Here is a 56,388-nt window from a genome sequence, read left to right on the forward strand (position 1 = left end):
CAGTTCTCCACCGGCCTAGCCCTTGCCCGGAAAACAGGGATTTTACTTGATGTCCTTCCAATAGGCCGCATTCAGGCGCCAGGCCAGCACGAAGAACACGCCGATGAACAACAATACCCAGACGCCGAGACGCTTGCGCAGGTTGCCAGCGGGCTCAGCCATCCAGTCCAGATAACTGACCAGATCAGCCACCGCCTGGTCATATTCGACCTTGTTCATCTTGCCCGGGACCGTCACTTCAAAGCCGACGAATTTCTTCTCAGCTTCGCCGTGCTCGGACTTCACTTCGGCGTACTTCGGCACCTGCTGGCCTTGCAGCTCCCACAGCACATGCGGCATACCCACCTTGTCGAAGACCAAGTTGTTCCAGCCGGTCGGACGGGTGTCGTCACGGTAGAACGTGCGCAGGTAGGTGTAGAGCCAGTCGCTGCCGCGCGCCCGGGCAATCACCGAAAGGTCCGGCGGTACGGCACCAAACCACTTTTTGGCGTCTTCACGGTCCATGGCGATGTGCATCGTGTCGCCGACCTTGTCTGACGAGAAGAGCAGGTTTTGCTTGATCTGCTCCTCACTCAAACCGATGTCGCGCAGGCGGTTGTAGCGCATCGCGCTGGCGCCGTGGCAGTTCAGGCAGTAGTTGACGAACAGCTTGGCGCCGCGCTGCAGCGCAGACGTGTCGCTGGACTGGTTGGGCGCCGGATCGAGCGGCACACCGCCCTCATTGGCCATCACGGGCGCGGCAAACACGAGACCGGCCAAGGCGAAAATCGCAAGCAGCTTTTTCATTCTTGTGTCCTTCATGGGTCCTTGTGCGCGGGCTCTATCAGTGCGGCGTGAACGTGACGCGCTCAGGCACTGGCTTGAACGTCCCGATCTGGCTCCAGATCGGCATCGCGAGGAAGAACGCGAAGTACAGAATGGTGCCGATCTGCGAGATGATCGAACCGACCGGGCTCGGCGGCTGAATACCCAGGTAGCCCAGGACCGCAAAGGCGATCACGAAGAGGATCAGCAGCGTCTTGTGGAAGCCCGGACGATAGCGGATCGACTTGACCGGCGACTGGTCCAGCCACGGCAGGAAGAAGAAGATCACCACCGAGCCGCCCATCACGACGACGCCCCAGAACTTCGCGTCGATAAACGCGAAGCCCAGCGCCAGAATCACGGCCACCGCCACCGCCACGCCCTTGACCTTCATGCTCTTGGAGCGCACGAACAGCAGCCCCAGCATGATGGCGATGAAGCCCCACAGCCACGGCAGGAAGTCCGACGTGGTCGCGCGCAGCATCGAGTAGAACGGCGTGAAGTACCAGACCGGCGCAATGTGCGGCGGCGTCTTCAGCGAGTCTGCCGGGATGAAGTTGTTGGCTTCCAGGAAGTAGCCGCCCATTTCAGGCGCAAAGAACACGATCGCGCTGAAGATAAACAGGAACACCGCCACACCGACGATGTCGTGCACCGAGTAATACGGGTGGAACGGAATGCCGTCGAGCGGAATGCCGCGCTCGTCCTTCTTGGCCTTAATCTCGACGCCGTCCGGGTTGTTCGAGCCCACTTCGTGCAGCGCGATGATGTGCGCCACCACTAGGCCCAGCAGCACCAGCGGCACCGCGATGACGTGGAACGAGAAGAAGCGGTTCAGCGTCGCGTCAGACACCACGTAGTCGCCGCGGATCCACAGCGACAGGTCCGGGCCGATCAGCGGGATGGCGGAGAACAGGTTCACGATCACCTGCGCGCCCCAGTACGACATCTGGCCCCACGGCAGCAGATAGCCCATGAAGGCTTCGGCCATCAGGCACAGGAAGATCAGGCAGCCGAAGATCCAGACCAGTTCGCGCGGCTTACGGTACGAGCCGTACAGCATGCCGCGGAACATGTGCATATACACGACGATGAAGAACGCCGAAGCGCCGGTCGAGTGCATGTAGCGCACCAGCCAGCCCCACGGCACCTCGCGCATGATGAACTCCACGCTCGCATAGGCGACGGGGATGCCGGCGGCGTTGAGCGTGCCGTCCGGCTTGTAGTTCATCACCAGGAAGATGCCCGTGACGATCTGGATCACCAGCACCAGCAGCGCCAGCGACCCAAAGAAATACCAGAAGTTGAAATTCTTCGGCGCGTAGTACTCCGACAGATGCGCCTTCCACAGCTCCGATGCCGGGAAGCGTGCATCGATCCAGCCCAGCAGCCCGGTTGTCTCCACCTTCTTCTCGGCCATGATCAAGCCTCTCCTTTCTCGTCTTTACCGATCACCAGCTTCGTGTCGGACAGGAACATGTACGGCGGAACGTCGAGGTTCTGCGGCGCGGGCTTGTTCTTGAACACGCGGCCAGCCAGATCGAACGTGGAGCCGTGACACGGGCAGACGAAGCCGGGGTCTCCGGCAAGCTGCACATTGGCGCCCGCGGGAAACGGACCAGACGGGGAGCAGCCAAGATGGGAGCAGATGCCGACCACGACCAGCAGGTCTTTATGCTCGGCACGGGAGCGGGTTTCGTTCTTGCAATAGTCCGGCGTCTTCATGGTGAAGGGCACGTCGGACTTGGGGTCAGCGACTTCGTTATCGGTCTTCTTGAGCGATTCCAGCATGTCGGGCGTGCGCTTGAGCAGCCAGACCGGCTTGCCGCGCCATTCCACCACCTTCATCTGGCCGGGGGCCAGGTCACTCACGTCGGCCTCTATGGGCGCGCCCGCTGCACGGGCTTTTTCAGATGGTGCGAATGTGCAAACGAAAGGGGCCGCAACTGCAACCCCTCCCACACCACCAGCCACGGATGTCGCAATCAATAGATTACGGCGACCCTTGTCCACGTTTTGCTGGTCACTCATTCAAGACCCCAGGATGAGAAATCAAGATAGATTCGCGTCAACCAAAAATTATACCCGACCGTACCTAGCCAACGGTAGCGGTCGCGGGGGACGACCGTTGCAGATATAGTGGACGCACCGATTGCCCGCCAGCCCAGTACAGGCAAGGCTTCGGCATGCCTCTTGCAACCTCGCTTTCAACAATTCAGGTCAACCGTTCGCTAGCTTGACCGTTTGTCTCGAATCAAACAATCCGGAGAAAACCGATGGCACTGATGCAAGACTTCAAGAAATTCGCGATGCGTGGCAACGTGATCGACCTGGCAGTGGGCGTGATCATCGGTGCGGCGTTCGGCAAAATCGTCGATTCGCTTGTCAATGATCTGATCATGCCGCTGATCAGCCGCATCGTGGGCAAGCTGGATTTCTCGAACCTGTTCATCCAACTCGCAGAGGCACCTGCGGGTGTGCCGCACACCCTTGCCGATCTGAAGAAGGCCGGCGTGCCAGTCTTCGCCTACGGCAACTTCATCACCGTGGCGGTCAATTTTTTGATTCTCGCGTTTATCGTGTTTCTGATGGTGCGCGCCATCACGCGCGTGATCGACGCCAACCCGCCGGCAGCGCCGGCCGAAACACCAGAGAACATCCTGCTGCTTCGCGAGATTCGCGACAGCCTGAAGAACAAGCCGTAATCAGACGCGAATCACACCGGATTCGGGATATCGATAAAGGTGTGACGCACGCCGAAGCGCTCGGCCAGGTGATTGCCGAGCGCCCGAACGCCGCCGCGCTCAGTGGCGTGGTGGCCCGCACCAATGTAGGCGACCCCCGATTCGCGCGCCAGATGCGTTGTCTGCTCAGACGCTTCACCGCTCAGATACACGTCCACACCGGCGGCCACGGCGGCATCAAACCAGCCTTGGGCACCGCCCGTGCACCAACCGACTGTGCACACCGAACGATCCTCCTCGCCAATCACGAGGGGCACCCGATTCAGCTTGGCCGATACCGTCTGCGCGAAAGCGCCCAGCGTGGTCCCTTCGGCAAGCGTACCAATCCAGCCGAGTTCATCGTCGCCGAACCGGCGCTGGGCCGAGATGCCCAGCAACGCACCCAGCTGTGCGTTGTTGCCCAGCTCGGGGTGCGCATCAAGGGGGAGGTGATACGCGAACAGATTGAGATCGTGCGCAAGAAGTTGCTTCAAGCGCGCATGCTTCTGGCCCACGACACGGCCGTCCTCCCCCTTCCAGAAGTAACCGTGATGCACAAGGATGGCGTCGGCACGCGCTTCGATGGCGGCTTCGATCAACGCTAGGCTGGCCGTCACGCCCGTCACGATATGCGTAATGGTGTCGCGCCCTTGTACCTGTAGACCATTGGGGCAATAGTCCCGAAAACGGGCCGCCTGCAACAGGTCGTTCAAGTACAATTCAAGTTCTTTTCGATCCATTTGGACTCAATTTCGCTCTATGTTGCGCCGCTTTTGGCTGTTTTTTGCGCAAGCCGTCACGGTCGTCCTGGCCGTCTGGTTTGTGATCGCCACGCTCAAGCCTGATTGGCTGCAGCGCGGCAAGGTCGCAGTGCAATCCGGCTCGCCCATCGTCGCGCTGAAGGAAGTCGCGCCGCTCGGCCACGGCGGCACCTCCAGCAACTCCTACGCGGAAGCCGCCAAGGTTGCGATGCCGGCAGTGGTCAACATCTTCAGCAGCAAGAACGCGCCGAAGCGCGGCAGTAACCCACAAGCCAGCGCAGACCCGTGGTTCCGCTTCTTCTTCGGCGACCGCGCCCCTGAGCAGCGCCAGGAACCCACGGCCAGTCTGGGCTCGGGCGTGATCGTCAGCTCGGAAGGCTACATTCTAACGAACCACCACGTGGTGGACGGCGCCGACGAGATCGAAGTCGCCCTGACCGACGGCCGTAAGGCCAACGCCAAAGTGGTCGGCTCCGATCCGGAAACCGACCTGGCTGTCCTCAAGATCAACCTGCCGAATCTGCCTGCCATCACGCTGGGCCGACTGGAGAATGTGCGCGTGGGTGACGTGGTGCTGGCGATTGGCAACCCGTTTGGCGTGGGCCAGACGGTGACAATGGGCATTGTCTCTGCCTTGGGCCGTAGCCACCTGGGCATCAACACGTTCGAAAACTTCATCCAGACCGACGCCGCGATCAACCCAGGCAACTCGGGCGGCGCGCTGGTCGACGCCGACGGCAACCTCCTAGGGATCAACACGGCGATTTACTCGCGCTCGGGTGGCTCGCTGGGCATCGGCTTCGCGATTCCGGTCTCGCTAGCCAAGCAGGTGATGGAATCCATCATTTCGACCGGTAGCGTGGTCCGCGGCTGGATCGGTGTTGAGCCGCAGGATGTGACGCCGGAAATTGCCGAGTCGTTTGGCTTGTCCCGCAAGGATGGCGCGCTGATCGCCGCCGTGGTTCAAGGTGGCCCCGCAGACAAGGCGGGCCTGCGCCCGGGAGACATTCTCACCAGCGTCAATGGTGAGCCGATCCTGGATACGACAGCGCTACTCAACAGCATCGCGCAGCTGAAACCCGGTGCGGAAGCCAAGGTGACGGTTTCGCGCAAAGGCAAGGCAGTGGAACTGACCATCGTTGTCGGCAAGCGTCCGCCGCCGACGCGTCGCAACGTACCGATGCCCTCGCAGGACGACGAAGAACAACAATAAGCGGCAGGTTTCGGAACATCCAAACGGCGGCCAGATGTGCCGCCGTTTTTTTATGCGCGCACCCTTGAGCATCAAGCCAGCACGCTGAGGGGGCGAGCCACCTTGACGCGGGCGCGCTCGCTCAACAAGCGATCAGACCAACAGCTGCGCGACATGGCTACGAATTGCGCTCGCCACGCTCTGCTAGAGCGACGTGGGCGCACCCGGGCGTTTGCCGCCGTAAGACAGCAAGCGAGACACCCCCTCCTCGCCTCGCCTGCACTCGCAATCAACCGAGGCTTGCGCGCCAGCAAGCCACCCTCGGCAGCGTTTCAGGCATGGAGGCGTGCTACGGATCGTTCGCACAAAGAAAAACGCCGATTCCTTTCGGAATCGGCGTTTAACCGTTTAATTCGATGCGCCCTTACGAGCGCGTCAAATTAGAACTTGTGACGCAGGCCGACGGTAGCGCCGAACTGGTTGTTGCTGTTGTTCGGACCCGAGAACACTTGGTTGCCGCCCGTCAGGGTCGTGCCAGCGTAGCCGGTGTCGTTCAGGCCCATCACGCCCAGACCCGAGCCGCCGCTGTTCTTAGCATAGGCCACGTTGAAGTAGGCGTCGGTGCGCTTCGACAGAGCGTAGTCGGTGCCGACCACGAACAGCCACGGGTTGCCCGTACCGCTGTTCTTGAACTGTTGGTAGTAAGCCGTACCCGTCAGCGACAGAGCCGGAGTAGCTTGGTAACCCAGGCCAGCCCAGTACAGGTTCGAACGCAGGTTGCCGTTGCCAGCAACAGTTGCGTAGTTAGCCTTGTACCAACGGTAGCCAGCGTACAGCTTGGCCGGGCCGAAGGCGTACGTGCCAGCGATCGTGGCGCGTTGTTCGCGGTTGTCGCTACCAACGGTCGTCGAGTTGGTCTGGTCGTACACTGCGCCGATACCCAGCGGGCCACCAGCGTAGTTAGCACCCAGGCTCCACTCGCGGCCGGTCTTGTTGCTGCCAGCCACTTCGTTGCCGTTGTAGTTGAACGAGTACAGACCGGAGACGCTCAGGCCACCGAACGTGCCGACGTACTTGACGGCGTTGTCAGCACGGCCAGCGAAGAAGGCGTCTTGCGAGGCCAGCGAGTAACGCGTGGCGATTGCCATCGGGTCATACATCAGCGAGAAGTCGTACAGCAGGTTTTGCTGACGACCCAGGGTCAGTTGACCCCACTGGCCTTGCAGACCGACGTAAGCGTTACGACCGAACAGACGGCCACCTTGAGCCGACGTGCCGGTGTCCAGGTTGAAGCCGCTTTCCAGGTTGAAGATACCCTTCAGGCCACCGCCCAGGTCTTCAACGCCACGCAGGCCCCAACGCGAGCCCGACAGGCCGCCCGAATCCAGGCCAAAACGCGAGCCACTGGAACCAGCGGTTGCGCCCGGCACCTTGTTTGCGTAGGTCAGACCAGCGTCGACCACGCCGTACAGGGTCACGGAGGATTGTGCATAGGCGCCACCGGCGGCCAGAGCTGCAACAGCAGCTGCAAACAGTTTCATCTTCATATCGACACTTTCCTTGTCAACTGATTGGGAAATCTTGACTGTCCTTATGGACGACGCAGATACCTCACGTCTGACCGCATTATGTGCCAGCGTTGACTGATTCCGGAAACCCTTTCTGGCTCTGGGCCGCGATTTGCGGCCAAGTTGTTGCTCATGGGCAACACGCGCCAAGCCCCGTTTAGAGGGGGGCGCGACCCGCTTTTTGCGCGGTAGCACAGGGGTTGGCGGGCGATTGTCACCCCCTTCCTGTGCAACAAATTTGGCAGTTGGTGACAGTTCTGAATTGTCGCCTTCGCACCACGTTACGGCAATAAGTGCTTCTTTATTCTCTTTTTATCGGCCGAGTGCGGCGTGCCATCGCTTCAGGAAATCGGCTCGGCGGAGCTGATCTTGATGGGCGAGTAAACCCGGGCCGACGGGAATGGGCCGATGCGTGTTCCCAAGTTCGGCGAGCAGCCGCTTGGCAGTGAGCCCGGTTTCAACATCCTGGCGCAGCGAAAACAAGAACGCGCGGTCCGCCATCACGCTCTGGCCATCACGCGAGAGCATGAAGTCGAGCCAGAGGCGCGCAGCGTTCGGGCGGGCAGCGCGCCGCGCGATGAAGGCGACGCGCGTGGCGACCAGCGTGTAGTCAGTCGGCATCTTGATGGCGAGCGCCGGATTGCGATCGGCGTAGCGCGCGGCGTATGAGCCGATCACGTTGTAGGCGAGCAGGCTTTCGCCGGAGGCGACGCGCTCCAGCATCGCGGCCGTGGTGATGTACAGGTTGACGTTGACGCCACCCAATGCCTTGGCAACATCCCAGAACACCGGTGTAGTTCGCGCATCTTCCGCGGCGAAGAGGAAGGCGGAGCCGGAGTGCTCAATGTCGTACGAGGCGACGCGGCCACGCAGCAAGTCACGATGGCCATTGAGAATGCGGGCGAAATCGGCGTGGGTGGACGGAATCAAGTCCGCCGGCAGCTGGCGCGTGTTGTAGACGAAGACGACCGGCTCGTAGCTCGTGCCGTACGCCTCGTTCTTCCAGATGGCCCACGACGGCAGGTACGGTCGTTCGGGCGATGCATATGAGAGTGCGTGGCCGTCGTTCACCAGCTTGAACTGCTCGGGCATGGCCGAACTCCAGACCACATCGGCGCCCGGCGACTTGGCGGCGAATTCAGCGAGGAAGCGGCGGTAAATGTCGTCGCTGTTCTGCTCGCGATAGTCGACGGTGATGCCGGGGTAGCGCGTTTCGAAGGCGCGGATAAGCGGGTACGCGGCCGAGAAATCCGTCGTGGAATACACCGTGACACGGCCTTCGCGGCGCGCGGCGTCGATCATCGCGCCGTAATCGCGCGGGTAGTACGACGGCAGCTCCGGCGCCGGACGGGCCAGCCACTGCGCCTGCGCCCCGCGCGCGACGATGCCACTTGCAGCCAGCAATGCTGCGGTCTGACAAAGCCTGCGGCGACGGGAATTGAGGATGGACGACATGCCTGTTGAAGCGCAACTGTGCTGCGCATCAGGTGGACGGTGTGATCGGCGATGTGGCCGAGATCAGGGCGCCACGCATTATCATGAAAAAGTAGCCAGAACGATATTGAGAGACACCCGATGCGGATTTTGCTGGTGGAGGATGAGGAAGAATTGGCCGCATGGCTGGCGCGCGCGCTGGCGCAAAGCGGTTTCGTGATCGAGCGCGCGGCCGATGGCGTCATCGCGGAAGCCTTCCTCGGCTCCGGAGAATTTGACGCAGTGGTGCTGGACCTGCGCTTGCCGCGCAAGGATGGTTTTGCCGTGCTGGCCGACATGCGCGCGCGCGATGACCGCACGCCCGTGCTGATCCTCACCGCGCAGGGTGCGCTGGACGAACGCGTGCGCGGGCTTAACGCCGGCGCGGATGATTTCCTCACCAAGCCGTTCGCGTTGTCCGAGCTGGAAGCGCGGTTGATGGCGCTCATCCGCCGCAGCCGCGGCCGGGCGTTCCCGCGTCTGCGTTGCGGGCCGCTGGAGTTCGACACCGGACGCAAGGCATTCCTGCTGTCCGGTGAGCCGCTGTCGCTCACGCCGCGTGAGCACGCCGCACTATCGGCGCTGTTGCACAAGACGGGTCAGCCGATCAGCAAAGTGCATCTGTTCGACAAGGTCTTCAACCTGGACAGCGATTCCAGCCCCGACGCCGTAGAGGTGGTCGTGCACCGCCTGCGCAAGAAGCTGGCGGGCACGGGCGTGCAGATCGTCACCGTACGGGGGTTGGGCTACCTGCTCGAAGCCGGCGATGGTGAAGCGCCCACCGCCGTCGATAGCAGCGCATGATGCAGCGGCTCGCCTGGCTTCGGCTGCCGCGCAGCCTGAAACTCACCCTGCTCTGGTTGTTGCTGCCGGGGCTGGTGGGTGTGCTGGCCATCGACATCGTCTCGGCGTACCAGGCGCTGCGTAGCGCGACCGATCGCGCGTACGACCGCGCCCTGCTCGGCTCGGTGCGCGCCATCGAGAACGGCGTGACGATCGAACGCGGGCAGGTCCAGGTCAACGTGCCGTATGTGGCGCTGTCCATGTTCGAATCGACCGCGCAGAGCAATGTCTATTACCGCGTCGCTTTCGAGCCCTTGCCTGGCAAGGCGCCTGAAGCCGCACTGACCGGCTACGACGATCTGCCGCTGCCCGTCACACGGCTGGAAAACGACACCCCGCTCTTCTACGACGCGACGTACCACGACGAGCCCGTGCGCGTGGCCGCCGTGGCCAAGCCGCTCTACCAGCCCGGGCTGCCGGCGCGCATCGTCATTCAGGTGGCAGAAACCATCGAGACGCGACGCGCGCTGCAGCAGGCGGTGTGGCGCGGCACGCTGCTGCGCGATGCGGCTTTGGTGGCGGTCAGCGCCGCGCTGTTGTGGCTCGGCGTGACCGTCGCCCTGCGCCCACTCAATCGCCTGGCACGCAGCATCGGCGTGCGGGCGTCGGATGACCTGCGTCCGCTCGACGCCACCGACGTGCCCGCCGAAGTGCGTCCGCTGGTCGACGCGATCAACCACCACATTCATCGCTACGCCGAACTTGCGGAGGCGCAAAGTCAGTTCCTCGCCGATGCGTCCCACCAGCTGCGCACGCCGCTGGCCGTGCTGCTCACGCAAGCCGAATACGCGCTGCGCGAAACCGACCCGGCGCGCGTGCGCGAAAGCCTGTCCGCCATCATCGCGCGCCTGCAGTCGACGAACCGGCTGACCACGCAATTGCTCGCTCTTGCCCGTGCACGACATGCGGGGCAGGACGCGCCGGCCGAAATCTTCGACTTTGGTGAATTGGCGCGCGACGTGGTGGTGGATGCACTGCCGCTGGCGCGCGAAAAGCAGCAAGACCTCGGGTGGGATGACGGCGGCCTCGCCATGGCGCTGCCTGTCGTCGGCTATCCGGCCTTCCTGCGCGAGGCGCTCTCCAACCTCGTGCACAACGCCATCCGCTACACGCCGGCCGGCGGACGCATCACCGTACGCGCCACGGCGGAAGGCGATGCCGCACTGGTCTGCGTGGACGACACCGGGCCCGGCATGAACGCTGACGAGCGCGCACACGCGTTCCAGCGCTTCCGCCGCGCACACGAGGGCGGAGGCCGCTCGGGTAAACCCAAGGTCGCGCCCAAAGACGCCCGCTATGCCGCAGAAGGTTCCGGCCTCGGCCTGGCCATTGCACGTGCCTATGCAGCGCGTAGCGGCGGGCAGATCGAGCTGGCCGATGGCGAGCCGAACGAGCATGGCGGTATGGGTTTATCGGCACGGATCCGCGTGCCGCTGGCGGCTGCGGCCTCCCCCTTTGAACATGCTGCGATGCAGCAGCCGCAATGAAAGCGTGGCGAAAGCGCGCGATTTCTATAATCCGCCGCACCTGGGGCCATCCGTCCGAGCTACGAGCAACAAGCCATAAGTAGCCGGCCCCACGCCATCACAAGCAAACAGGAGACAAACCCATGCTTCGTGGACGCTTTACGCCTGCGCACGCCGCTCTCGCTTCAGTTGCAGCTGCCGCCCTGACCCTCAGCACCGCCGCCTTCGCGCAAGTCCCGGCCGGCTACCCCGCCAACTACGCCGATACCATTGCCGCCGCCAAGAAGGAAGGCAAGGTGGTCGTGTATGCAACGACCGACACCAAGGCTGCAGACCCTCTGATCAAGGATTTCGAGTCGCTCTACCCGGGTGTGAAGGTCGAGTACAACGACATGAACAGCAGCGAGTTGTACAACCGCTTCATCAGCGAGCAGGCAGCCGGTGGCGCCTCGGCTGACATGATGTGGAACTCGTCGATGGACTCGCAGCTCAAGCTCGCGCAGACCTACGCAATGAAGTACGACTCGCCCGAAGTGCCGAACCTGCCGAAGTGGGCAGTCCACAAAGGCATCGCATACGGCACGACGTATGAGCCGGCCGTGTTCCTGTACAACAAGCGCCTGATCAAGGATTCGGAAGTGCCGCAAACGCACGCCGATTTCGCCAAGCTGGTCGCCAGCCAGCCCGAGCGCTTCAAGAACAAGGTCACGACGTACGACATCGAGAAGTCGGCCGTGGGCTTCATGATGGCGGCGCAAGACAATCTGGATTCGCCGCAGTACTTCGACTTCGTCAAGGCGGTGGGCCCGAACCTGGTGCTGCAGTCCTCTACCGGCACGATGATGGAGCGCGTGGCCTCGGGTGAAAACCTGGTGGCGTACAACATCCTCGGTTCGTACGCGATTGCGCGCGCCAAGAAGGATCCGTCGATCGGCATCGTCTACCCGAAGGACTACACGCTGGTGGTGTCGCGCGTGGCGATGATCGCCAAGAAGGCAAAGAACCCGAACGCGGCCAAGCTGTGGCTGGACTACATTCTGTCCAAGCGCGGCCAGGAAATCCTCGCCAACAAGTCGGATCTGCACTCGCTGCGTGAAGACGTGACGGGCGAAGCCACCGCCGCCGGCCTGAAGAAGATTCTCGGCAACAGCATCAAGCCGATTCCGGTTGACGAATCGATCCTGGCGTTCCTGGAACCCAAGAAGCGCCTGGACTTCATCAAGCAATGGCGCACCGCCGCCGGCCGTTGATCTGATCCGTTGATCATCGGCACCCTTCTCATCTGACCGACCTGCCGGCGCCATCCGTATCTGGCGCCGGTTCCTCCTGGAGGCACCATGCGTTCTCTAGCGCAAGACCGTGCCGCCGCTCGCCAAGTCACCCTCAAGCGCTCGCCCTGGACGCGTGTGGGACAGGCTTTGCCGCGCGGCGTGGTCATTCTGCTTACCGCGCTGGCGATTTTCACGCCGCTGGCGCTGATCTTCTACCAGAGCTTTCTGTCTGCGCCGTTCTTCATGCCCGACGCGCTGGCGGGGCTGGATGCGTATCGATTCATCTTTACGGATTCGGATTTCTGGCACGCCTTTGAGAAATCCACCGCGCTGGCTTTCGGCCTGGCGGTGATCTCGGTACCGCTGGGCGGCATCCTGGCGTTCCTGATGGTGCGCTCGGACTTGCCGGGCCGCCGCGTTCTCGAACCGCTGCTGATGATTCCGGTGTTCGTCTCGCCGATGGTGCTGGCGTTCGGCTACGTGGTCTCCGCCGGCCCCGTGGGCTTCTACACCGTGTGGTTCAAGAGCCTGTTTGGCGGTGCGCCGTGGAACGTGTATTCGTTCACGAGCATCATCATCATTGCCGGCCTGACGCACGTGCCTCACGTGTATCTGTATGTCTCGTCGGCGCTGCGCAGTCTCGGTTCGGACGTGGAAGAAGCCGCGCGTATCGCAGGAGCATCGCCGCTGTCGGTGGCCCTCAACGTGAGCCTGCCGATGGTGCGCCCCGCCCTGCTGTACGCAGCCGTGCTGGTGACGTTCCTAGGCTTCGAGGTGTTCGGCCTGGTGCTGGTGCTGGGCGATCCGGAAGGCCACCTGGTGCTGGCGACGTATCTGTACAAGCTGACGAACAAGCTCGGCACGCCGGCGTATCACCTGATGGCGGCCGTGGCGGTTTGCCTCGTGATGGTGACGTTCCCGCTGGTGCTGCTGCAGCGCTACATGCTGAAGTCGGCCAACCGCTTCGTCACCGTCAAGGGCAAGGTTACGCGCAGCCGTCCGCTGCCCCTGGGCAGCTGGCGTTGGCCGGCGTGGGCCGTGGTGGTGCTGTGGTTTTTCGTGACGGTGGTGGTGCCGCTCTCGGGCATCGCGCTGCGCGCCTTCGTGTCGAATTGGGGTGAAGGCGTCTCGCTGGTCGAGGCGTTCTCCACCACGGCGTTCCAGCAGATCTTCGAGCAGCCGCAGTTCCTGCGTGCGATGGTCAACACGGTGCTGATCGGCGTGATCGGCGGCGCACTGGCCGTCGGCTGCTACACCTGCATCGGCCTGGCCATGCACCGCAAGCCGGATGGCTGGACGCGCTTCCTCGACTACAGCGTGCTGGTGCCTCGTGCCATTCCGGGCCTGCTGGCTGGCCTGGCCTTCCTGTGGGTGTTCCTGTTCGTGCCGAACTGGATCGAGACCGGCCTGACCGACAGCGGCCTGCCCTTCGCCAACTGGATCATCGAGCATGTCGTGCCGAGCCTGCGCGACCTGCGCAGCACGATCTTCAGCGTGTGGATCGCCTACACGGTGGTGTGGCTGGCCTATGGCCTGCGCTTGATCTCGGCCGCGCTGCTGCAAGTTGGTCCGGAGTTGGAAGAAGCCGCACGCTCGGTGGGCGCCACCCGCGCCCGCACCACGCGCGATGTGACGGTGCCGCTCACGCGCTACGGCCTGCTCGGCGCTTGGCTGCTGATCTTCCTGATTTTCGAGCGCGAGTACTCGACCGGTGTGTATTTGCTGTCGCCGGGCACCGAGACGATTGGCTCGATGCTGGTTTCCCTGTGGGCGGGCGGCGCCATCGATATCGTTGCCGCGCTGTCCTTCGTCAATATCGTGCTGGTGGCCGTCGGCCTCGGCATCGCACTGCGTTTCGGAGTGAAGCTCCATGATTGAACTCACTGTCAACGACCTGCACCTGCAATACGGTAACAACCCGGTTCTCAAGGGTGTCTCGATGCAGCTGCAGAAGGGCGAGGTGGTCTCGCTGCTGGGCCCATCTGGTTCGGGCAAGACGACGCTGCTGCGTGCTGTCGCCGGCCTCGAACAGGCCAGCCAGGGCACCGTCAAGATCGGCGATCGGGTCATGTTCGACGGCGCCAAGAAGCTCGACGTGCCGGCCGAAGGGCGCAACCTGGGCCTGGTGTTCCAGTCCTACGCGCTGTGGCCGCACAAGACCGTGGCCGAGAACGTCGCCTACCCGCTCAAGCTGCGCAAGACGCCGGCCGCGCAGATCAAGGAACGCGTGCAAGCGGTGCTGCAGCAACTGGGCCTCGGCCATCTGGGCGAGCGCTTCCCGAGCCAGCTCTCCGGCGGCCAGCAGCAGCGCGTGGCCATCGCACGTGCGCTGGTCTACAACCCGCCCGTGATCCTGCTCGACGAGCCGCTCTCGAACCTCGACGCCAAGCTGCGCGAAGAAGCCCGCGCCTTCCTGCGCGAGCTGATCGTCCGCCTGGGGCTTTCGGCCCTGATGGTCACGCACGACCAGAGCGAAGCAATGGCCATGTCCGATCGCATCCTGCTGCTGAACAACGGCGTGATCGAACAGCAAGGCACGCCCGAGCAGATGTACGGCGCGCCCGAAACGCTCTTCACCGCCGAGTTCATGGGCAGCAACAACCGCATCAACGGCAAGATCGCCGAAGTGCGAGATGGCATGGCCCGGCTGGTAGACGAGACTGGCGGCTGGTCGCTGTGGGGTGTGGCGCGCGGTGATCTGAAGCCGGGAGCATCAGCGCACGGCGTGATCCGTCTGGAACAGGTGCGCGTGGGCGTCGACAACGCCGACAACACCATCCACCTGCCGCTCGCTACGCGCATGTACCTGGGCGACCGCTGGGAATGTCTGTTCCGCGCCACCGACGACAGCGGCGCAACGGGCACAGGCCTGCGCGCCTACTCCGCCAGCGCCCCGAGCGACGGCAAGTACGCGCTGACCTTCCCGCGCGAGCAGTTCTGGCTGTACGCCGCCTGAAAGACGCAGCAACAGCAGATTCATCGGCAACAAAAAAGGCAGCCTCGGCTGCCTTTTTCTTTGGCTGATGCTGGATCAGCCCGTCAGTCCTTCACCACCGGCAAGTGCTCCGGATTGTTCTCTGGTGCCGTGGTGTTACGGATAAAGATGGCCGCCAAGATCAGCCCCAGCTCGTACAGCAACCACAGCGGCACCGCCAGCAGCAGCTGCGACATCACGTCGGGCGGCGTCACCACCGCAGCAATCACGAAGGCGCCCACCACGACGTACGGCCGAGCCTGTCGCAGCTTCTCCAGACTCACGATGCCAAAGCGCACCAGCACCATCACGACCACCGGCACCTCGAAGGTGATGCCGAAAGCAAGGAACGTGGTCATGGCGAAGCTCAGGTACTTGTCGATGTCGGTGGACATCTCGGCACCCAGCGGCGCGTTGTAATGCGCCATCACCTTGAACACCGTCGGGAAGACCAGGAAGTATGCAAACGCCACACCGCACAGGAACAGCACGTAGGTGCTCACCACCAGCGGCATGATCATCCGCTTCTCGTGCGTGTACAGCCCCGGCGCCACAAAGCGCCAGATTTGGTACAGCACCCACGGCAGTGCGATGAGGAAGGCGGCCAGCAACGTCACCTTCATCGGCACGAAGAACGAGCCGGTGACGTCCGTCACGATCATGTGGCCGTTTTTGGGCAACGCCTGGATCAGCGGCCGCGAGAACAAGTTGAAGATATCCGGCGCCCAATAGACCAGGCCCAGAAAGACCAGCAGCACGCCCGCACCCGCCTTGACGATGCGCTCGCGCAGCTCGACGAGGTGCGAAATGAAGGTTTCCTGCGCGCCGTCCTCGGGCGACTCTTGCGGATCGAGCGGAGCGGCACTCATGTCGGGTGGGAGAGAGAGAAGTCAGGACGCGGCACCGCAGAGACGGCTCGCGCCCGGAAGATCATTCGAAGAAGGAGCGCGCACGCGACTGTGCGGCAACGATGGGCGGACGATGGCGCTTGACGCGTGCCGCACCCGATTGCGCCCACATGCGCACGCCTTGCTTCTGGCGGTACCACTTGGGCATCGAGAGCTGCTTGTTGCGCCAGCTGTTGCGGCCGTTGCGCGACTTGCCCGGCGCCGGGCGCCAGTCGGGCGCAGAGGTCGCAGTCTGCGCAGGATCGCCAAGCGCCTCGTTCAGGCGCTCGTTGAGCTCGGTCGTGTGCTTGCTGACCTCCTGATGGATGGTCTGCTCGACATTGCGCGCGGCCTGCTCGAAGTCGGTGCGCATCTTGCGCAACTCCTCAAGCTCGATTTCGCGACTGACTTCAGCCTTCACGTCGGCGATGTAGCGCTGTGCGCGGCCAAGCAAGGCGCCAGCGGTGCGCGCCACCTTGGGCAGACGCTCCGGCCCGATGACGACAAGCGCCACCATGCCAATCAGCGCCAGCTTGGAAATGCCGAGATCGATCATCGGTCAGCGTGCGTCGGTACTCAGCCTTGCTTGGACTTGTCGCGCGCTTCGACGTCAATCGTCGTCGAATCATGCAGTTCGCGCGGCGGCTGGCCGGCCGTCTGCTGCGGTGCTGCGGGCTTGTCTTCCGCCCCTTCCTTCATGCCGTCCTTGAAGCCCTTCACGGCGCTGCCCAAATCCGAACCGATGTTGCGCAGCTTCTTCGTGCCGAAGACCATCATGATGATGACCAGCACAATCAGCCAGTGCCAAATGCTAAAGGAACCCATGACCTACTCCCACGTAAATACGGCTGGTGGCGTCGCAACGATGGCGGCGCCATTGGTTGATTTTACGGATTTGCGTACATCGGCTTGCTGTCATTCAGATACAGCCAACCTTTCACAATACGATACAGCATCCAGATGCCCAGAGCCCACAGAACGGCGAAGCCGATGAAGGCCACGGGAATGAGCAGCACACCGATCACACCCCACAGTACGCACCACCAGAACGAACGGATTTGCCAACGAAAGTGCGACTCATACAGCGTGCCGCGCACATCGTCGCGCTTAACATACCCGACGATGATGGCAATCAATGCAGTGATCCCGCCGGTCAGCCAAAAAATGGCGTAGAGCGCATACAGAATATGCGTCAGGCGACGCAGTCCGGCGAGGCGCTCTGCGTCGTCCGTCACCACCATTGCCGCTCCGTATTTGTCCACGCTGCCTCCCTGCGACGATTCGTCACCGTAGTCAGTCACCCGCCGCGTCGCGTGCCTGCGACTTGCGCAGCGCCTTCTCTTCCAGGCCGGAAAGCCCTTCGCGGCGCGCCAGCTCACTGACGACGTCGTCCGGCGTGAGGTTGAAGTGCGATAGCAACACCATGGTGTGGAACCACAGATCGGCCACTTCGTAGACGACCTTGCTGCACGCCTCGTCGGTCATGCCTGCGGCGCGGGCATCCTTGGCGGCCATGACGGTCTCGGTGGCCTCTTCGCCGATCTTCTTAAGGATGGCATCGTCGCCCTTGTTGAACAGGCGGGCGATGTAGCTCTTTTCCGGGTCGCCGCCATTGGCAAGCTTGCGGGATTCGAGCACCTCGCCCAGGCGGCGCAGGGTGTCACTCATGATTGTGGCCGGGCTTGCCGGCGTAGATGTCGTCGGGGTCCTTGAGCACCGGCTCGACGGTATGCCAATCGCCGTCCTCCACATTGCCTTCGAACTTCTGGAAAAAGCACGCGTGGCGGCCAGTATGGCAGGCGATGCCGCCGATTTGTGTGACGCGCAGCAAGACTACGTCTTCATCGCAGTCGAGGCGGATTTCGTGCACCTTCTGGATGTGGCCGGACTCCTCGCCCTTGTGCCACAGACGCTTGCGCGAGCGCGACCAGAATACGGCCTCGCCGGTTTCCACCGTCTTCTGCAACGCCTCGCGGTTCATGAAGGCGAACATCAGGACGTCATTGCTGCCCTGCTCCTGCACGATCACCGGCACCAGGCCGTTGTCGTCCCAGTGGACCTTGTTCAGCCACTTCTTGCTCATAGTCCGATCCGTACTGGAATGCCCTGCTCCGCCATGAATTGCTTGGCCTGGCCGACGGTGTATTCGCCGTAATGGAAGATGCTGGCCGCCAGCACCGCATCGGCGTGACCTTGCTGGATGCCGTCTGCCAGATGCTGCAGGTTGCCCACGCCGCCCGAGGCGATGACCGGCACCGGCACTGCGTCCGAGACGGCGCGCGTGAGCTCCAGGTCGAAGCCGGCCTTGGTACCGTCCCGGTCCATGCTGGTGAGCAGGATTTCGCCGGCGCCCCGCTGTGCCATTTCACGTGCCCACGCCACGGCGTCCAGGCCCGTGCCCTTGCGGCCACCGTGCGTGAAGACCTCCCAGCGCGGTGCCTCGCCTTCGCCCGACACCTTCTTGGCATCGATGGCCACGACAATGCACTGGGCGCCGTGGCGGGCGCTGGCGTCCGAAACCAGTTGCGGATTCGATACCGCCGACGAGTTCATGCTGATCTTGTCCGCACCGGCATTGAGCAGCCGACGCACGTCTTCCAGCGCGCGCACCCCGCCACCCACCGTCAGCGGAATGAACACCTGCGAAGCCACCGCTTCAATGATGCCCAGCATCAGGTCACGCCCGTCCGAGGTGGCCGTGATGTCGAGGAAGGTGATTTCGTCGGCGCCCTGCTCGTCGTAACGGCGTGCGATTTCGACGGGGTCGCCGGCGTCGCGCAATTCGACGAAATTGACGCCCTTGACCACCCGGCCGTTGGTCACGTCCAGGCAGGGGATGATTCGTTTGGCTAGCATGATGAGTCGGGCGCCGGAGCGCCCGTTGTGCACGGCTGGATCAACGATCAGGCCGCGCCGAGTTTGTCCGCAAGGGCTTGCGCTTCCTTGAAGTTCAGGTCGCCGGAGTAGATCGCGCGACCACAGATCACGCCCTCCACGCCATATTCTTCGACCGCGCAAAGATGGTCGATGTCCTTCAGGTTCGACAGGCCACCACTGGCAATGACCGGAATCTTCACCGACTGCGCCAGCTTGACGGTGGCATCGATGTTGATGCCCTGCAGCATGCCGTCGCGGCCGATGTCGGTGTAGATGATGCCTTCGACGCCGTAGTCTTCGTACTTCTTGGCGAGGTCAACGACTTCGTGGCCGGAGAGCTTGCTCCAGCCATCGGTCGCCACCTTGCCGTCCTTGGCATCGAGTCCGACGATGATGTGGCCGCCGAACGCCGTGCATGCGTCCCGCAGAAAGCCCGGATCCTTGACCGCCGCCGTGCCGATGATCACGTACGACAAGCCATCGTCGAGCCAGCGCTCGATGGTGCCCAGATCGCGGATGCCGCCGCCGAGTTGCACGGGAATCTCATCGCCCACCTCGGCGAGGATCGCCTTGACGGCCGCCTCGTTACGCGGCTTGCCCGCGAAAGCGCCATTCAGATCGACAAGGTGCAAGCGGCGCGCACCCTGCTCGACCCAATGCCGCGCCATGGCAGCAGGGTCTTCCGAGAATACGGTGGCTTGATCCATATCGCCTTGTTTGAGGCGCACACACTGACCGTCCTTCAGGTCGATGGCCGGGATGAGCAACATAAGCGTGACGACAGAGTTGAGGGGAAAGATTAAAAAGGGCGAAAAATGGATTCGATTGCGACGCCACGGCGGGCGTCACGGATTCCAGTGCACGAAGTTTCGGTAGATCTGCAGGCCGGCTTGCGCACTTTTTTCCGGGTGAAACTGTGTTGCAAAAATATTATCCCGGGCGATGGCGGAGGTAAACCGCACGCCGTATTCGGTCTCTCCGACCGATTCGTCAGCGTTGGCAGGCCGGGCGTAGTAGCTGTGCACGAAATAGAAGTAGCTCTGATCCGCCACACCTTCCCAGAGGGCGTGGGCACGACTCTGGTGCACGCGGTTCCAGCCCATCTGAGGCACTTTGTACCGTGAACCGTCCGGCTGCAACTGGCCGTCCAGATCAAAACGGACCACATCGCCTTTGATAAGGCCCAATCCTTCAGTGTATTGCTGTCCGGAGCGCGCCTCGGTGCTGCGCTCAAGCAGCATTTGCTCGCCCACGCACACGCCGAGCATCGGCTTGCTGCGCGATGCCTCCAGCACCGCGTCGCGCAGGCCGGACTGGTCGAACGCGGCCATGCAATCGGGCATGGCACCCTGCCCCGGCAACACCACGCGGTCGGCCGAACGAATTTCATCCGCTTGCGCACTGATGCGCACATCGGCCTCTGGAGCAACGGCCATCAAGGCTTGCGCTACCGAGCGCAGATTGCCCATGCCGTAATCGACGATTGCGATCTTAGTCATGACTTAACTTAGGCCCTAAGTACGGGCAACAGGGTTTTCAGCCCGTCAACGATAAATTCCACGGCCAGCGCCGCCAGGATCAAGCCCATCAACCGCGTGCCGACGTTGATGCCGGTGCGGCCGATCACACGGGCGATCGGCTCGGCCGCGCGCAACACGATCCAGACCACGACTGCGATCGCAACACCGACCCCAGCCAGGAGAAACAGGTCCCACCAGTGCTTGGTCTTGCCAGCGTAGACGATGACCGTGCTGATCGAGCCTGGGCCCGTGAGCAGCGGAATCGCCAGCGGCACAACCGCAATGCTGGCCTTGGCACCGGCCTCGTCCTCTTCTTCGGGCGTGGCCTTGGTGCGGCTGGTCTGCGCATTGAGCATGTTCAGCGCGATCATGATCATGATGATCCCGCCGCCGACCTGCAGCGAACCCACCGAGAACCCGAAAAAGCTGATGATCTGCTCGCCGAGCAACGCCGACAGGCCAATCACGATCGCCACCGAAATCGATGCGACCTTGATGGTGCGGCGCTTCTCTTCATCCGTCTGGCTCTCGGTCAGGCTGATGAAGAACGGGATCGCCCCGATCGGGTTGATCAGCGCGAGCAGCGAGAAAAAGCTTTTTGTCAGATCCATCGGATCGGCGGCCGGTGTTGGAGTCGGGTAGGCGCGGCCAGGCCGACGCGGTGATTTACAGGGCGCCCTTGGTCGACGGAATCGTGCCGGCAGCGCGCGGATCGATCTCCACCGCCATGCGCAGCGCGCGGCCGAAGGCCTTGAACACGGTCTCGATCTGGTGGTGCGCGTTGACGCCGCGCAGGTTGTCGATATGCAGCGTCACGCCGGCATGATTGACGAACCCGCGGAAGAATTCGATGGACAGGTCCACGTCAAAATTGCCCACGCGTGCGCGCGTGAACGGCACGTGGAACTCCAGGCCAGGACGGCCTGAGAAATCGATGACCACGCGCGACAGGGCTTCGTCCAGCGGCACGTAGCTGTGGCCGTAACGCACGATGCCCTTTTTGTCGCCGATGGCCTTGGCGACAGCCTGGCCCAGCGTGATGCCGACGTCTTCCACGGTGTGATGATCGTCGATATGGGTGTCGCCGGTGGCCGAGACGTCCAGGTCGACCATGCCATGTCGAGCGATCTGGTCGAGCATGTGGTCGAGGAAGGGGACGCCGGTGTTCAGCGTCTGCTTGCCCGTGCCGTCCAAATCAAGGGCGACGCGGATCTGCGTTTCAGAGGTATTACGAGTGACCTCTACACGGCGGCTCATGGGGCTTCCTGCATCGATGCGGCAAAGGCATCGATAAATTGCGCGTTTTCTTCGGGATTGCTGACCGTCACGCGCAGACAGTTGGTCAGCAACGGGTGCATTTTACTGACGTTTTTAATCAGAATCCGCCGATTGAGCAGGCGCTCGAACAAAGCGGCGGCATCGGGCACGCGCAGCAGGATGAAATTCGCCGCGCTCGGGAACACCGTCACGCCCGGGTGAGCCGACAGCGCATCGATCAACTTGGTGCGCTCGGCACGCAAGGTCGCTGCCTGGGCATCCAGTACGTCCACGTGTTCGAGCATGAACTGGGCAGTCGCCTCCGTCAGCACATTCACGTTGTATGGCGGACGCACCTTGTCCAGCTCGGCGATCCACTTCGGGTGGCCAGCCACGTAGCCGAGGCGAATACCGGCCAGGCCCAGCTTCGAGACGGTGCGCATCACCAGAAGGTGATCGAAATCGCGCAAGCGCGGCATCCAGCTATGTTGCGCGAACGGCTGGTAGGCCTCGTCGACCACCACCAGGCTCTGGCACACGGGGCCGCGAGCGGCGCGGATGATCGCGTCCATGTCGGCCGCGTCGAACAGGTTGCCGGTCGGGTTATTCGGATACGCCAGGTAGATGACGGCCGGCTGGTGCTCGGTCATGGCGGCCAACATGGCGTCACGGTCGAGCGTCAGGTCCGCCTTGAGTGGCACGCCGACGAATTTCAGGCCCAGCAACTGCGCCGACATCGCGTACATCACGAAACCCGGCACGGGCGCCAGCACGGTCGCGCCTGGCTTGGCCGCCGCAATGGCGATCAGGCTGATGATCTCGTCCGAACCGTTGCCGAGCAGCACCTCGGCGCCGGCAGGCACGTGCATCACTTGCTTGAGCTGCGCCTTGAGCGCGTCGGCCGTCGGCACCGGGTAGCGATTGAGCGCGACTTCGGCCAGGCGCTTGCCCAACGCGTCGCGCAGCATCGCCGGCAGCGAATACGGGTTCTCCATCGCGTCCAGCTTGACCATGCCGGTCGCGTCGGGCACGTGGTACGCACCCATGGCGCGAACGTCGTCGCGCACGATGTGGGCGAGCAGGTCATCCAGAGAGGTTTGGGCCGGAGCGGTGGCGGTCATCGTTGTGCGGCGCGTGTTATTCGGAGGCGGGGCGTTGCAGGCGATATTCAGCGCTGCGGGCATGCGCCTGTAAGCCTTCGCCGTAGGCCAGCTCGGCAGCAATCTCGCCCAGCATCTGCGCACCGGCTTCGCTCACTTCGATCAGGCTGGAGCGCTTGATGAAGTCGTACACGCCCAGCGGCGACGAGAAGCGCGCCGTGCGCGAGGTCGGCAACACGTGGTTCGGACCTGCGCAGTAATCGCCCAGCGATTCGCTGGTGTACTTGCCCAGGAAGATCGCGCCGGCGTGGCGGATGCGCTCGGCCCACTGGCGCGGGTTCTCGGCAGAAATCTCCAGATGTTCGGGAGCGATGTCGTTGGCGATGTCGCACGCCTCTTCCATGTCGCGCACCTTGACGAGCGCGCCACGGCCCGACAGCGACTCGGCAATCACGCTACGGCGCGGCATGTCTTCAAGCTGACGGTTGATGCTGGCTTCCACCTGCGCGATGAACTCTGCGTTCGGGCACAGCAGGATCGACTGGGCCAGTTCGTCGTGCTCGGCTTGCGAGAACAAGTCCATCGCCACCCAATCCGGATCGGTCGTGCCATCGCAGATGACGAGGATTTCCGACGGACCGGCAATCATGTCGATGCCGACCGTGCCGAACACGCGACGCTTGGCAGCGGCCACATAGGCGTTACCCGGGCCGACGATCTTGTCGACGGCGGGGACGGTGTCGGTGCCATAAGCGAGTGCCCCCACGGCCTGCGCGCCGCCGATGGTGAACACGCGGTCCACGCCGGCAATGCAGGCCGCAGCCAGCACCAGCTCATTGCGCACGCCGCCGGGCGTGGGCACCACCATGATAATTTCCCTGACCCCTGCCACGCGAGCCGGAATCGCATTCATCAGCACCGACGACGGGTATGCCGCCTTGCCGCCCGGCACGTAAATGCCCACGCGGTCGAGCGGCGTCACTTTCTGGCCGAGCACCGTGCCATCGGCTTCGGCGTATTCCCAGCTGTGCGTGCCGCACTCGATCTTCTGCTTCTCGTGATACGCGCGCACGCGGGCGGCAGCGGCTTCCAGTGCCGCGCGGCGCTTGGGCTCCAGACCATCGAGTGCAGCCTGCAGAGTGGCCGGCGACAGTTCCAGCGCGGCTACGCTGTCAGCTTCGATGCGGTCGAAGCGGCGCGTGGCTTCCAGCACGGCGGCATCGCCGCGTGCCTTCACGTCAGCCAGGATTTGCGCGGCGGCGCGGTCGATGGCTTCGTCTTCGCTCGCTTCAAAAGCGAGCACCTGGCGCAGTTGCGCCGCGAATCCGGCTTCGGCCGAATCCAGCTTACGGATGGTCAGGCTCATGCGGCTTCCCCAACACGCGCGTCCGTCGCGGAGGCGCGCTCGAAAGCGTCGAGGATAGGCGCCAGCCGGTCGCGCTTGAGTTTCAGCGCAGCCTGGTTGACGACCAGTCGGGACGAGATCTGCACGATCTCTTCCACCTCGACGAGGTTGTTCGCGCGCAGCGTGCCGCCCGTGCTGACCAGGTCGACGATGGCGTCAGCCAGGCCCACCAGCGGGCCCAGCTCCATCGAGCCATACAGCTTGATCAGGTCGACGTGCACGCCCTTCTTGGCGAAGTGCTCGCGCGCGGTATTCAGATACTTCGTCGCCACAGACAGGCGCGCACCCTGGCGCACCGCGTTGGCGTAATCGAAGCCCTTGGGCACCGCCACCGACATGCGGCAGCGGGCAATGTTCAGGTCGATGGGCGCATACAGGCCCGCCATGCCGTGCTCCATCAGCACGTCGCGGCCGGCCACACCGAAGTCCGCCGCGCCGTATTGCACGTAGGTCGGCACATCGGACGCGCGCACGATGATCACGCGCAGCGCCGGATCCGACGTCGGCAGAATCAGCTTGCGCGAGGTCTCCGGATCTTCGGTCACCTCGATGCCGGCGGCCTTCAGCAGCGGCAGCGTCTCTTCAAAGATGCGCCCTTTGGACAGCGCCAGCGTGAGCTGGTTGGAGGCGGACTGGAATGCGTTCATAGCCGGCGGGTTCCTTACCTTACGCTTGAATGCGGCGGATCTTGGCGCCGACAGCGGACAGCTTGTCTTCGATGCGGTCGTAGCCGCGGTCGAGGTGATAAATGCGGTCGACCAGCGTCTCGCCCTGCGCGATCAGGCCGGCAATGACAAGGCTGGCCGACGCACGCAGATCGGTCGCCATGACGGTCGCGCCCGACAATTGCTCGACGCCCGTCACCACCGCCGTTTTGCCATCGATCACGATATTGGCGCCCAGGCGGTTCAGTTCCTGCACGTGCATGAAGCGGTTTTCGAAGATGGTCTCCGTCACCGTGGCAGAACCTTCGGCAATGGCGTTGAGCATCATGAACTGCGCCTGCATGTCGGTCGGGAACGCCGGGTATTCCGACGTGCGGAAGCTCACCGCCTTGGGGCGGCCCGTCATCTGCACGCGGATCCAGTCGTCGCCCGTGGTGAGCGTTACGCCGGCTTCGCGCAGCTTGTCGAGCACGGCATCGAGAATGCCCGGCGGTACGCCGCGCAGCGTCACATCGCCGCCGGCCGCAGCCACAGCGCACAGGAAAGTACCGGCTTCAATGCGATCGGCGATCACCGTGTGCGCAGCGCCGTGCAGCGCTTCAACGCCCTGGATCACAAGGCGGTCGGTGCCAATGCCTTCGATGCGCGCGCCCATCTTCACAAGCAGGTTGGCCAGGTCGGTGACTTCGGGCTCGCGTGCTGCGTTTTCCAGCACGGTTTCGCCGTCTGCCAACGCGGCGGCCATCAGCAGGTTTTCGGTGCCCGTGACCGTCACCATGTCCGTGACGATGCGCGCGCCACGCAGGCGCTTGGCGCCATCAACAAGCTTGGCTTCGATGTAGCCGTGTTCGATCACGATCTCGGCGCCCATCAGTTGCAGGCCCTTGATGTGCTGATCGACCGGGCGCGCGCCGATGCCGCAACCGCCCGGCAGCGACACACGCGCATGGCCGAAACGCGCCAGCAGCGGGCCCAGCACCAGGATCGACGCACGCATGGTCTTCACCAGGTCGTACGAAGCTTCCGGCGTGTGGATGGTCGCGGCGTCGAGCGTAAGGTGATGGCCGTCGAGCGCACCTTCCACGCCCATCTGGCGCAGCAGTTTGAGCATCGTGCGCACGTCCTGCAGGTTCGGCACGTTGCTCAGCGCCAGCGGCTCGGCCGTCAGCAGCGCGGCACACATGATGGGCAGCGCGGCGTTCTTGGCGCCAGACACGCGGATTTCGCCCGACAAGGGGCCATTGCCTTCGATCAGCAGTTTGTCCATGAGCGAGACGTCTCGTCGATCACTTTGAGAGGGGCGCTCAGCGAGCGCGAGGTCGGAGTCGGTTGAAACGGTAACCGGTGTGGGATCAAGCTCGGCCATCAGGACTGCCACTCCGCCGGGGTGAGCGTCTTCATGGAAAGCGCGTGGATTTCCGCGCGCATCCGCTCACCCAGCGCTGCGTAGACGAGCTGGTGACGCTGGATCAACCGCTTGCCTTCAAATTGCGCGCTGACGATGGTGGCAAAAAAGTGCTGGCCGTCGCCCTCGACTTCGAGGTGCTCGCACGGCAGGCCGGTTTCGATGTACTGCTTGACTTGTTCGGGTGTGGGCAACATGGCCTTCCCTTCTCCAAAAACGTTAGGGTGGTGCGTCGTCGTTGTTTTTAGAGATCGCTGCAAAATGAAGCGAAACGGTTCTGACGGTTCAAGGCCGATGCAGACGCTACACGCAGTACGGCAAGGAGGCCCTGGGCCGTCGGAATCATTTTTCAGCGGTCTCTTATCGACGCATCAATGGCGCAGCTTGTAGCCCGTGCGCAGCATCTGCAGGGCCACTCCCCCCACCACGACCAGCGCGATCAACATCACACCGAGGCTCGTCGTCACCGGCACATCGGACACACCGAAGAAGCCGTAGCGGAAGCCGTCGATCATGTAGAAGAACGGGTTGGCGTGGGACACCGCCTGCCAAAACGGCGGCAGCGAATGAATCGAATAGAACACGCCGGCCAGGAAGGTCGCCGGCACGATCAGAAAGTTCTGGAACGCTGCGAGCTGATCGAACTTTTCAGCCCAGATGCCGGCAATCAGCCCCAGCGTGCCCAGCACGCTCGCGCCGAGCACGGCGAACACGATGATCCACAGCGGCTGCGCGAAGTGCAGGTGCGCAAACAAGGTCGTCACAATCAGCACGCCCGTACCCACAGCCAGACCGCGAATCACAGACGCGCACACGTACGCGCCAAACATCTCCCAGTGCGACAGCGGCGGCAGCATGATGAACACCAGGTTGCCGGTGATCTTCGACTGGATGAGCGACGACGAGCTGTTTGCGAACGCGTTCTGCAGCACGCTCATCATCACCAAGCCAGGCACCAGGAAAGCGGTGTAGCTCAACTGGTCGAATACCTTGACGCGGTCTTCCAGCACGTGCCCGAAGATCAGCAGATACAGCAGCGCGGTCAACACCGGCGCGGCGACGGTCTGAAAGCTCACCTTCCAGAAGCGCAGCACTTCCTTGTACAGCAGCGTGCGGAAACCGACCCAACGGCCCGGCAAGCTCTCGGGAATGGCGTTCATGCAGCGGGCTCCAGCGCAGAATCGGGAATGGCAGGCGTTTGAGGCCCGACGGGCAAGCCGCCCTCGCGGCGCATGATCTGCACGAATACGTCTTCCAAATCAGCCTTGGCGACTTCCATGTCGTCGATCTCGCAGCCGGCGAGGCGGCATGTGGAGAGAATCTGTTCGACCTCGCCATAGCCCGACAGGCGCAAGCGCACGCCGCGCTCGCCGTGGTTGCCCGGCAGGCGCAGGGCTTCCAGCGACGCGGGCAGCGCTCCCCTCGCAAAGCTCAGCACCAGTTGCAGCCCCGCAAATTGCGAGAGCAGATTCGCCGTGCGATCAAGCGCCACCACTTCGCCAAACTTGAGCATGGCGATGCGGTCGCACAGGGATTCGGCTTCTTCCAGGTAGTGCGTGGTCAGCACGACGGTATGGCCTTCGCGGTTCAGCCGCGAGATGAATTTCCACAGCGTCTGACGCAACTCGACGTCCACGCCGGCGGTCGGCTCGTCCAGCACGATCACGGGCGGCCGATGTACCAAGGCCTGCGCCACCAGCACGCGGCGCTTCATGCCGCCCGACAACGCGCGCATATTGGCGTCGGCCTTGCTGGTGAGGTCGAGGTTGGCCATGACCTCGTCGATCCAATCGTCGTTCTTGGTCAGCCCGAAGTAACCCGACTGCAGGCGCAGTGTTTCGCGCACCGTGAAGAACGGATCGAACACCAGTTCCTGCGGCACCACGCCCAGCTTGCGGCGCGCCGTGCGGTAGTCGGTAACGACGTCGTGACCGAGCACGCGTACGTGGCCGGAATCGGCACGATTCAGGCCCGCAAGGATGGAGATCAGCGTGGTCTTGCCCGCGCCGTTGGGGCCCAGCAAGCCGAAAAACTCGCCTTGCTCGACAGATAGGCTCACGCCCTTGAGCGCTTGCAACGACTTGTAGCGCTTACGGACGTCAGCGATTTCGATGGCTTTCATGGCCGACAAAGTGAACTACTCTGCGCACCCCAGGACCGTGGATCGACAAGACCATAACGGCCGCGGATACCGCACACGGCGGCTGCAGAGCGACAAACCCAGAATTATAGGGGAACTGCACCAACTCACGGCGCCACAGCTGACGACGCCGAACCGCGAATGCCGAGGGCGCGCGCGACGCTTCGGCCGGAGCGCGGCATCGCGATGACGGGTTCGGGGGAATCACCCCGCGCCCCCGCACCGGACGCCGCCTCAATGTCGAGCGTGATGGTGGGCAGCAGGAGCTGGCGCGACGGCCAGCAGAGACTCCACGCCGTACAGCGTGGCGAGGTTGGACAGCGCTTGCGGGGCGCCTGCGATATCAAGCGCGATACCGGCATCCTGCGCCGTGCGCTGCCACGACAGCAGCACTGCCAGCGCAGACGAATCGACCTGCGACAGGCCAGCGCAATCGACGTGCAGCGCGGCAATGCCGGCTTCGCGTGCTTGGCCAAGCTGAGCCTCGCCCTCGCGCAGAACGCGCGGCGCTTCGCGGTGAGTCAGCGGGCCGGACAAGGTCAACATGGTGGAAGTGGATGCGCCGGAAAAAGAAACAGCGGCCAAGTGACCGCTGTATCGATTCTACCGGAAGGCCGCTTACTTTGCCGGGCCCTTCTCAAGCTGCGAGTTGCGCTCGTTCAGGAAGCTCACAAGGCCCGCCACGCCGCCACGCTTGCTGATGACATCGGCAAACTGGTTCTTGTACGTTTCCGACAGCCACAGGCCGCTGATGTTGATGTCGTACACCTTCCAGCCACCGGCCGTCTTTTCAAGGCGGTAGTCCAGAGCCACCGGCTCGCCGTTATTGTTCACCGTCGAGCGCACCACCACGTCGGTGTCATCGGCGGCCGCACGGAACGGCTTGTACGAAACGGTCTGGTTTTTCACGTTCGACAGCGCACCCGCGTAAGTGCGGATCAGCAGCGTTTTGAAACCGTCCTGAATCTGCTGCTGTTGCTCCGGCGATGCCTGGTTCCAGAAGCGGCCCATGGCAATCTGCGTGGTGCGTTTGAAATCGGCGCGCGGCACGATCTTCTGGTCGACGAGCTGGTACACCTTGCTCATGTTACCGCCGCGCAGTTCCGGATCGCTCTTGATGGTGGTGAGCACGTCGTCCACAGCCGTCTTGACGGTGGCCTGGGCATCGGCTTCCTGAGCGTAGACCGGCGCGGCTGCCACGGCAGCCGTCAGCGTGAGACCAGCGAACAGGGAGCGGAGGAGTTTCTTCAACATATCGCGTCCTTATAGTGTGATTTTCGGGTCGCTTGCAGCACATTCGCCGCAATCTTGTTGGCGATTAGAACAGACCGCCCGCAGCCAAGTTCGTGCGGGCCGGCCAGTTTTACGCCTTGTCACCTTTGAGGCGACCTTGTTACGTGTACCGATCAGCGGCGGAACACCGGCCAGTTGGGGGTGAAGCGCTGGTACGGCGAGACCGTGGCGTCACCGGTGTCCGGCGATTTCTTGTTGTCCTGATCTTCCGGCAGGTTGCCGTCATAGATCAGGTATCGGCGGCGCTGCAGATAGGCATCCCGCAGGAAGGTGTATTTGTCGACAGCGGCCTGTTCGAACACATTGCTGGCGCCCAGCAGGTTGGCACGCACGTCAACCACGCGCAGCGCGGCCAGCGAATAGGTGATCGTGCTGTCGTGCCAATACGTGAGCGGATCCATCTGCCAGTCGACCAGGAAACCGACCGTGTCACGTGCGGTGCTCGGGCCGAGCAACGGCCAAACGACGTACGGACCCGACGGCACGCCCCATACACCCAGTGTCTGGCCGAAATCTTCCTTGTGCTTCGGCAGGCCGGCGTCCGACGCAATGTCGATCAGACCACCCAGCCCCAGCACCGTATTGATCGCCACACGCATGGTGTCTTCCAGCGCGGCCGTCCCCTTCAACTGCAGCAGGTTGTTGACGGCCGAATAGACATCGCCCGCATTCGAGAAGAAATTCGACACGGCAGTGCGCGCCGGCGACGGCACCACATCGACATACGTTTGCGCAACCGGCTTCAGCACGCCCTTGTCGAGGTCCTCATTGATGCGGAAGACTTCGCGGTTGAACGGCTCGATCGGGTCTGCCGGATTGGCATTCGGCCCCGTTGCGCAGCCGGTCAGCAGCGTAGCGCCAGCGGCCACGGCCAGCACAAAGCCGCGCAGCGTATGGATGGATGTTGTTGTTTTCATGGTTTATTTACTCCCACTGCCCTCGGCCGGCTTGGCTCCGCCGGCACTGCCATTTGCGCTGCCGGCACCGGCATCCGCAGCCTTGCTGTACAGGAATTGGCTGATCAGGTTTTCCAGCACCACCGCCGACTGCGTCATCGTGATCTTGCTGCCGCTGGCAAGCATGGCCGAGTCGCCGCCCGGTTCAATACCGATGTATTGCTCGCCCAGCAGACCCGAGGTCAGGACCTTGGCCGAACTGTCTTTCGGAAACTGATAGCGCTGATCCATGTCGAGCACGGCGATTGCCTGGTAGCTCTTGTCGTCGAAGAGGATTTGCGACACACGGCCGACGACTACACCCGAACTCTTGACCGGGGCCCGCACCTTCAAGCCGCCGATATTGTCGAAGGCCGCCTTCACCTGGTAAGTCTTGGCAAACGAGAACGAACTCATATTGCCCGCCTTGAGCGCCAGGAATAGCAGCGCAATGATGCCCACCAGAACAAACAGGCCGACCCAGAAATCGAGGACGCTTTTACGCATGATCTTTTCTCGTTGAACGCTAACGACAACCGGCGGCTCAGCTGAACATCAGCGCTGTGAGCACGAAATCCAGCGCCAGTACGGTGAGCGACGCGATCACCACCGTCCGGGTAGTCGCGCGCGAGACGCCTTCCGGCGTGGCCTTGGCCTCATAGCCTTGATACAGCGCAATGAAGGTGACCGCCACACCAAACACGACACTCTTGATGACGCCGTTGAGCACGTCGTCCATGACATCCACGCCGGCCTGCATCTGCGACCAGAACGCCCCGGGGTCCACACCAATCAGCCCGACCCCGACGAAGTATCCGCCCAGAATACCGACCGCACTAAAAATCGCGGCCAGCAGCGGCATGGCAATGAAACCGGCCCAGAAGCGCGGCGCCAGCACACGGGCCAGCGGATCGACGGCCATCATTTCCATGGCGATCAATTGCTCACCGGCCTTCATCAAGCCAATCTCGGCCGTGAGCGAGGTACCGGCGCGACCGGCAAACAGCAGTGCCGTCACCACCGGCCCAAGCTCGCGCACCAGCGACAGCGCCACCAGCAGGCCCAGCGCCTGCTCGGAGCCGTATCGATTAAGCGTGTTGTATCCCTGCAAGCCAAGCACGAAGCCGACAAACAGCCCGGATATGGCAATGATGATGAACGAATCATTGCCGACGAAGCGCAGTTGCTCGATCACCAAGCGCGGGCGGCGAAGCACATCGCCGGAAGCGCCAATGAGCGAAATCAATGTGCGCGCGGCGTAGCCGAATCGGCTGATCAGCACCAGAACAAAGCGGCCGATAGCGGAGATCATCGTCCACCTCCGCTCTTGCCCAGACCGAAGTCATCGGCCAGCGGCGCCCCAGGATAGTGGAACGGCACGGGGCCGTCCGCCTCGCCGTGCACAAACTGGCGCACAAACGGGTCGGTCGACGCGGCGAGCTCAGCCGGCGTGCCCTGCGCGGCAATGCCGCCGTTGGCAATGAAGTAAACGTAATCGGCGATGTGGAACGTCTCCTGCACGTCGTGCGAGACGATGATGCTGGTCGCGCCCAGCGCGTCGTTCAGCTTGCGGATGAGCGACGCGGTCAGGCCCAGCGAGATCGGGTCGAGCCCCGCGAACGGCTCGTCGTAGAGGATGAGCGACGGATCCAGCGCGATCGCCCGCGCCAATGCCACGCGCCGCGCCATACCGCCGGAAATCTCCGAAGGCATCAGGTCGCGCGCACCGCGCAGGCCGACGGCGTTGAGCTTCATCAGCACCAGATCGCGGATAAGCAGTTCGGGCAGTTCGGTATGTTCGCGCAGTGGAAATGCCACATTGTCGAACACGGACAGATCGGTAAACAGCGCTCCGAACTGGAACAGCATGCCCATCTGGCGGCGTGCGGCGTACAACTCACGCTTGTCCATGGCGCCGATGTCTTGGCCGTGCACGCGCACAGTACCGGCGGCAGCGGCCACCTGGCCGCCAATCAAGCGCAGAATCGTTGTCTTGCCGCAGCCCGAGCCGCCCATGACGGCCACCACGCTGCCCCTGGGCACGCGCATGCACAGGCCGGACAGAATGCGCCGCGCGCCTGGCTGATAGGCGAAATCGACCTGATCGAGTTCGACAACGGCGTTGGAAGGCTGGGTGGACACGATGGAGGTCGGTGCAGAGGGCTCGGCAGGTTGGCGGCTTCATGCTGCCGCATCTCGTTGTCTTGACTACCGCAGACCCGCCAACAAGGGCGGCTTCGCGCGGCCCGCCATTATAGGTGGAAACCCGCGTAGCCCGTCAGTCACGCCTTGCTTACCGACAGTTTGTGTGGCTTGTTCGCCGCGCCGTGGGTTTTCGCGTCTTGCGGGTTGCCGAAAGTGGTGCGCCTGCGAGATTAGTCGGTAGCGCGGGCGAGAGCGGAAGCAGCCTATTCGCCACTATCCAGCCGAAGATCGGCTTGTCGAATCACCCCTTGCCAATGCATGGCATCACGGCGCACGGCCTGGGCAAACGTGTCGGGGGCATCCCATTCCGGCTCGAAGCCGCCGGCACGCAACGTCGCGTGGACGTCACCCGAGGCGACGGCGCGACGCAGTTCGCCCGCCGCACGCATCGACAGGAGGCGGGGTGTGCGCGCCGGCATGAAAGTGCCGATCCAGGCGCTGCGATCGAATCCGGCGAGACCGCCTTCGCGCAGCGTCGGCACGGCGGGCGCGAAACGCGAGCGAGCCCCGCCCGTCACCCCGAGCAACCGTAGCTGGCCATTGGCCGCGGCAGCCGCCACGCTCGGATAGCAGGCGAAACACGCCGTCATGCGCCCCGCCAGGATCTGTTGCACGAGCCCCGCTTCACCGCGAACGGCCACATGCGGCGCATGGAAAGCGTAGTCGCGCACAAACTGCTCGGCGACAAGATGCGACCACGTGCCGACGATATCCGAGCCGCAATTGACCGTGACGGACTCGCCGCGCGCCTGCGCAAGCAGATCGGTGATGGAGTAGATCGGCAAGCGCGCATCCACGGCGAGAAACAGCGGCAGCGTGGCCACCATCGCCACCGGCTGGAAATCGCGCAGCGGGTCATACGACGCTGGTTCCAGCGCAGGCTGGCTGACGAACGTGGTCTGTTGAAGCAGCAACGTATGGCCATCGGACGGCGCACGGGCCACGGCCTCACCGGCGGCCATGCCGTTGGCTGCGGGGCGATCTTCGACGCCCACCTCGCGGCCGACCTGCTGTTGCAATTGCGCTGCCAGTGCCCGGGCAAGCGCATCAAACGCGCTGCCTTCCGCCGCCGGCACGACCAGACGCAGCGGTTGCGAGGGATACCCTTGCAGCAATGCATGCGCGGGCGACGTCAGCATTGTCGGCAGCACACCCAGCCACGCAAGCGCCCGCCGCCGCTGCCGGTCCGGCACATCGGGCGCGTGGGTCAAATCTGCACGCACATTGCGGGCACGAGATTGCATGAGGCTGGTTGGGGATCATGGGGAGATCTCATTCTAGAAATCCGCCCCTGCGCCCTGCACTCATGTAAACCATGTCGACGTAAACCATGAGGCATGACGCGCGCGCCATCACACGTGCGTCACAAACAAAAAGGCCCGCCAAGGCGGGCCTGAGTCATCCGGTCAACCGCGTGGTCAGCGCGGCAGTTCCGTATGGCCCATGAGAAACGCGTCGACCGAGCGGGCGGCTTGGCGGCCTTCCCGGATGGCCCACACGACGAGCGACTGGCCGCGGCGTACATCACCGGCGGCGAACACCTTCGGCACGTTGGTGGCGTAAGCGTTGTCGCCTTCGGTGGCGGCACGCGCATTGTTGCGCGCATCCTTGGTCACGCCAAAGGCATCCAGCACGCCACCGACCGGATTGGTAAAGCCCATCGCCAGCAGGACGAGATCAGCCTTGAGCGTGAACTCGCTGCCTGCAACCTCGGCCATCTTGCCGTCCTTCCACTCCAGGCGCACGGCGGTAAGGCCCGTCACCCGGCCGTTCTCACCGATGAGCGCCTTGGTGGCGACCGACCAGTCGCGCTCGCAACCTTCGTCATGCGACGACGACGTGCGCAGCTTGATCGGCCAGTACGGCCACACCAGCGGCTTGTTCTCTTCTTCGGGCGGACGCGGCAGCAGTTCGAACTGCGTGACCGACGCGGCGCCATGGCGGTTTGACGTGCCCACGCAGTCCGAGCCCGTGTCGCCGCCGCCGATCACGATGACATGCTTGCCATCGGCGCGGATCGGGTTCGGGGCATCGCCGGCCACTTCCTTGTTCTGCGGGATCAGGAATTCCAGCGCGTAATGCACGCCATCCAGATCACGGCCCGGCACCGGCAGATCGCGCGGCACTTCCGAGCCGCCCGTCAGCACGACGGCGTCGAATTGTTTGAGGATGTCGTCGGCAGAGATCATCTCCCGCGCGTCGTTGGTGATGCCGGCCGGAACCGTCTTGTCGCCCACCATCACGCCGGTGCGGAACGTCACGCCCTCGGCTTCCATCTGCTGCATGCGGCGGTCGATCTGCGCCTTTTCCAGCTTGAAATCGGGGATGCCGTAGCGCAGCAGGCCGCCAATGCGGTCGTTCTTTTCAAACAGCGTCACGTCGTGGCCAGCGCGTGCCAGTTGCTGCGCAGCGGCCATGCCAGCCGGACCGGAGCCGACCACGGCCACAGTCTTGCCGGTCTTGTGCTTCGGCACTTGCGGTGCCACCCAGCCTTCTTCCCAAGCCTTGTCGATGATGGCGTGCTCGATCGACTTGATGCCGACCGGCAGCTCGTTGATGCCCAGCGTGCACGCCGCTTCGCACGGTGCCGGGCAGATGCGGCCCGTGAACTCGGGGAAGTTGTTGGTCGAGTGCAGCACCTCAATCGCGGTCTTCCAGTCCTGGCGATACACCAGGTCGTTGAAGTCCGGGATGATGTTGTTGACCGGGCAGCCGTTGTTGCAGAACGGAATGCCGCAGTCCATGCAACGTGCGCCCTGAATCTTGGCTTCGTTGTCCGCCAGCGCGAACACGAATTCCTTGTAATGCTTCACGCGCGCTTCGGGCGCTTCGTATGCCTCGTTCTGGCGGGGAAATTCGAGAAAACCGGTCGCCTTGCCCATGGTGTCCTTCCTGACCCGATGCTGCTCTGCCGGCACAGTCGTGCTAGCCAGACAGTCGGGCCTGTCTTGTGAGGTTGCGTTGTATTCAGTGGCGGCGGGAGCCGATCATCGATCGACAACCCGCCAAGTCGCTTGGAATCAGGTTCAGGCGGCGATCTGTTCGCGGCCCGCTTCCTGTTCGCGCTCGTACATCTCGGTCAGTGCGCGCTTGTACTCGGTCGGGAAGACCTTGACGAAGCGACGGCGCGCGTTGTTCCAGTCGGCCAGCAGTTCTTTGGCACGCTCGGAGCCGGTGTAGCGGAAGTGTTTTTCCACCAGCGCCTTGAGCAGTTGCTCGTCGAGCACGCGCTCGCCGTTCACCTTGTGCCAGGTCGACGGGGTATGCGCCTTCTCCTGGTCTGCCGCCGAAAGCACGGATTCCAGTGCGACCTGCGCCGTGTTGCAGCGCTTGTCGAACAGGCCGTCTTCGTCATAGACGTAGGCAACGCCGCCCGACATGCCTGCCGCGAAGTTACGGCCGGTGGTACCCAGCACAACGACGGTGCCGCCGGTCATGTATTCGCAGCCGTGGTCGCCCGTGCCCTCCACCACCGTGGTGGCGCCGGAGTTGCGCACCGCAAAGCGTTCGCCGGCCACGCCGTTGAAGAACGCCTCACCGGCCAGCGCGCCGTACAGCACGGTGTTGCCGACGATGATGTTGTTGGTCGGCTCACCGCGGAACTCGTGCGGCGGGCGCACGATCACGCGGCCGCCCGACAGACCCTTGCCCACGTAGTCGTTGCCGTCGCCCACCAGGTCCAGCGTCACGCCGTGTGCCAGGAACGCACCAAACGACTGGCCAGCCGTGCCCTGCATCTGCACGTGGATCGAGTCATCAGGCAGACCTTCATGGCCGTAGCGCTTGGCCACTTCGCCCGACAGCATCGCGCCCACGGTGCGGTTGACGTTGCGCACCGGCTGGATGAACGACACGCGCTCGCCCTTTTCCAGCGCAGCCTTGGCCTTCTCGATGAGCTGGTGATCCAGTGCGCGATCAAGACCATGGTCTTGCACGTCGACCTGATAGCACGGCTCGCCTTCCTTCTTGGCCGGCTGGTAGAAGATGCGCGCGAAGTCCAGGCCGCGGGCCTTCCAGTGTTCGATGCCGGACTTCGTGTCGAGCAGGTCCGCGCGACCAATCAGTTCGTTGAACGTGCGGATGCCCAGTTGCGCCATGATTTCGCGCACTTCTTCGGCCACGAAGAAGAAGTAGTTCACCACGTGCTCGGGCTTGCCCGAGAACTTCTTGCGTAGCACCGGATCCTGCGTCGCCACGCCCACCGGGCACGTGTTCAGGTGGCACTTGCGCATCATGATGCAGCCTTCAACCACCAGCGGTGCGGTGGCGAAGCCAAATTCATCGGCGCCCAGCAGTGCACCGATCGCCACATCGCGGCCGGTCTTCATCTGGCCGTCGGCTTGCACGCGGATGCGGTTGCGCAGGCCGTTGAGCATCAGCGTCTGCTGCGTCTCGGCCAGGCCCAGCTCCCACGGCGTGCCGGCATGCTTGATCGACGACCACGGCGAGGCACCGGTACCACCGTCATGACCGGCGATCACCACGTGATCGGCCTTGGCCTTGGCGACACCTGCTGCCACCGTGCCGACGCCCACTTCCGACACCAGCTTGACCGACACGTCCGAACGCGGATTCACGTTCTTCAGGTCGTGAATGAGCTGTGCCAGATCTTCGATCGAGTAAATGTCGTGGTGCGGCGGCGGCGAGATCAGGCCAACGCCCGGCACCGCGTAACGCAGCTTGCCGATGTAATCCGTCACCTTGTGGCCGGGCAGCTGGCCGCCTTCGCCAGGCTTGGCGCCCTGCGCCATCTTGATCTGGATCTGATCAGCCGAAGCCAGGTACTCAGCCGTCACGCCAAAACGGCCCGACGCCACCTGCTTGATCTTCGAGCGCAGCGAATCGCCTTCCTGCAGCTCCAGATCGCGCTCGACCACTTCGCGGCCGATCACGTCCGACAGCTTCGTGCCCTGCTTGATGGGAATGCCGCGCAGTTCGTTGCGGTAACGGCGCTCGTCTTCGCCGCCTTCGCCCGTGTTCGACTTGCCGCCGATGCGGTTCATCGCCACGGCCAGCGTGGTGTGCGCCTCGGTCGAAATCGAACCCAGCGACATGGCGCCGGTAGCAAAGCGCTTGACGATCTCCTTGGCCGGCTCAACTTCTTCCAGCGGAATCGCACGTGCCGGGTCCACCTTGAACTCGAACAGACCGCGCAGCGTCATGTGGCGCTTGCTCTGATCGTTGATGAGGTTCGCGTATTCCTTGTACGTCTGGTACGAATTCGCGCGCGTCGCGTGCTGCAGCTTGGCGATCGAATCCGGCGTCCACATGTGCTCTTCGCCGCGGACGCGGTAGGCGTATTCGCCACCGGCATCCAGCATGTTCGCCAGCACCGGCGCATCGCCAAAGGCATCGCGGTGCAGGCGCAGCGCCTCTTCAGCCACCTCGAAGATGCCGATGCCGCCGACGTTCGATGCGGTGCCGTGGAAGTACTTGTCGACCAGCTCACGCGACAGGCCGATCGCTTCGAAGATCTGCGCGCCCGTGTACGACATGTACGTCGAGATGCCCATCTTGGACATCACCTTGTGCAGGCCCTTGCCGATCGCCTTGGTGAAGTTGTAGATGGCTTTCTCGGCGGTCAGGCCCAGACCCGGCGCCAATTCGGCGAGCGTCTCCATCGCCAGGTACGGGTGCACGGCTTCTGCGCCGTAGCCGGCCAGCAGCGCGAAGTGGTGCACTTCGCGGGCCGAACCCGTTTCAACGACCAGACCCGTGCTCGTGCGCAGGCCCTTCTCTACCAGGTGATGGTGGATGGCGGACGTGGCCAGCAGCGCCGGAATGGCGGCCTGCTTCTCGTCGACCGCGCGGTCCGACACGATCAGGATGTTGTAGCCCGACTTGACCGCGTCGACGGCCTCTGCGCACAGCGAGGCCAGGCGCGCCTCGATGCCTTCCTTGCCCCACGCCACCGGATAGCAGATGTCCAGCTCATAAGACATGAACTTGCCGCCGGTGTAGTGCTCGATGTTGCGGATCTTCGCCATGTCCTTGAAGTCCAGCACGGGCTGGCTCACTTCAAGGCGCATCGGCGGGTTGATGTTGTTCAGCTCAAGCAGGTTCGGCTTCGGCCCGATGAACGAGACGAGCGACATCACCACGTTTTCGCGGATCGGGTCGATCGGCGGGTTCGTGACCTGCGCGAACAGTTGCTTGAAGTAGTTGTAAAGCGTCTTGTTCTTGGACGACAGCACGGCCAGCGGGCTGTCATTGCCCATGGAGCCCGCGGCCTCTTCGCCGTTGGCGGCCATCGGGGTCATCAGGAACTTGACGTCTTCCTGCGTGTAGGCGAAGGCCTGCTGGCGGTCCAGCAGCTTGGCGGCCGGCTTCGTCTCGGCAGCCACGTCTTCGGGCTTCGCGTCCAGCTCGTCGAGCTTGATGCGCACGGCATCGATCCAGCTCTTGTACGGCTTGGCGTTGGCCAGGTTGTCCTTGAGTTCCTTGTCGTCGATGATGCGGCCCTGCTCCATGTCGATCAGGAACATCTTGCCTGGCTGCAGGCGCCACTTCTTGACGATGCGCGACTCGGGAATCGGCAGCACGCCGGCTTCCGAGGCCATCACGACCATGTCGTCGTCGGTCACGTAATAGCGCGCCGGACGCAAGCCGTTACGGTCGAGCGTCGCGCCGATCTGGCGGCCGTCGGTAAAGCAGATGGCGGCGGGGCCGTCCCACGGCTCCATCATCGCGGCGTGGTATTCGTAGAATGCGCGGCGGTTGTCGTCCATCAGCGTGTGCTGTTCCCACGCTTCCGGAATCATCATCATCATCGCCTGGGCCAACGGGTAGCCGGCCATCGTCAGCAGTTCGAGACAGTTGTCGAACGATGCGGTATCCGACTGGCCCGGATAGATCAGCGGCCACAGCTTGGGCAGATCATCGCCCAGCACCGGCGACGAGATGCCCCCCGTACGCGCGTTGATCCAGTTGACGTTGCCCTTGACGGTGTTGATTTCGCCGTTGTGCGCGACCATGCGGTACGGGTGCGCCAGTTCCCAGGCCGGGAACGTGTTGGTCGAAAAACGCTGGTGCACCAGCGCCAGCGCCGACACCGTACGCGGGTCTGCCAGGTCCTGGTAATAGCGGCCCACCTGCTCGCACAACAGCAGGCCCTTGTAGACGATCGTGCGCGCCGACATCGACGGCACGAAGTATTCCTTACCGTGCTTGAGCTTGAGCGCCTGGATCGCGTGGCTGGCGGTTTTGCGGATCACGTACAGCTTCCGCTCCAGCGCGTCGGTGGTCATGATGTCGCGGCCGCGCCCGATGAAGATCTGGCGGATCACCGGCTCAGTCTTCTGCACCGTCGGCGACATCGGCATGGTCTTGTCGACCGGAACATCGCGCCAGCCCAGCACGACCTGGCCTTCCAGACGCACGGTGCGCTCGAGTTCCTGTTCACAGGCCAGACGCGACGCGTGCTCCTTCGGCAGGAAAATCATGCCGACGCCGTATTCGCCGGCCGGCGGCAGATTGATGCCCTGCTTCGCCATCTCTTCACGGAAGAACTGGTCGGGAATCTGCAGCAGGATGCCCGCGCCGTCGCCCATCAGCGGGTCAGCACCGACAGCGCCCCGGTGGTCGAGGTTGTGCAGGATACGCAGGCCCTGCTGGACGATCTCGTGGCTCTTCTTGCCCTTGATGTGAGCGACGAAGCCGACGCCGCAAGCGTCGTGTTCATTGGTCGGGTCATACAGACCCTGGGCCGACGGTGCGGCGGCGGGGAAGGAATGTTGTTCCACGGCGATCTTCCGATGTTGTGGGTACAGCGCGCCGCAGAAAGCCCTCGCGAACGTGCGAATGCGGTGGCAGACAGGCAATGGCGCGCCGCACCATGAATGCGGGGTGAAACGAATATAAAAGAGTGGCCCGTAACAGGCAAAAGTTTTTAAATGGGGTCAGATTCAATTAACAAATGCACGACAACAGTGCGGGTTAATTAATGGGGACAGATTAAATGCGGCCGCAATGTTACGGCTCAGCGTGACAGCTCCACTACCGCGCTATTCGGTGCGCGCGCTGTCCTCCGCTTCCACTTCCGCGAGTTGGCGGGGTGGTCGCCCCTTGGGCAATGGCGCAACCCGGCGGCCGCCGGCGCGTGCCAGCGTCGCGAGAAACGCCTCGTTTCCGAGTGGCCAGCCGCTGTGCACGTGCTGGCGAATCTGCGCCAGCTGGTCTGAACCCAGACCTTCATGCCACAACGTTCGATAGCGCGACTGGCGCTCGAAAGGCGTATTGCCAAGCCGCCAATAACAATAGTGGTCACTCACCCACGGAATGGATTGGATGCCCACATGATGACGATATGTGCTCCATCGGTCGTCTTCCGGCGTGCTGACAAGACCCGCGCGCACGGCGTTGGATTCCACGTACAACAGCATCGGCAAGACCCATTCGGCCGGGTCCAGCACGGTCGAGCGGAAACGCCCTTCCCACAGCGTTCCGCTGCGATCAGCGGCGGCGTTGAAGTACCGCGTATAGCGTCGTCCGACCGCCTGCAGCGTGCGCGAAAGGCTGTCCGCCACCTTGGGCGTCCCCACCAGATGAACGTGATTCGGCATCAGCGAGAAGCCATGGACGGCGAAGTCGTGCTCGCGCGCGGCCATGCGCAACGTGTCGAGATAGAACGCGTAGTCGTCGTCGCCGCGAAAAACGATCTGGCGGTTGTTGCCGCGCTGCAACACGTGCACAGGAACATCGGTAGGGCTGAGGCGAGGCAGGCGGGCCATGGAACAGACAGGGCGGCGAAAAGCGCCATCGTAGCCTGAACCCAGCGAACCTGTCCCCAATTTTTAGCAGGCAAACGCTTGCATGGGGCTGTCGCGCGGAGGCGACGGCAGAGTTTGCGTGCCGTCAAATTGGCGACCGTCCACGGCATCGACGACGGGGTGAACTTGATCCCGAGCAAATCGGCCAAGCAACTTCCCCGCGAGACTGGCTCCCATCACATCACGAGACAACACGAGAGGGAGCGATTCATGGCTTTTCACCGCCTAGCCGCCGTAGCTGTAGCCGCCGGAATGCTTGCCGCCGGATTCGGCCAGACTGCCTTTGCGCAGAGCACGGACTTGCCGCCGGCCACCGGCAACTGGATGGTGCGCCTGCGCGCCGTCAACCTGACAGCCGCCAACAAATCCGACGCGGTGCCGGCGCTGGCCATTCCGGCTGACGCCATTCAGATCAACAACAAGGTCCTGCCCGAGCTGGACATCTCGTACTTCTTCACGCCGCACCTCGCGGCCGAGCTGATCCTGACTTACCCGCAACAACAGGACGTCACGGTCATGCAAAGCGCGCTGGGCGGCCCGACCAAGATCGGCAGCTTCCGCCACTTGCCGCCCATCCTGACGATGCAATACCACTTCACGCCTGAGTCGCGCTTCAAACCGTACGTGGGCGCGGGCATCAACTACACGCGCATCTCGAATGTGAATCTGCAGGTGCCGGGCGTTGGTTCGCTGGACCTCAGCAAAAACAGCTTCGGCCCTGCGCTGCAGGCCGGCTTCGACTATCGCCTGACCGAACGCCTCTACTTCAACGTCGACCTGAAAAAGACCTGGATCAGCGCCGACGTGAAGATGGCCGGCCAGACCATCAGCAAGGTGAAGGTTGACCCGTGGCTGCTGGGCGTCGGCCTGGGCTATCGCTTTTAAGGGAGGGAGATCAGCGAACTGACACTGTCCTGATCGACTTTTACCGACGTGCCGCAGGGGCCGTCGACGGCGGGGGCGCTCGTCGGCGGTGGTTGGCGCGTTCGGCCCGGCATGCGTTGGGGCGGCCGGGCATTTTTTTTTGGGCGCTTGATTTTGATCTGGCTTCAGATCGATTGGGAGCTAGGCGGGCGGATAGCGGCCCGAACGGTAACGGTACAGCCGTTACTCAAGCTGCATCAACGGCAAAGATGCGGCGATGTTCCTTGATAGCGTAACGATCCGTCATGCCGGCGATGTAATGCGCAATCCAGCGCGGCTGCTCTTCGGGGTTGGCTTTCGCCTGATACTGCGGCGGCAGCAGACGCGGGTCGTCCGTAAAGGCGCGGAACAGATCGTCGATGATGCGGCGCGCCTTGGCGGCCATGCGCATCACGAGGTAATGCCGATACAGGTTGTCAAACAGGAAGCGCTTGAGCGCGCGCGCCTCTTCGCGCATCGGGTCGGAGAACGCGACGAGCGCTGGTGCGGCACGCACATCGTCGATACATTGCGGCGCAACGTCAGCAATGCCGGCACGCGTGGTGCCGATCAGATCGACGATCAGCGCGTTGATGATGCGGCGAATGGTTTCGTTGATCAGGCGCCGGCCGCTGACATTCGGGAACGCGGCCTCGGCCTCGCGCCGATGGACGGCCCATAGCGGCACGCCTTCGAGTTGCTCCAGCGTAATCAGGCCGGAACGCAGGCCATCGTCGATATCGTGGTTGTTGTACGCAACCTCATCAGCGAGGTTGGCAAGCTGGGCTTCCAGTGAAGGCTGTTGCCCCTCGAGAAAACGCCGCCCCAGGTCACCCAGCGTGGCCGCGTTGTTGCGCGAGCAATGTTTGAGGATGCCCTCGCGCGTTTCGAACGTCAGGTTCAGACCATCGAAACCGCCGTAGCGCTCCTCCAGCCGATCGACCACCAACAAGCTCTGGAGGTTATGTTCAAAGCCGCCGTACGGCTTCATGCAGTCGTTGAGCGCGTCCTGCCCTGCATGGCCGAACGGCGTGTGGCCCAGATCGTGTGCCAACGAAATTGCTTCGACTAGGTCTTCGTTCAGACGCAGGCTGCGGGCAATCGAACGAGCAATCTGCGCGACCTCGAGACTGTGCGTGAGCCGCGTTCGGAACAGATCGCCCTCGTGATTCACGAAGACCTGCGTCTTGTATTCGAGGCGCCGAAACGCGGTGCTGTGGATGATGCGATCGCGGTCGCGCTGGAACTCTGTGCGCGACGTGGATGGCGGCTCGGCGTGTACGCGGCCGCGCGTCTGCGCCGAATGTGCGGCGTAAGGGGCGAGTGGGCCTTCGAGGTCGAACGGCGCGGAAGGCAAAGCGGATCGGTCGTTCATCGGGCCATCTCGTCTTGTCTCAGGCGACGGGCGCTTCGGTCGGTGGTCGCAGCACGGCGTGCTGCAAGGTGGCGCGCAAGTCGGCGTCGGGCACCGTGGTCACGAACGCCTGGCCCAGCTTGCGCAGCAGCACGAATTTGATCTCGCCGGCTTCGGCCTTCTTGTCGACGCGCATCAGGTCGATGAAGCGATCAACGCCGAGGTCCGGCGCCACCGTCGGCAGGTCGGCCGCACGCGTGAGCGCAGTGATGCGGTTGCGCGTGTCGATATCGATAAAGCCCAGACGATGCGACAGGTCTGCCGCCATCACCATGCCGCAGCCGACGGCTTCGCCATGCAGCCATTCGCCGTAGCCCAGACCGGCCTCGATGGCATGGCCGAAGGTATGGCCGAAATTGAGGGTGGCGCGCAGGCCAGTTTCACGCTCGTCCTGGGCAACGACAGCCGCCTTGATGCGCACCGAGCCACGCACGGCTTCGGCCATCAGGTCGGTATCGCACTCATTGAGGCCCTTGATGTTCTGTTCGATCCAGGCGAAGTAATCGGCATCGGCGATCGCGCCGTGCTTGATGACCTCGGCCATACCGGCAGCCAGCTCGCGTGCCGGCAAGGTGCGCAGCGTATCGATATCGGCCAGCACCGCCTGCGGCTGGTGGAACGCGCCGATCATGTTCTTGCCCAGCGGATGGTTGATGCCCGTCTTGCCGCCCACAGACGAATCGACCTGCGACAGCAGCGTCGTCGGCACCTGGATGAACGGCACACCGCGCATGTAGCAGGCCGCGGCAAAGCCGGTCATGTCGCCGACTACGCCGCCGCCCAGCGCGATCAGCGTGGTCTTGCGGTCGGCGCCTGCCGTCAACAGCGCATCAAAGATGCGGTTGAGCGTGTCCCACTTCTTGAACGACTCGCCATCGGGCAGGACAACCGTGTCGACTGCCTTGCCAAGCGAACGGATGGCCGCCTCGACCTGGGCTGCATAAAGCGGTGCGACGGTCTCGTTGGTGACGATCACAGCACGCGTGCCGCGAATGTGGGAGGCGAACAACTCAGCCTTGGACAGCAGCCCCGAGCCGATATGAATCGGATAGGCGCGATCGCCAAGGTCAACATCAACGGTAATCATGACTGAGGGGAGACTTGCGAGGGGGAGGAGGCGCCCGCGGGCGGCACAACAATGCCGGCCACCTCGAGTTGCATCAGGACCATATTAACAAGCTGGGCGACAGTAGGCTTGCCCGTTTCGATGACAAAGTGCGCCACGTCACGGTACAGCGGGTCACGGACCGCATGCAGTTCTTCGAGCTTGGCACGCGGGTTTTCGGTCTGCAGCAGTGGCCGGTTCTTGTCGTGACGCGTGCGAAGATACAGGTCATGCGGATTGGCGCGCAGATAGATCACCGTGCCACGCTCACGCAAGAACGCGCGATTCTCGGCCCGCAGCACGGCGCCGCCGCCAGTGGCCACGACCACGCCATCGCGCGAGGTGAGTTCGTCGATCATATGGGTTTCGCGATCGCGGAAGCCCACTTCGCCCTCGTGCTCGAAAATGACTGGCACACGCACGCCGCAGCGCGCTTCGATCTCGTGATCGGAGTCGAAGAACGGCAGATCGAGCCGACGCGCCACCGCCCGGCCGACCGTGGTCTTGCCCGCGCCCATCAAGCCGACGAAAAATACGTTCGAAACAGACAAAATCGCGTGAAATCAGGAATTTGAGCTTGATTGTAGTGGCATTTGGTCACCATCCTGCACAAACCCGGAAGCAGGACACAAAAAAGCCCGGCGCTCCACTCGGGAGGCCGGGCTTTCAGATCGCGATGCCGCCGCCGATTACTTCAGCGACAGTTGATCGGACAGCACTCGCGGCGTCAGAAAAACAAGCAGCTCGGTGCGGTTGTTGATCTTGTTCGTGCTCTTGAACAAATTGCCGAGCACCGGAATGTCACCCAGCAGCGGCACCTTGTTGATGTCTGTCCGCTCGTTCTGCGTGTAGATACCACCGATCACGACCGTGCCGCCGTTTTCCACCAGCACTTGCGTCTGCACGTGCTTCGTGTCGATGGCAAAGCCGTTGGTGGTCTGGATACCCACGCTGTCCTTGTTGACGTCCACATCCAGGAAGATGTTGCCGTCCGGCGTGATCTTGGGCGTCACTTCCAGCTTCAGGTTGGCCTTCTTGAACTGCACCGAAGTCGCACCGGAAGATGTCGCCTGTTGGTACGGAATCTCAGTACCTTGCTCGATCAGCGCCTTGATGTTGTCGGCAGTGACCACGCGCGGGCTGGAAACGATCTTGCCGCGGCCGTCTGCTTCCAGCGCAGAGAGCTCCAGTGCCAGGAAACGGCCGGCACCAGCATTGAACAGGCTAACGGCCACGCTGGCGGCATTCACGCCGTTGATGCCGTTGGCCGGGAAGCTGATCGCCGGGCTGTTGTCCCACGTGGCGTTTTGCGTAACCGGCGACACCACGTTGGTGTAGGTGTTGCCGTAACCAGCGCCGTTTGTCTTCGACGCGAAGCCCAGCTTGGCACCCAGGTTGCGGCTGAACGTGTCGTCCGCCTCAACGATGCGCGCCTCGATCATCACCTGGCGAACCGGAATGTCGATCTTCAGCAGGAACGCCTGCACTTCCTCCAACTTGCTCGGGATGTCCGAGACGAACAGTTGATTCGTACGCGTATCCGCTGTGAGCGAGCCGCGCTTGGACAGAATTCGCGAGGTCGTGCCACCGGCAGCACCGCCTGCTCCACCTGCGGCACCGGCACCCAGCAGCATGTTGCGCACATCGCCCGCGTTCTGATAGTTCAGGCGGAACACCTGGCTGCGCAACGGCTCCAGCTCGGTCACTTGCTGTTGCGACTCCAACTCCGCCTTTTCCTTCGTGGCCAGCTCACCGCGCGGGGCAACCCACAGCACGTTGCCGTTGCGACGCGACGCCAGGCCCTTCGAATCCAGCACGATCTGCAGTGCCTGATCCCAGGGCACATCCTTCAGACGCAGCGAGAGGGTGCCCGTCACGCTATCGCTGGTCACGATGTTGAGGTTCGTGAAGTCTGCGAAGACCTGCAGCAACGAACGCACATCGATGTTCTGGAAGTTCAGCGACAGGCGCTCACCTCGGTAGCCCGGGCCGGAAATCAGCTTGTTCGGGTCTTCCTTGGTCGGGCGCACTTCCACGACGAACTGCGTGTCGGTCTGATACGAGCTGTACTGCCAGTTGCCGCGCGGCTCGATGATCAGGCGGGCGCCGGTGCCGTTGTCGGTGGCACGCATGGCCTGCACGGGCGTGCCGAAGTCGCTCACGTCATACCGACGGCGCAGCGACTGCGGCAGCGTCGCACCGACGAAGTCGACCACGAGGTTCTGACCTTGCTGGGCGATGTTGATCGCCGAGTTGGCCGTCGACAGGTCGACCACCACGCGGCCGGCGAGATCCTCGCCGCGGCGGAAGTCAACGTTGCGCACCGCCGGGCGCTCAGCACCTGCGACGGGTGCCGGGGCCGAGAAGGTCGGCGCCGCGACAGCCGCTGCCACCGGCGCCGCTTCCAGCGTCAGCACGTACTGATTACCGCGCACTTCCGACTTGTACTGCGTCTGGCGCGACAGATCGAGCACGACGCGGGTACGGTCGCCGATCTGCACGACATTCGCCGAACGCAGCAGCTTCCCGCCGTATTGATAATTGGCGCGGCCCTGCGCGAAGCTGGCCCCGAAGAAGTCGATGGCGATGCGCGCAGGCTGCTGCGTGCTGAACTCCACCGGCTTCTGTGTCGGCGCGCTCTTGAGCGTAACCGTCACCACGGTGGATTCACCGGCCGTGGCCTGCTCCACCTTTTCGATCGTGTTGCCGGAGACGGCCGCTGCAGGCGCGGCCTGCTGAGCGACGGCCTGACCGGCCACCAGAACCAAGCACAGCGAAAGCCATGCCACCGCGCCCCCCCGGGCCACTCGGGTTGCCTGCGACAGGCCGCCCTTCACAAGACGCATCGTCATTGCGCGCTCTCCTGAACTTTCAGGGTCGTCATTTTTTCTTTCCATTCGGTCGTGCCTTCGCGCACCAGCTCACGCAGGGTGAGTTCCTGGTCTCCGATGCGGACGATGCGACCATAGTTTTGTCCGATGTACTGCCCCACATGCACATGCTGCGTCTTGTCCCCGACAGACAGGACACCTTCCGTCTCGCCATTGCGCTTCATCGTCCCGACCAGCTTGAAGGCTTCCAGCGGATAGTCTTCGAGCGGCTCGCGACGGCGATTCGGTTCCGGCGATTCGTTCTGCGCGCGCGAAAGTTCTGCCACCTTCTGCACGCTGAACGGATCAGTCTGCTTGGTGGTCGTGTATTCGCGCGGCGCGTAAGGCTTGGGCTCGGGCAGCGGCGGCACGGTCGTACTGACGCTCTGGCGCGCTTGCTGCATCCATTGCTGCAGTTCGTCGTCTTCGCTCGCGCCGCAGGCCGTCAGCACGACGGCGAAGCACAGCGGCGACAGACGCAGAACGTGCGACATGCGGCGACGGCTCATGGTGCGGCCCCTCATTTGGCGCCTCCCTTGGCAGCGGCATTCGCCTTGCGCTGAGCCGCCTGCTCATCGGCGTCAAGCGCCCGGTAGGCTTCAGCGCGCGTTTCCATCACCATGCCGCCATCCTTGGTGCCCGTCAGCGAGATGTTCTGCAACGTGACGATGCGCGACAGCGCGGCCACGTCGGCAGCAAAGAGTGCCATGTCGTGATAGCGGCCATTCACCTTCACCGCCACCGGGATCTCAGCGTAGTAAGGCTTGATCACCGCGCCGGATGGGCGGAACAGATCGAAGGTCAGCCCACGCGCGATACCGGCATGGTTGACGTCGGCCAGCAGCGCGTCCATCTCGGTCTTGTTGGGCAATTGCAGCTCGAGCTTGGCGACACGCTGCTCCACCTCGGCCTTCTGCTTGCGCAGGGCTTCGAGGTTCACCACCTGCGCGAGCTTGCTCTGGTATGCCGCCTTGAGGTTGTCCTGCTCGGTGCGCTTGGCGTCGCGTTCGTCGAACTTGCCACTCCAGTAGAACTGCCAACCCAGGCCGATCACCAGCACGGCCGAGAGAATCATGAACAGGATGCGCGGCGCGATCGGCCACGTTTCCGGCTCATTCAGGTTCAGGCCACGGAACTGGCTGACCAAGTCTTCCAGCGAAATTTCGGTCGAGAGCGCCATGGTTATTTCCCCGCCGTGGCCGCACCCGGCTTGGCCGGCGCTGCCGGCTCGGCCTTCCATTGGAAGCGGATCGTGAAGTTGAACAAGCGGCGCTGTTCCTTCAGGTTGTTCGTCATGGTGGTGGCCACCGATTCACCCAGCTCTGCATGATCCAGCCAGGGCACCGCACCCAGGTTGCGCAGCAGGTCCGACACGCGCTCGTTGGACTGCGCCACACCCGATACGGTGTAACGCTCGCCATCCTGCTTGAGCGAGGTGAGATAGATGCCGTCCGGCACCTGACGCACCAGTTCCTCGAGCAACTGCACCGGGCGGTTGCGCTGGTTCTGCAGGCTTTCCACCGCTTGCTGACGTTGCAGCAGGTCGTCGATGTCCTTCTTGAGGGTGTTGACCTCGGCGATCTGCTTGTCCATCTCCGCGTTCTTCTGCGTGAGGATGTCGTTGATGCGTTGCGCCTCTTCGGTCTGGTGATCGATCACCATGCCGCCCAGGAACACCACCACAGCGCCCGCAACGGCAGCGCCGCCCAGGCTCATGAAGACTTTTTTGCGCTTACCAGCGCGTCGCTCTGCGTGATACGGCAGCAGATTGACGTTCGGGAGCGCATTCACGGCATTCGCGCTTTCATTGGCCATCGTCTGCTCCTTATTGCAGCCCGCGCAGGGCAAGACCCGCGCTGACGATGTAGGCCGGCAGATCGCGCTGCAGATAGCGCGCGTTGACGTTCTTGGCCGCGCCCATATTGGCGAACGGATTGGCCAGCGTCGTATTGATCTGCGTCTGCTGCTGGATGGCGGTCTGCACGCCCAGCAACGATGCGTGGCCGCCCGACAGCACGATCTCGTCGACGCGGCCGACGCTCGAGGTCGACAGGAAATTCTGGATGGCCTGACCGACTTCCATGGCCAGCGTCTCAAGCGAGGGCTTGAGCAGCTGGCTGCGGTATTCGTCGGGCAGCGTGTTCTTGCGCTTCTTCACCTCGGCCTTAAGCAGATCGAGGGAAAACAGACGCGAAATGCTCTGCGTAAGCTGGTCGCCCGAGCCCGACATCGGCTGCTCGTACAACTCCTTCCAGCCTTGGTAGAACAATGCGTGCGAGCGCGCACCGCCCAAGTGGAACATCGCCACGACGGGCATGTCGCGCGTCTCGGTTTCCGTGGCGTCGGGCTTGACGGCCAGCATGTGCGTCATGGCGCGCTGGATGGCGTTCTCTTCCACGTCCATGACGATTGCTTTCAGGCCGGCCATCTCGGCGGCAGTGACGCGCTCGGTCACGCGCTCGGAGACCGTTGCCGTGACACGCACGCCGATCCCGCCTTCGGTTTCGGACGGGCCGATCACGACATAGTCGAAATTGACGTTCTGCGAGGGCGGAAACAGCCGATTGGCTTCGCTCTCGACCTGCACGAAGAGCTCGTCTTCGGTCAGGTTGTCGGGCAGGCTGACGGTTTGCGATTCCGTCAGGCTTGCAGGAATGGCAAGCACGGCTTCCTTACCGCGGATGCCGGCCTTGGCGATGGCACGCTTGAGCGCATTGCCCACCGCATCGATATTCACCAGATTGCCGTCAGCGACGGCACTGCGTTCAATCAGCTCGCTGGCGCATTTTTCGAGACGGAAATCCCCCTGCTTGCCGTTGGCGGACAACTCCACCACCTTGACGCTGGAAGACCCGATATCTATCCCGACGATATTGCGGCGCAGCAGGCCGGACAACAAACCCCGTCGCACAGAGACACCCCACCGTTTATAGTTTTTTGAACCCTGGCGCCCGTCGCAAATCCAACGTGCGCCATAGCCTGCTTAGATTTGCTGCTGGATTCTCACAAAATCCTTTAGAACAGGCAAACGCTCAGACAGACCGCGATGCATTTCGCGCCATGCCCTTCCGAAAGCGTTGTCAAAACCCCACGGTCGGGGGATACCCCTTTCGTCTGACTTGATTTCCGCTCCGTCTACTTCTATCGGCGGATTCTTAGCCGCCTTGAATCAAGGGGCGGCCGGCGCACAATCCGCCCGCACGGTGAGCATGACGCGGCGCACAAGTGCAGTCGCGTGCGCTGACGTGACACTGGTTACGTGCTGTTACGTCCGATGCCGCCGGCCCCTCGAAGCCTCGACGATATAATCGCCGCCACGCTGACTGACACCCCCGGTGCCCACCTGTAATGGCTACTGCCCAAACCACCCCTGCTTCGCCCAAGCCGCCCAAAGCCCGCCGCCCGCTGTGGGCGCGACTGCTTCTCTGGATGCTCGGCCTGTTCGTTGCCATGGGGGTCGTCGGAGCGCTGCTGCTGGGCTATGCCCTGCTCGTCGCCGCGCCCAACCTCCCGTCGCTCGACGCCATCACCGATTACCGCCCGAAGATCCCGCTGCGCGTGTACACCGCCGACAACGTCCTCATCGGCGAATTCGGTGAGGAGCGCCGCAGCTTCGTGCCGATCACGCAGATGCCCGACGTAATGAAGCGCGCGGTGCTGGCCATCGAGGATGACCGTTTCTACGAGCACGGCGGCGTCGACTTCATCGGCGTGCTGCGCGCGGGCTTGGCGAATCTGCACGGCGGCCTGTCGCAGGGTGCGTCGACCATCACGATGCAGGTGGCGCGCAACTTCTTCCTGTCGAGCGAGAAGACATACACGCGCAAGATCTACGAGATGCTGCTCTCGTACAAGATCGAGGCGAGCCTGACAAAGGATCAGATCCTTGAGCTGTACATGAACCAGATCTACCTGGGCCAGCGCGCGTACGGCTTTGCCAGCGCCGAACAGATCTACTTCGGCAAGAACATCAAGGACATCACCCTGGCCGAAGCGGCCATGCTCGCCGGCCTGCCCAAGGCCCCGTCGGCGTACAACCCGGTGGTGAACCCGAAGCGCGCCAAGGTGCGTCAGGAATACATCCTGCAGCGCATGCGCGACCTGCACTACATCACGCCGGAGCAGTACACCCAAGCCATCAATGAGCAACTGCCGGTGCGTGGCGAGGGCCATGAGTTCGACGTGCACGCCGAATACGTCGCCGAAATGGTGCGTCAACTCATGTACGCACAGTACCGTGAAGAAACCTACACGCGCGGCCTGAACGTCTACACCACGCTGCGCAAGGCCGACCAGGATGTCGCGTATCAATCCGTGCGCCGCGGCATTCTCGACTACGAGCGCCGTCACGGCTATCGCGGCCCCGAAGCGTTCATCGATCTCCCCTCCGACGCGGAAGAGCGCGAACAGGCCATCGACGACGCCCTGCTTGAACATCCGAACAGCGACGATCTGCAATCGGCCGTGGTGGTAAGCGTGACGCCCAAGCTGGTGCGCGCGACGATGCTCACCGGTGAGACGATCGACCTGGCCGGCGATGGCCTGCGCTTTGCACAGGCGGCGCTGTCGAACAACGCGCAGCCGAAGATCAAGCTGCGCCCGGGTGCGGTGATCCGCGTGATTCAGGACACGAAGACGCAGAAGTGGTCGATCACCCAACTGCCGGAAGTCGCCTCGGGCTTCATCTCGCTGGACCCGCAGACGGGCGCGATCTACTCGATGGTCGGCGGCTTCGATTTCAACCGCAGCAAGTTCAACCACGTCACGCAGGCCTGGCGCCAGCCGGGTTCCAGCTTCAAGCCGTTCATCTACTCGGCGGCGGTGGACAAGGGTTTCTCGCCGTCTACGGTCATCAACGACGCGCCGCTCTCCATCCCGACCGGCGACACCGGCGGCCAGGTGTGGGAGCCGAAAAACTACGGCGGCGGCTACGACGGCCCGATGACGATGCGCCGCGCGCTGCAAAAGTCGAAGAACCTGGTGTCGGTGCGCATCTTGCGCGCGATTGGTACGCAGTACGCGCAGCAGTACATCACCCGCTTCGGGTTCGACGCCGATCGGCACCCGGCCTATCTGCCGATGGCACTGGGCGCGGGTTCAGTGACGATGCTCCAGATGGCAAGCGGCTACTCGGTGTTCGCCAACGGCGGCTACCGCGTGAACCCATACATCATCGATCGCGTGGTGGATGCGCGCGGCACCGTCGTGCAGCAGAGCCATCCGATGACCGCCGGCAAAGACGCTGTGCGCGTGATCGATCCGCGCAACGACTTCATCATGGATTCGCTGCTGCGCAGCGTGGTGTCGAACGGCACGGGCTACCAGGCCAAGGTCAAGCTGGGCCGCAACGACATGGCCGGCAAGACCGGTACCACCAACGACTCGTTCGACGCCTGGTTCTGCGGCTACACGCCCAAGCTAGTTGGCGTGGCCTGGATGGGCTACGACAACCCGCGCAGCCTGGGCGATCGTGAAACCGGTGGTGGCTTGGCCCTGCCGATCTGGATCAACTACATGGGCTACGCGCTCAAGGGTGAGCCCCAGACCGAGCGTCAGCCGCCCGAAGGCGTCGTGCAGATGGCCGGCGACTGGGCCTACGAGGAATACGCCAACGGTCAGGGCGTCGCTTCGGTCGGCCTGGGTGATGCCATGCCGGGAGCATCCGCACCGGCCGGCGACCAGCCGCAGCCAGGCGTCAATCTGGCGCCGACGCAGGAACAGGAGAAGCAGAAGATTCTCGACATGTTCCGCGGCAACTGAACGTCGCGCCCATGAAAAAGCCGCCCTTCGGGGCGGCTTTTTCTTTGGTATCCGACGAGAACGTTGCGCTCAGCCGGCGGCCAATGTCACATCCACATCGCTTTGCTGGCTGACATAGCGCGACAGCGCGACGTACAGTTCTTCCTTGCTGCGCGTGTCGACCCAGCGGCCGTCATCACTGCGGCGGAAGTGGAAGCCGCCAGCACGCGCGGCCACCCACAGTTCCTGCATCGGCGCCTGGCTGTTGATGATGATTTTGGAGCCATCGTCGAATTCAAGCGTGAGCACATTACCGGTACGGTTGACCTCGATGTCGGCATCGGCCTCGTCGGCGGCCATCTCGACGATGCTTTCGATGCGGGCAAGTTCCGCTTCGGCCAGCGCCAGGAACTCCGATTCGCTCAGGGGGGGCATGCTACACTCCAAAATCTCGCGCGGACGTTGCGTGGCGGCCATTTCCGGCCCGTCCTGACCAGCAGGCGCCTCGTCCCATATGACTCCGATCGCCGCAAGGGTCACACCCCTGGGGCCTCCTTTCTGCACCATCATCCGATGATACGAACCGCCGCCATTGTAGCCACTGTCGGCCTGACCCTGACGGTCGCAGGCCTATCCGGCTGCGGGATTCGCGGGCCGCTGTACATGCCCAAGGTGCCGCCGGCGCCAACCGCGCCGCCAACCACCGACCCCGGCATCGCCGGCCCGAACGCCGTGCCGCAGCCGCCGGTGCCGGGCGCCAAGCCCGCCGCTGCCGATGCCGATGCCGCCAGCGCGGTGCCCGCGAACCGCTGATTCCGTCTTTTTTGCTCAACCGGCGCCGCCCTTAACCAGGGCTGCGCCCAGAATGTTCCCACTCATGTCCGAGTCCCTGATTCGCCAGGAAGGCGCGCTGATGATCGAAGGCGTCGCGCTGGACGCGATTGCCGCGCAGTTCGGCACGCCCACCTACGTGTACTCGCGCGCCGCACTCACGGCCAACTACCGCGCCTACGCCGCCGCATGCGAAGGCCGCAACGCGCATGTGCAGTACGCCATGAAAGCCAACTCGAACCTCGCCGTGCTGCAGGTGTTCGCGCAGCTTGGCGCAGGCTTTGACATCGTTTCCGCCGGTGAGCTCAAGCGCGTGCTGGCCGCCGGTGCGCCGGCCTCGAAGGTGGTGTTCTCGGGCGTGGGCAAGAGCGCGGACGAAATGCGCTTCGCGCTGGAAGTCGGCGTGGCGTGCTTCAACGTGGAGTCGATTCCCGAGCTGCACCGCCTGAACGACGTGGCCGCCTCGATGGGCAAGGTCGCGCCCGTGTCGCTGCGCATCAACCCGGACGTGGATGCCAAGACGCACCCGTATATCTCGACGGGCCTGAAGGGCAACAAGTTCGGGGTGGCGTTTGACGAAGTGCTTCCGACGTACCGCGCGGCCGCTGCAATGCCGAACCTGCGCGTGGTCGGCATCGACTGCCATATCGGCTCGCAAATCACCGAGGTGTCGCCGTATCTGGATGCACTGGACAAGGTGCTCGACGTGGTGACGCAACTGGATGCTGAGGGCATCCGCCTGTCGCACATCGATGTGGGCGGCGGTTTGGGCATTACCTATACGGACGAGACGCCGCCGGATATCACCGCCTTCGCGCGCACGCTGCTGGACCGCGTCGAGCAACGCGGCTTTGGCGATCGCACCGTGCTGTTCGAGCCGGGCCGCTCGCTGGTGGGCAACGCGGGCCTGCTGCTCACGCGCGTCGAATACCTCAAGCCTGGCGCGAGCAAAAACTTCTGCATCGTCGATGCGGCCATGAATGATCTCGCCCGCCCCGCGATGTACGAGGCGTATCACCACATCGTGCCGGTGCGCGAAGGTCAGAGCGCGCCGGTCGTCTACGACGTCGTGGGCCCGGTATGCGAATCCGGTGACTGGCTCGGCCGCGATCGTTCGCTGGCAGTGCAGCCGGGCGACGTGCTGGCGATCCTGTCGGCCGGCGCGTACGGTTTCACGATGAGTTCGAACTACAACACGCGCAATCGCGCCGCCGAAGTCATCGTCGATGGCGACAAAGTCCACTTGGCACGCGAGCGCGAGTGCTTTGAAGACTTGATCCGCGGCGAGCATCTGTTCCCCGCGTAAGCCCGCCCCCGCAAAGAAAAAGCCGACGCACAAACGTCGGCTTTTTTATGGGCGCGATCAGCGTCAATCGCGCGCAGGCATCGCTGCTCCAGCCATCGCACCGCGCTGCGAGCGCCACGCCCACCACACCCGCAACCCAAGCAGCACCGTCATCACTGCGGCGTAGATCGACACCTCGGCAAAGTCGTGCTTGCCGGCCTTGTGCCACCAGTAATGCAGGATGCCGAGCACGCCCGTCACGTAAACAAGCCGGTGCAGCCACTGCCAGCGCTTGCCGCCAAGCCTGCGCACCATCGCGTTGGTCGACGTGGCGGCCAGCGGAATCATCAGCACGAACGCCGAAAAACCAACGGTGATGAAAGGCCGCTTGACGATGTCCTTGAGCATCGACGCTGGATCAAGCCCGCGGTCCACCAGCAGCCAGATCAGGAAGTGGATCGAGCCGTAGAAGAACGTGTACAGCCCAAGCATGCGGCGAAGCCGGATCAACCAGTTCATACCCGTGATCCGGCGCAGCGGCGTGATGGCCAGCGTGCAGCACAGCAGCACCAGCGTCCACGTACCGGTCGAGCGCGTGACGAACTCCAGCGGATTCGGCCCGAACTGATCGGTCGCGCCCAGGAAGACGATGCGCAGGAACGGCAGGAGCGCAACGACCCAAGCGATCGCCTTCACCACACGCAACTGC

55 protein-coding genes (1 of these 55 running past the window's edge) are annotated in these 56,388 nt (G+C 63.3%); 11 read left to right on the forward strand and 44 right to left on the reverse strand.

Features of this window, described 5'->3' with window-relative positions:
- Positions 1-42: 42 nt before the first annotated feature.
- Genes NG898_RS25155 through petA form a run of 3 tightly spaced genes read right to left on the reverse strand, consistent with a single transcriptional unit; the run spans position 43 to position 2,835 of the window.
- A complete protein-coding gene (locus NG898_RS25155; RefSeq protein WP_252694988.1) occupies positions 43-786 on the reverse strand; it encodes a cytochrome c1 in 744 nt (247 codons plus the stop codon).
- Between the two features lie 37 nt (positions 787-823).
- Positions 824-2,227: a cytochrome b gene (locus tag NG898_RS25160; RefSeq protein ID WP_252695050.1), complete on the reverse strand. Its 1,404-nt coding sequence runs from the start codon at positions 2,225-2,227 to the stop codon at positions 824-826.
- Positions 2,227-2,835, reverse strand: coding sequence for a ubiquinol-cytochrome c reductase iron-sulfur subunit (petA, locus tag NG898_RS25165; RefSeq protein WP_045203063.1), 609 nt, complete (start codon positions 2,833-2,835; stop codon positions 2,227-2,229). Before petA ends, NG898_RS25160 begins: the two co-directional genes overlap by 1 nt.
- 245 nt (positions 2,836-3,080) lie before the next feature.
- Here petA and mscL point away from each other — a divergent pair, with 245 nt between their 5' ends.
- Positions 3,081-3,509 carry a large conductance mechanosensitive channel protein MscL gene (gene mscL, locus NG898_RS25170; protein ID WP_252694989.1) on the forward strand — a complete coding sequence of 143 codons (429 nt, stop codon included), beginning with the start codon at positions 3,081-3,083 and terminating at the stop codon, positions 3,507-3,509.
- Positions 3,510-3,520: 11 nt separating this feature from the next.
- Here the strand turns inward: mscL and NG898_RS25175 are convergent, their stop codons facing one another.
- Complete coding sequence (locus tag NG898_RS25175) at positions 3,521-4,267, reverse strand: Nif3-like dinuclear metal center hexameric protein (RefSeq protein ID WP_252694990.1); 747 nt, start codon at positions 4,265-4,267, stop codon at positions 3,521-3,523.
- Positions 4,268-4,286: 19 nt separating this feature from the next.
- Here NG898_RS25175 and NG898_RS25180 point away from each other — a divergent pair, with 19 nt between their 5' ends.
- Complete coding sequence (locus tag NG898_RS25180) at positions 4,287-5,501, forward strand: Do family serine endopeptidase (RefSeq protein ID WP_252694991.1); 1,215 nt, start codon at positions 4,287-4,289, stop codon at positions 5,499-5,501.
- 419 nt (positions 5,502-5,920) lie between these two features.
- Here NG898_RS25180 and NG898_RS25185 read toward each other — a convergent pair whose 3' ends face one another.
- On the reverse strand, positions 5,921-7,027 hold the full coding sequence (locus NG898_RS25185) for a porin (RefSeq protein ID WP_045203059.1): 1,107 nt from the start codon (positions 7,025-7,027) through the stop codon (positions 5,921-5,923).
- A 333-nt stretch (positions 7,028-7,360) separates the two neighbouring features.
- Positions 7,361-8,503, reverse strand: a complete 1,143-nt coding sequence (locus NG898_RS25190; RefSeq protein WP_252694992.1) for an ABC transporter substrate-binding protein — start codon at positions 8,501-8,503, stop codon at positions 7,361-7,363.
- A gap of 120 nt (positions 8,504-8,623) precedes the next feature.
- On the opposite strand from NG898_RS25190, the gene NG898_RS25195 reads away from it, so the two are divergent.
- The 5 genes from NG898_RS25195 to NG898_RS25215 all read left to right on the forward strand — a co-directional run bounded on the left by NG898_RS25195 (position 8,624) and on the right by NG898_RS25215 (position 15,057).
- A complete protein-coding gene (locus tag NG898_RS25195) occupies positions 8,624-9,325 on the forward strand; it encodes a response regulator (protein ID WP_252694993.1) in 702 nt (233 codons plus the stop codon).
- Positions 9,322-10,851 (forward strand): sensor histidine kinase, encoded by a 1,530-nt coding sequence (locus tag NG898_RS25200; protein WP_252694994.1) that lies wholly within the window; start codon positions 9,322-9,324, stop codon positions 10,849-10,851. The genes NG898_RS25195 and NG898_RS25200 overlap by 4 nt, the downstream gene beginning before the upstream one ends.
- A 122-nt stretch (positions 10,852-10,973) precedes the next feature.
- Positions 10,974-12,080: an ABC transporter substrate-binding protein gene (locus tag NG898_RS25205; protein ID WP_252694995.1), complete on the forward strand. Its 1,107-nt coding sequence runs from the start codon at positions 10,974-10,976 to the stop codon at positions 12,078-12,080.
- Between the two features lie 87 nt (positions 12,081-12,167).
- On the forward strand, positions 12,168-13,979 hold the full coding sequence (locus NG898_RS25210) for an ABC transporter permease (RefSeq protein ID WP_252694996.1): 1,812 nt from the start codon (positions 12,168-12,170) through the stop codon (positions 13,977-13,979).
- Positions 13,972-15,057: an ABC transporter ATP-binding protein gene (locus NG898_RS25215; RefSeq protein ID WP_252694997.1), complete on the forward strand. Its 1,086-nt coding sequence runs from the start codon at positions 13,972-13,974 to the stop codon at positions 15,055-15,057. The genes NG898_RS25210 and NG898_RS25215 overlap by 8 nt, the downstream gene beginning before the upstream one ends.
- A gap of 83 nt (positions 15,058-15,140) precedes the next feature.
- On the opposite strand, the gene tatC is transcribed toward NG898_RS25215, so the two are convergent.
- The 28 genes from tatC to NG898_RS25355 all read right to left on the reverse strand — a co-directional run bounded on the left by tatC (position 15,141) and on the right by NG898_RS25355 (position 41,493).
- Complete coding sequence (tatC, locus tag NG898_RS25220; RefSeq protein ID WP_147215165.1) at positions 15,141-15,944, reverse strand: twin-arginine translocase subunit TatC; 804 nt, start codon at positions 15,942-15,944, stop codon at positions 15,141-15,143.
- Positions 15,945-16,005: 61 nt separating this feature from the next.
- Positions 16,006-16,518, reverse strand: coding sequence for a Sec-independent protein translocase protein TatB (gene tatB / locus NG898_RS25225; RefSeq protein ID WP_147215163.1), 513 nt, complete (start codon positions 16,516-16,518; stop codon positions 16,006-16,008).
- Positions 16,519-16,538: 20 nt separating this feature from the next.
- Entirely contained in the window at positions 16,539-16,787 is a 249-nt protein-coding gene (gene tatA / locus NG898_RS25230; protein WP_252694998.1) for a Sec-independent protein translocase subunit TatA, read from the reverse strand.
- 62 nt (positions 16,788-16,849) lie between these two features.
- Positions 16,850-17,224 (reverse strand): DUF4870 family protein, encoded by a 375-nt coding sequence (locus NG898_RS25235; protein ID WP_092975887.1) that lies wholly within the window; start codon positions 17,222-17,224, stop codon positions 16,850-16,852.
- A gap of 31 nt (positions 17,225-17,255) precedes the next feature.
- Positions 17,256-17,630, reverse strand: coding sequence for a phosphoribosyl-ATP diphosphatase (locus NG898_RS25240; RefSeq protein ID WP_252694999.1), 375 nt, complete (start codon positions 17,628-17,630; stop codon positions 17,256-17,258).
- Positions 17,623-18,045, reverse strand: a complete 423-nt coding sequence (gene hisI, locus NG898_RS25245) for a phosphoribosyl-AMP cyclohydrolase (protein ID WP_024977832.1) — start codon at positions 18,043-18,045, stop codon at positions 17,623-17,625. The genes NG898_RS25240 and hisI overlap by 8 nt, the downstream gene beginning before the upstream one ends.
- On the reverse strand, positions 18,042-18,818 hold the full coding sequence (gene hisF / locus NG898_RS25250) for an imidazole glycerol phosphate synthase subunit HisF (protein ID WP_037032054.1): 777 nt from the start codon (positions 18,816-18,818) through the stop codon (positions 18,042-18,044). Before hisF ends, hisI begins: the two co-directional genes overlap by 4 nt.
- A gap of 47 nt (positions 18,819-18,865) precedes the next feature.
- Positions 18,866-19,609, reverse strand: a complete 744-nt coding sequence (gene hisA / locus NG898_RS25255; RefSeq protein WP_045203048.1) for a 1-(5-phosphoribosyl)-5-[(5-phosphoribosylamino)methylideneamino]imidazole-4-carboxamide isomerase — start codon at positions 19,607-19,609, stop codon at positions 18,866-18,868.
- Positions 19,610-19,684: 75 nt separating this feature from the next.
- Entirely contained in the window at positions 19,685-20,338 is a 654-nt protein-coding gene (gene hisH, locus NG898_RS25260; RefSeq protein ID WP_092975723.1) for an imidazole glycerol phosphate synthase subunit HisH, read from the reverse strand.
- An 8-nt stretch (positions 20,339-20,346) separates the two neighbouring features.
- Complete coding sequence (locus NG898_RS25265) at positions 20,347-20,970, reverse strand: MarC family protein (RefSeq protein WP_004634603.1); 624 nt, start codon at positions 20,968-20,970, stop codon at positions 20,347-20,349.
- A gap of 55 nt (positions 20,971-21,025) precedes the next feature.
- Positions 21,026-21,616 (reverse strand): imidazoleglycerol-phosphate dehydratase HisB, encoded by a 591-nt coding sequence (hisB, locus tag NG898_RS25270; RefSeq protein ID WP_024977837.1) that lies wholly within the window; start codon positions 21,614-21,616, stop codon positions 21,026-21,028.
- Positions 21,613-22,737: a histidinol-phosphate transaminase gene (hisC, locus tag NG898_RS25275; RefSeq protein WP_252695000.1), complete on the reverse strand. Its 1,125-nt coding sequence runs from the start codon at positions 22,735-22,737 to the stop codon at positions 21,613-21,615. The genes hisB and hisC overlap by 4 nt, the downstream gene beginning before the upstream one ends.
- Positions 22,738-22,753: 16 nt before the next feature.
- Positions 22,754-24,082: a histidinol dehydrogenase gene (gene hisD / locus NG898_RS25280; RefSeq protein WP_252695001.1), complete on the reverse strand. Its 1,329-nt coding sequence runs from the start codon at positions 24,080-24,082 to the stop codon at positions 22,754-22,756.
- Positions 24,079-24,768 carry an ATP phosphoribosyltransferase gene (gene hisG, locus NG898_RS25285; protein ID WP_009241938.1) on the reverse strand — a complete coding sequence of 230 codons (690 nt, stop codon included), beginning with the start codon at positions 24,766-24,768 and terminating at the stop codon, positions 24,079-24,081. The genes hisD and hisG overlap by 4 nt, the downstream gene beginning before the upstream one ends.
- A 19-nt stretch (positions 24,769-24,787) precedes the next feature.
- A complete protein-coding gene (murA, locus tag NG898_RS25290; RefSeq protein WP_252695002.1) occupies positions 24,788-26,053 on the reverse strand; it encodes a UDP-N-acetylglucosamine 1-carboxyvinyltransferase in 1,266 nt (421 codons plus the stop codon).
- Between the two features lie 98 nt (positions 26,054-26,151).
- Positions 26,152-26,388: a BolA family protein gene (locus NG898_RS25295; RefSeq protein WP_024542178.1), complete on the reverse strand. Its 237-nt coding sequence runs from the start codon at positions 26,386-26,388 to the stop codon at positions 26,152-26,154.
- Positions 26,389-26,562: 174 nt separating this feature from the next.
- Entirely contained in the window at positions 26,563-27,351 is a 789-nt protein-coding gene (locus NG898_RS25300) for an ABC transporter permease (RefSeq protein ID WP_045203042.1), read from the reverse strand.
- Positions 27,348-28,313, reverse strand: a complete 966-nt coding sequence (locus tag NG898_RS25305) for an ABC transporter ATP-binding protein (protein WP_252695003.1) — start codon at positions 28,311-28,313, stop codon at positions 27,348-27,350. The genes NG898_RS25300 and NG898_RS25305 overlap by 4 nt, the downstream gene beginning before the upstream one ends.
- 252 nt (positions 28,314-28,565) lie before the next feature.
- Entirely contained in the window at positions 28,566-28,877 is a 312-nt protein-coding gene (locus NG898_RS25310) for an STAS domain-containing protein (RefSeq protein WP_252695004.1), read from the reverse strand.
- Positions 28,878-28,949: 72 nt separating this feature from the next.
- Entirely contained in the window at positions 28,950-29,585 is a 636-nt protein-coding gene (locus NG898_RS25315; protein ID WP_252695005.1) for an MlaC/ttg2D family ABC transporter substrate-binding protein, read from the reverse strand.
- Between the two features lie 152 nt (positions 29,586-29,737).
- A complete protein-coding gene (locus tag NG898_RS25320) occupies positions 29,738-30,541 on the reverse strand; it encodes an MlaA family lipoprotein (RefSeq protein ID WP_252695006.1) in 804 nt (267 codons plus the stop codon).
- Positions 30,542-30,544: 3 nt separating this feature from the next.
- Positions 30,545-31,066, reverse strand: coding sequence for an outer membrane lipid asymmetry maintenance protein MlaD (mlaD, locus tag NG898_RS25325; RefSeq protein ID WP_024977847.1), 522 nt, complete (start codon positions 31,064-31,066; stop codon positions 30,545-30,547).
- A 37-nt stretch (positions 31,067-31,103) separates the two neighbouring features.
- Entirely contained in the window at positions 31,104-31,871 is a 768-nt protein-coding gene (mlaE, locus tag NG898_RS25330; RefSeq protein WP_252695007.1) for a lipid asymmetry maintenance ABC transporter permease subunit MlaE, read from the reverse strand.
- A complete protein-coding gene (locus tag NG898_RS25335) occupies positions 31,868-32,701 on the reverse strand; it encodes an ABC transporter ATP-binding protein (RefSeq protein ID WP_252695008.1) in 834 nt (277 codons plus the stop codon). The genes mlaE and NG898_RS25335 overlap by 4 nt, the downstream gene beginning before the upstream one ends.
- 266 nt (positions 32,702-32,967) lie before the next feature.
- Positions 32,968-34,008 carry a Bug family tripartite tricarboxylate transporter substrate binding protein gene (locus NG898_RS25340; protein ID WP_252695009.1) on the reverse strand — a complete coding sequence of 347 codons (1,041 nt, stop codon included), beginning with the start codon at positions 34,006-34,008 and terminating at the stop codon, positions 32,968-32,970.
- A 174-nt stretch (positions 34,009-34,182) separates the two neighbouring features.
- Entirely contained in the window at positions 34,183-35,646 is a 1,464-nt protein-coding gene (locus tag NG898_RS25345) for a glutamate synthase subunit beta (RefSeq protein WP_252695010.1), read from the reverse strand.
- Positions 35,647-35,790: 144 nt separating this feature from the next.
- The gene (locus NG898_RS25350; RefSeq protein WP_252695011.1) at positions 35,791-40,506 is read right to left on the reverse strand and encodes a glutamate synthase-related protein; all 4,716 of its coding nucleotides are present in this window, start codon (positions 40,504-40,506) and stop codon (positions 35,791-35,793) included.
- Between the two features lie 261 nt (positions 40,507-40,767).
- The gene (locus NG898_RS25355; protein ID WP_252695012.1) at positions 40,768-41,493 is read right to left on the reverse strand and encodes a transposase; all 726 of its coding nucleotides are present in this window, start codon (positions 41,491-41,493) and stop codon (positions 40,768-40,770) included.
- Between the two features lie 249 nt (positions 41,494-41,742).
- Here NG898_RS25355 and NG898_RS25360 point away from each other — a divergent pair, with 249 nt between their 5' ends.
- Positions 41,743-42,417: an OmpW/AlkL family protein gene (locus NG898_RS25360; protein ID WP_252695013.1), complete on the forward strand. Its 675-nt coding sequence runs from the start codon at positions 41,743-41,745 to the stop codon at positions 42,415-42,417.
- A 226-nt stretch (positions 42,418-42,643) separates the two neighbouring features.
- Here NG898_RS25360 and NG898_RS25365 read toward each other — a convergent pair whose 3' ends face one another.
- The 8 genes from NG898_RS25365 to pilM form a co-directional block, all read right to left on the reverse strand.
- Entirely contained in the window at positions 42,644-43,810 is a 1,167-nt protein-coding gene (locus NG898_RS25365; protein ID WP_252695014.1) for a deoxyguanosinetriphosphate triphosphohydrolase, read from the reverse strand.
- A 19-nt stretch (positions 43,811-43,829) separates the two neighbouring features.
- A complete protein-coding gene (gene aroB / locus NG898_RS25370; protein WP_252695015.1) occupies positions 43,830-44,936 on the reverse strand; it encodes a 3-dehydroquinate synthase in 1,107 nt (368 codons plus the stop codon).
- The gene (locus tag NG898_RS25375) at positions 44,933-45,505 is read right to left on the reverse strand and encodes a shikimate kinase (protein ID WP_252695016.1); all 573 of its coding nucleotides are present in this window, start codon (positions 45,503-45,505) and stop codon (positions 44,933-44,935) included. The genes aroB and NG898_RS25375 overlap by 4 nt, the downstream gene beginning before the upstream one ends.
- 138 nt (positions 45,506-45,643) lie before the next feature.
- Positions 45,644-47,800, reverse strand: coding sequence for a temperature dependent type IV pilus secretin PilQ (gene pilQ / locus NG898_RS25380; protein WP_289813129.1), 2,157 nt, complete (start codon positions 47,798-47,800; stop codon positions 45,644-45,646).
- Between the two features lie 2 nt (positions 47,801-47,802).
- Positions 47,803-48,348 carry a pilus assembly protein PilP gene (locus NG898_RS25385; protein ID WP_252695018.1) on the reverse strand — a complete coding sequence of 182 codons (546 nt, stop codon included), beginning with the start codon at positions 48,346-48,348 and terminating at the stop codon, positions 47,803-47,805.
- Positions 48,345-49,004, reverse strand: coding sequence for a type IV pilus inner membrane component PilO (locus NG898_RS25390; protein WP_027680251.1), 660 nt, complete (start codon positions 49,002-49,004; stop codon positions 48,345-48,347). The genes NG898_RS25385 and NG898_RS25390 overlap by 4 nt, the downstream gene beginning before the upstream one ends.
- Positions 49,005-49,006: 2 nt before the next feature.
- Positions 49,007-49,639, reverse strand: a complete 633-nt coding sequence (locus NG898_RS25395; RefSeq protein ID WP_252695019.1) for a PilN domain-containing protein — start codon at positions 49,637-49,639, stop codon at positions 49,007-49,009.
- Between the two features lie 10 nt (positions 49,640-49,649).
- Complete coding sequence (gene pilM / locus NG898_RS25400; RefSeq protein ID WP_027680253.1) at positions 49,650-50,720, reverse strand: type IV pilus biogenesis protein PilM; 1,071 nt, start codon at positions 50,718-50,720, stop codon at positions 49,650-49,652.
- 452 nt (positions 50,721-51,172) lie between these two features.
- Here pilM and NG898_RS25405 point away from each other — a divergent pair, with 452 nt between their 5' ends.
- Positions 51,173-53,584 (forward strand): penicillin-binding protein 1A, encoded by a 2,412-nt coding sequence (locus NG898_RS25405; RefSeq protein ID WP_252695020.1) that lies wholly within the window; start codon positions 51,173-51,175, stop codon positions 53,582-53,584.
- Positions 53,585-53,653: 69 nt separating this feature from the next.
- On the opposite strand, the gene cyaY is transcribed toward NG898_RS25405, so the two are convergent.
- Entirely contained in the window at positions 53,654-53,998 is a 345-nt protein-coding gene (gene cyaY, locus NG898_RS25410) for an iron donor protein CyaY (protein ID WP_252695021.1), read from the reverse strand.
- Positions 53,999-54,136: 138 nt separating this feature from the next.
- Here cyaY and lptM point away from each other — a divergent pair, with 138 nt between their 5' ends.
- Both lptM and lysA read left to right on the forward strand, forming a co-directional pair.
- On the forward strand, positions 54,137-54,376 hold the full coding sequence (gene lptM / locus NG898_RS25415) for an LPS translocon maturation chaperone LptM (RefSeq protein WP_252695022.1): 240 nt from the start codon (positions 54,137-54,139) through the stop codon (positions 54,374-54,376).
- A gap of 64 nt (positions 54,377-54,440) precedes the next feature.
- Entirely contained in the window at positions 54,441-55,700 is a 1,260-nt protein-coding gene (lysA, locus tag NG898_RS25420; protein WP_252695023.1) for a diaminopimelate decarboxylase, read from the forward strand.
- 63 nt (positions 55,701-55,763) lie between these two features.
- Here lysA and msrQ read toward each other — a convergent pair whose 3' ends face one another.
- On the reverse strand, positions 55,764-56,388 hold the 3' portion of the coding sequence (gene msrQ, locus NG898_RS25425) for a protein-methionine-sulfoxide reductase heme-binding subunit MsrQ (RefSeq protein WP_252695024.1). The gene runs 32 nt beyond the window's last position; only the last 625 of its 657 coding nucleotides appear in the window; its start codon lies off the right edge, out of view; its stop codon occupies positions 55,764-55,766.

This window comes from Ralstonia mojiangensis, assembly GCF_023955645.1.
GTDB classification, from domain to species: Bacteria; Pseudomonadota; Gammaproteobacteria; order Burkholderiales; family Burkholderiaceae; genus Ralstonia; species Ralstonia mojiangensis.

What these genes read in the sequence shown, in the direction of transcription:
- hisF (WP_037032054.1), bottom strand. Translation starts at nt 18,818, where the DNA reads ATGCTAGCCAAACGAATCATCCCCTGCCTGGACGTGACCAACGGCCGG.
- NG898_RS25210 (WP_252694996.1), top strand. Translation starts at nt 12,168, where the DNA reads ATGCGTTCTCTAGCGCAAGACCGTGCCGCCGCTCGCCAAGTCACCCTC.
- mlaD (WP_024977847.1), bottom strand. Translation starts at nt 31,066, where the DNA reads ATGCGTAAAAGCGTCCTCGATTTCTGGGTCGGCCTGTTTGTTCTGGTG.
- hisH (WP_092975723.1), bottom strand. Translation starts at nt 20,338, where the DNA reads ATGACTAAGATCGCAATCGTCGATTACGGCATGGGCAATCTGCGCTCG.
- hisB (WP_024977837.1), bottom strand. Translation starts at nt 21,616, where the DNA reads ATGAGCCGCCGTGTAGAGGTCACTCGTAATACCTCTGAAACGCAGATC.
- NG898_RS25195 (WP_252694993.1), top strand. Translation starts at nt 8,624, where the DNA reads ATGCGGATTTTGCTGGTGGAGGATGAGGAAGAATTGGCCGCATGGCTG.
- NG898_RS25340 (WP_252695009.1), bottom strand. Translation starts at nt 34,008, where the DNA reads ATGCAATCTCGTGCCCGCAATGTGCGTGCAGATTTGACCCACGCGCCC.
- tatC (WP_147215165.1), bottom strand. Translation starts at nt 15,944, where the DNA reads ATGAGTGCCGCTCCGCTCGATCCGCAAGAGTCGCCCGAGGACGGCGCG.
- NG898_RS25205 (WP_252694995.1), top strand. Translation starts at nt 10,974, where the DNA reads ATGCTTCGTGGACGCTTTACGCCTGCGCACGCCGCTCTCGCTTCAGTT.
- NG898_RS25390 (WP_027680251.1), bottom strand. Translation starts at nt 49,004, where the DNA reads ATGGCGCTCTCGACCGAAATTTCGCTGGAAGACTTGGTCAGCCAGTTC.
- NG898_RS25395 (WP_252695019.1), bottom strand. Translation starts at nt 49,639, where the DNA reads ATGGCCAATGAAAGCGCGAATGCCGTGAATGCGCTCCCGAACGTCAAT.
- pilQ (WP_289813129.1), bottom strand. Translation starts at nt 47,800, where the DNA reads ATGCGTCTTGTGAAGGGCGGCCTGTCGCAGGCAACCCGAGTGGCCCGG.
- NG898_RS25320 (WP_252695006.1), bottom strand. Translation starts at nt 30,541, where the DNA reads ATGAAAACAACAACATCCATCCATACGCTGCGCGGCTTTGTGCTGGCC.
- NG898_RS25355 (WP_252695012.1), bottom strand. Translation starts at nt 41,493, where the DNA reads ATGGCCCGCCTGCCTCGCCTCAGCCCTACCGATGTTCCTGTGCACGTG.
- mscL (WP_252694989.1), top strand. Translation starts at nt 3,081, where the DNA reads ATGGCACTGATGCAAGACTTCAAGAAATTCGCGATGCGTGGCAACGTG.
- NG898_RS25240 (WP_252694999.1), bottom strand. Translation starts at nt 17,630, where the DNA reads ATGAGTGACACCCTGCGCCGCCTGGGCGAGGTGCTCGAATCCCGCAAG.
- NG898_RS25305 (WP_252695003.1), bottom strand. Translation starts at nt 28,313, where the DNA reads ATGAAAGCCATCGAAATCGCTGACGTCCGTAAGCGCTACAAGTCGTTG.
- hisC (WP_252695000.1), bottom strand. Translation starts at nt 22,737, where the DNA reads ATGACCGCCACCGCTCCGGCCCAAACCTCTCTGGATGACCTGCTCGCC.
- hisD (WP_252695001.1), bottom strand. Translation starts at nt 24,082, where the DNA reads ATGAGCCTGACCATCCGTAAGCTGGATTCGGCCGAAGCCGGATTCGCG.
- NG898_RS25155 (WP_252694988.1), bottom strand. Translation starts at nt 786, where the DNA reads ATGAAAAAGCTGCTTGCGATTTTCGCCTTGGCCGGTCTCGTGTTTGCC.
- hisG (WP_009241938.1), bottom strand. Translation starts at nt 24,768, where the DNA reads ATGAACGCATTCCAGTCCGCCTCCAACCAGCTCACGCTGGCGCTGTCC.
- NG898_RS25365 (WP_252695014.1), bottom strand. Translation starts at nt 43,810, where the DNA reads ATGAACGACCGATCCGCTTTGCCTTCCGCGCCGTTCGACCTCGAAGGC.
- NG898_RS25265 (WP_004634603.1), bottom strand. Translation starts at nt 20,970, where the DNA reads ATGGATCTGACAAAAAGCTTTTTCTCGCTGCTCGCGCTGATCAACCCG.
- NG898_RS25315 (WP_252695005.1), bottom strand. Translation starts at nt 29,585, where the DNA reads ATGTTGAAGAAACTCCTCCGCTCCCTGTTCGCTGGTCTCACGCTGACG.
- mlaE (WP_252695007.1), bottom strand. Translation starts at nt 31,871, where the DNA reads ATGATCTCCGCTATCGGCCGCTTTGTTCTGGTGCTGATCAGCCGATTC.
- NG898_RS25175 (WP_252694990.1), bottom strand. Translation starts at nt 4,267, where the DNA reads ATGGATCGAAAAGAACTTGAATTGTACTTGAACGACCTGTTGCAGGCG.
- petA (WP_045203063.1), bottom strand. Translation starts at nt 2,835, where the DNA reads ATGAGTGACCAGCAAAACGTGGACAAGGGTCGCCGTAATCTATTGATT.
- NG898_RS25200 (WP_252694994.1), top strand. Translation starts at nt 9,322, where the DNA reads ATGATGCAGCGGCTCGCCTGGCTTCGGCTGCCGCGCAGCCTGAAACTC.
- cyaY (WP_252695021.1), bottom strand. Translation starts at nt 53,998, where the DNA reads ATGCCCCCCCTGAGCGAATCGGAGTTCCTGGCGCTGGCCGAAGCGGAA.
- NG898_RS25215 (WP_252694997.1), top strand. Translation starts at nt 13,972, where the DNA reads ATGATTGAACTCACTGTCAACGACCTGCACCTGCAATACGGTAACAAC.
- NG898_RS25310 (WP_252695004.1), bottom strand. Translation starts at nt 28,877, where the DNA reads ATGTTGACCTTGTCCGGCCCGCTGACTCACCGCGAAGCGCCGCGCGTT.
- NG898_RS25360 (WP_252695013.1), top strand. Translation starts at nt 41,743, where the DNA reads ATGGCTTTTCACCGCCTAGCCGCCGTAGCTGTAGCCGCCGGAATGCTT.
- murA (WP_252695002.1), bottom strand. Translation starts at nt 26,053, where the DNA reads ATGGACAAACTGCTGATCGAAGGCAATGGCCCCTTGTCGGGCGAAATC.
- NG898_RS25295 (WP_024542178.1), bottom strand. Translation starts at nt 26,388, where the DNA reads ATGTTGCCCACACCCGAACAAGTCAAGCAGTACATCGAAACCGGCCTG.
- NG898_RS25300 (WP_045203042.1), bottom strand. Translation starts at nt 27,351, where the DNA reads ATGAACGCCATTCCCGAGAGCTTGCCGGGCCGTTGGGTCGGTTTCCGC.
- NG898_RS25185 (WP_045203059.1), bottom strand. Translation starts at nt 7,027, where the DNA reads ATGAAGATGAAACTGTTTGCAGCTGCTGTTGCAGCTCTGGCCGCCGGT.
- NG898_RS25180 (WP_252694991.1), top strand. Translation starts at nt 4,287, where the DNA reads ATGTTGCGCCGCTTTTGGCTGTTTTTTGCGCAAGCCGTCACGGTCGTC.
- NG898_RS25385 (WP_252695018.1), bottom strand. Translation starts at nt 48,348, where the DNA reads ATGAGGGGCCGCACCATGAGCCGTCGCCGCATGTCGCACGTTCTGCGT.
- NG898_RS25190 (WP_252694992.1), bottom strand. Translation starts at nt 8,503, where the DNA reads ATGTCGTCCATCCTCAATTCCCGTCGCCGCAGGCTTTGTCAGACCGCA.
- hisI (WP_024977832.1), bottom strand. Translation starts at nt 18,045, where the DNA reads ATGAGCAAGAAGTGGCTGAACAAGGTCCACTGGGACGACAACGGCCTG.
- lysA (WP_252695023.1), top strand. Translation starts at nt 54,441, where the DNA reads ATGTCCGAGTCCCTGATTCGCCAGGAAGGCGCGCTGATGATCGAAGGC.
- NG898_RS25345 (WP_252695010.1), bottom strand. Translation starts at nt 35,646, where the DNA reads ATGGGCAAGGCGACCGGTTTTCTCGAATTTCCCCGCCAGAACGAGGCA.
- hisA (WP_045203048.1), bottom strand. Translation starts at nt 19,609, where the DNA reads ATGTTGCTCATCCCGGCCATCGACCTGAAGGACGGTCAGTGTGTGCGC.
- tatA (WP_252694998.1), bottom strand. Translation starts at nt 16,787, where the DNA reads ATGGGTTCCTTTAGCATTTGGCACTGGCTGATTGTGCTGGTCATCATC.
- tatB (WP_147215163.1), bottom strand. Translation starts at nt 16,518, where the DNA reads ATGATCGATCTCGGCATTTCCAAGCTGGCGCTGATTGGCATGGTGGCG.
- lptM (WP_252695022.1), top strand. Translation starts at nt 54,137, where the DNA reads ATGATACGAACCGCCGCCATTGTAGCCACTGTCGGCCTGACCCTGACG.
- NG898_RS25405 (WP_252695020.1), top strand. Translation starts at nt 51,173, where the DNA reads ATGGCTACTGCCCAAACCACCCCTGCTTCGCCCAAGCCGCCCAAAGCC.
- aroB (WP_252695015.1), bottom strand. Translation starts at nt 44,936, where the DNA reads ATGATTACCGTTGATGTTGACCTTGGCGATCGCGCCTATCCGATTCAT.